Source organism: Sorangium sp. So ce887 (genome assembly GCF_051521455.1).
Taxonomy (GTDB): domain Bacteria; phylum Myxococcota_A; class Polyangia; order Polyangiales; family Polyangiaceae; genus Sorangium.
Window position 1 is genome coordinate 3,134,995 of sequence record NZ_CP150354.1, and the last position, 57,671, is coordinate 3,192,665.

Annotated in this window: 45 protein-coding genes and 1 tRNA gene (2 of these 46 only partly in view); 26 read left to right on the forward strand and 20 right to left on the reverse strand. The window is 71.5% G+C overall.

Annotation, left to right across the window (positions count from 1 at the left end):
- From carB to WMF36_RS11940, 5 genes are all read right to left on the reverse strand, one after another.
- Positions 1 to 740, reverse strand: partial view of a carbamoyl-phosphate synthase (glutamine-hydrolyzing) large subunit gene (carB, locus tag WMF36_RS11920; RefSeq protein WP_437579719.1) — the start only. Its footprint begins 2,533 nt before the window's first position; the window shows 740 of its 3,273 coding nt (coding positions 1-740); the start codon lies at positions 738 to 740; its stop codon lies beyond the left edge, outside the window.
- A 3-nt stretch (positions 741 to 743) separates the two neighbouring features.
- On the reverse strand, positions 744 to 1,910 hold the full coding sequence (gene carA / locus WMF36_RS11925) for a glutamine-hydrolyzing carbamoyl-phosphate synthase small subunit (protein ID WP_437489938.1): 1,167 nt from the start codon (positions 1,908 to 1,910) through the stop codon (positions 744 to 746).
- Positions 1,911 to 2,274: 364 nt separating this feature from the next.
- Entirely contained in the window at positions 2,275 to 3,993 is a 1,719-nt protein-coding gene (locus tag WMF36_RS11930; RefSeq protein ID WP_437579720.1) for a carbamoyltransferase family protein, read from the reverse strand.
- A gap of 162 nt (positions 3,994 to 4,155) precedes the next feature.
- Positions 4,156 to 5,373, reverse strand: a complete 1,218-nt coding sequence (locus WMF36_RS11935; RefSeq protein ID WP_437579721.1) for a molybdopterin molybdotransferase MoeA — start codon at positions 5,371 to 5,373, stop codon at positions 4,156 to 4,158.
- Positions 5,370 to 5,915 (reverse strand): MogA/MoaB family molybdenum cofactor biosynthesis protein, encoded by a 546-nt coding sequence (locus tag WMF36_RS11940; protein WP_437579722.1) that lies wholly within the window; start codon positions 5,913 to 5,915, stop codon positions 5,370 to 5,372. The genes WMF36_RS11935 and WMF36_RS11940 overlap by 4 nt, the downstream gene beginning before the upstream one ends.
- 227 nt (positions 5,916 to 6,142) lie before the next feature.
- On the opposite strand from WMF36_RS11940, the gene WMF36_RS11945 reads away from it, so the two are divergent.
- From WMF36_RS11945 to rodA, 8 genes are all read left to right on the forward strand, one after another.
- Positions 6,143 to 7,114, forward strand: coding sequence for a prolipoprotein diacylglyceryl transferase (locus WMF36_RS11945; protein ID WP_437579723.1), 972 nt, complete (start codon positions 6,143 to 6,145; stop codon positions 7,112 to 7,114).
- 656 nt (positions 7,115 to 7,770) lie between these two features.
- Positions 7,771 to 8,721 (forward strand): RNA recognition motif domain-containing protein, encoded by a 951-nt coding sequence (locus WMF36_RS11950; RefSeq protein ID WP_437579724.1) that lies wholly within the window; start codon positions 7,771 to 7,773, stop codon positions 8,719 to 8,721.
- A gap of 192 nt (positions 8,722 to 8,913) precedes the next feature.
- Positions 8,914 to 9,075 carry a 50S ribosomal protein L33 gene (rpmG, locus tag WMF36_RS11955; RefSeq protein WP_437489944.1) on the forward strand — a complete coding sequence of 54 codons (162 nt, stop codon included), beginning with the start codon at positions 8,914 to 8,916 and terminating at the stop codon, positions 9,073 to 9,075.
- A 112-nt stretch (positions 9,076 to 9,187) separates the two neighbouring features.
- Complete coding sequence (locus WMF36_RS11960; protein ID WP_061616521.1) at positions 9,188 to 10,222, forward strand: rod shape-determining protein; 1,035 nt, start codon at positions 9,188 to 9,190, stop codon at positions 10,220 to 10,222.
- Positions 10,223 to 10,360: 138 nt separating this feature from the next.
- Positions 10,361 to 11,218 (forward strand): rod shape-determining protein MreC, encoded by an 858-nt coding sequence (gene mreC / locus WMF36_RS11965; RefSeq protein ID WP_437579725.1) that lies wholly within the window; start codon positions 10,361 to 10,363, stop codon positions 11,216 to 11,218.
- A 4-nt stretch (positions 11,219 to 11,222) separates the two neighbouring features.
- Positions 11,223 to 11,747: a hypothetical protein gene (locus WMF36_RS11970; protein WP_437579726.1), complete on the forward strand. Its 525-nt coding sequence runs from the start codon at positions 11,223 to 11,225 to the stop codon at positions 11,745 to 11,747.
- On the forward strand, positions 11,744 to 13,699 hold the full coding sequence (gene mrdA / locus WMF36_RS11975) for a penicillin-binding protein 2 (RefSeq protein ID WP_437579727.1): 1,956 nt from the start codon (positions 11,744 to 11,746) through the stop codon (positions 13,697 to 13,699). The genes WMF36_RS11970 and mrdA overlap by 4 nt, the downstream gene beginning before the upstream one ends.
- Positions 13,696 to 14,832, forward strand: coding sequence for a rod shape-determining protein RodA (gene rodA, locus WMF36_RS11980; RefSeq protein WP_437579728.1), 1,137 nt, complete (start codon positions 13,696 to 13,698; stop codon positions 14,830 to 14,832). The genes mrdA and rodA overlap by 4 nt, the downstream gene beginning before the upstream one ends.
- 33 nt (positions 14,833 to 14,865) lie before the next feature.
- Here the strand turns inward: rodA and WMF36_RS11985 are convergent, their stop codons facing one another.
- The 3 genes from WMF36_RS11985 to WMF36_RS11995 all read right to left on the reverse strand — a co-directional run bounded on the left by WMF36_RS11985 (position 14,866) and on the right by WMF36_RS11995 (position 17,942).
- Positions 14,866 to 16,167 (reverse strand): GTP-binding protein, encoded by a 1,302-nt coding sequence (locus WMF36_RS11985; protein WP_437579729.1) that lies wholly within the window; start codon positions 16,165 to 16,167, stop codon positions 14,866 to 14,868.
- Positions 16,168 to 16,297: 130 nt separating this feature from the next.
- A complete protein-coding gene (locus WMF36_RS11990) occupies positions 16,298 to 17,002 on the reverse strand; it encodes a PA14 domain-containing protein (protein ID WP_437579730.1) in 705 nt (234 codons plus the stop codon).
- Positions 17,003 to 17,105: 103 nt separating this feature from the next.
- A complete protein-coding gene (locus WMF36_RS11995) occupies positions 17,106 to 17,942 on the reverse strand; it encodes a rhomboid family intramembrane serine protease (protein WP_437579731.1) in 837 nt (278 codons plus the stop codon).
- Positions 17,943 to 18,424: 482 nt separating this feature from the next.
- Between WMF36_RS11995 and WMF36_RS12000 the strand changes: the two genes are divergently transcribed.
- From WMF36_RS12000 to WMF36_RS12045, 10 genes are all read left to right on the forward strand, one after another.
- Positions 18,425 to 19,054, forward strand: a complete 630-nt coding sequence (locus WMF36_RS12000) for an RNA polymerase sigma factor (protein WP_437579732.1) — start codon at positions 18,425 to 18,427, stop codon at positions 19,052 to 19,054.
- Positions 19,051 to 19,899, forward strand: a complete 849-nt coding sequence (locus WMF36_RS12005; RefSeq protein WP_437579733.1) for a hypothetical protein — start codon at positions 19,051 to 19,053, stop codon at positions 19,897 to 19,899. The genes WMF36_RS12000 and WMF36_RS12005 overlap by 4 nt, the downstream gene beginning before the upstream one ends.
- Positions 19,899 to 20,501 carry a hypothetical protein gene (locus WMF36_RS12010; RefSeq protein ID WP_437579734.1) on the forward strand — a complete coding sequence of 201 codons (603 nt, stop codon included), beginning with the start codon at positions 19,899 to 19,901 and terminating at the stop codon, positions 20,499 to 20,501. Before WMF36_RS12005 ends, WMF36_RS12010 begins: the two co-directional genes overlap by 1 nt.
- Before the next feature lie 83 nt (positions 20,502 to 20,584).
- On the forward strand, positions 20,585 to 22,342 hold the full coding sequence (locus WMF36_RS12015; RefSeq protein WP_437579735.1) for a J domain-containing protein: 1,758 nt from the start codon (positions 20,585 to 20,587) through the stop codon (positions 22,340 to 22,342).
- Positions 22,343 to 22,508: 166 nt separating this feature from the next.
- Positions 22,509 to 24,338, forward strand: a complete 1,830-nt coding sequence (gene dnaK, locus WMF36_RS12020; protein ID WP_437579736.1) for a molecular chaperone DnaK — start codon at positions 22,509 to 22,511, stop codon at positions 24,336 to 24,338.
- A 34-nt stretch (positions 24,339 to 24,372) separates the two neighbouring features.
- Positions 24,373 to 25,773, forward strand: a complete 1,401-nt coding sequence (locus WMF36_RS12025; protein ID WP_437579737.1) for a hypothetical protein — start codon at positions 24,373 to 24,375, stop codon at positions 25,771 to 25,773.
- 112 nt (positions 25,774 to 25,885) lie between these two features.
- The gene (locus tag WMF36_RS12030; protein WP_437579738.1) at positions 25,886 to 27,943 is read left to right on the forward strand and encodes a M1 family metallopeptidase; all 2,058 of its coding nucleotides are present in this window, start codon (positions 25,886 to 25,888) and stop codon (positions 27,941 to 27,943) included.
- Positions 27,940 to 28,887: a hypothetical protein gene (locus WMF36_RS12035; RefSeq protein WP_437579739.1), complete on the forward strand. Its 948-nt coding sequence runs from the start codon at positions 27,940 to 27,942 to the stop codon at positions 28,885 to 28,887. The genes WMF36_RS12030 and WMF36_RS12035 overlap by 4 nt, the downstream gene beginning before the upstream one ends.
- Before the next feature lie 177 nt (positions 28,888 to 29,064).
- Positions 29,065 to 29,137, forward strand: a tRNA-Phe gene (locus WMF36_RS12040).
- Between the two features lie 329 nt (positions 29,138 to 29,466).
- The gene (locus tag WMF36_RS12045) at positions 29,467 to 29,952 is read left to right on the forward strand and encodes a response regulator (RefSeq protein ID WP_437579740.1); all 486 of its coding nucleotides are present in this window, start codon (positions 29,467 to 29,469) and stop codon (positions 29,950 to 29,952) included.
- A 101-nt stretch (positions 29,953 to 30,053) separates the two neighbouring features.
- On the opposite strand, the gene WMF36_RS12050 is transcribed toward WMF36_RS12045, so the two are convergent.
- The 7 genes from WMF36_RS12050 to WMF36_RS12080 form a co-directional block, all read right to left on the reverse strand.
- A complete protein-coding gene (locus WMF36_RS12050) occupies positions 30,054 to 30,395 on the reverse strand; it encodes a hypothetical protein (RefSeq protein ID WP_437579741.1) in 342 nt (113 codons plus the stop codon).
- Between the two features lie 430 nt (positions 30,396 to 30,825).
- Positions 30,826 to 31,398: a hypothetical protein gene (locus tag WMF36_RS12055; RefSeq protein ID WP_437579742.1), complete on the reverse strand. Its 573-nt coding sequence runs from the start codon at positions 31,396 to 31,398 to the stop codon at positions 30,826 to 30,828.
- Positions 31,399 to 31,504: 106 nt separating this feature from the next.
- Complete coding sequence (locus WMF36_RS12060; protein WP_437579743.1) at positions 31,505 to 32,437, reverse strand: SH3 domain-containing protein; 933 nt, start codon at positions 32,435 to 32,437, stop codon at positions 31,505 to 31,507.
- Positions 32,438 to 32,491: 54 nt separating this feature from the next.
- A complete protein-coding gene (locus tag WMF36_RS12065) occupies positions 32,492 to 34,852 on the reverse strand; it encodes a DUF4340 domain-containing protein (RefSeq protein WP_437579744.1) in 2,361 nt (786 codons plus the stop codon).
- Entirely contained in the window at positions 34,852 to 36,618 is a 1,767-nt protein-coding gene (locus tag WMF36_RS12070) for a GldG family protein (RefSeq protein ID WP_437579745.1), read from the reverse strand. Before WMF36_RS12070 ends, WMF36_RS12065 begins: the two co-directional genes overlap by 1 nt.
- The gene (locus tag WMF36_RS12075; RefSeq protein WP_437579746.1) at positions 36,618 to 37,364 is read right to left on the reverse strand and encodes an ABC transporter permease; all 747 of its coding nucleotides are present in this window, start codon (positions 37,362 to 37,364) and stop codon (positions 36,618 to 36,620) included. The genes WMF36_RS12070 and WMF36_RS12075 overlap by 1 nt, the downstream gene beginning before the upstream one ends.
- Before the next feature lie 10 nt (positions 37,365 to 37,374).
- Positions 37,375 to 38,439, reverse strand: a complete 1,065-nt coding sequence (locus tag WMF36_RS12080) for an ABC transporter ATP-binding protein (RefSeq protein ID WP_437579747.1) — start codon at positions 38,437 to 38,439, stop codon at positions 37,375 to 37,377.
- Positions 38,440 to 38,713: 274 nt separating this feature from the next.
- On the opposite strand from WMF36_RS12080, the gene WMF36_RS12085 reads away from it, so the two are divergent.
- Together WMF36_RS12085 and WMF36_RS12090 are read left to right on the forward strand one after the other, a co-directional pair.
- Positions 38,714 to 39,181, forward strand: a complete 468-nt coding sequence (locus WMF36_RS12085) for a DUF3293 domain-containing protein (protein ID WP_437489968.1) — start codon at positions 38,714 to 38,716, stop codon at positions 39,179 to 39,181.
- 129 nt (positions 39,182 to 39,310) lie between these two features.
- Positions 39,311 to 39,751, forward strand: a complete 441-nt coding sequence (locus WMF36_RS12090; protein ID WP_437579748.1) for a hypothetical protein — start codon at positions 39,311 to 39,313, stop codon at positions 39,749 to 39,751.
- 130 nt (positions 39,752 to 39,881) lie between these two features.
- Here WMF36_RS12090 and WMF36_RS12095 read toward each other — a convergent pair whose 3' ends face one another.
- Genes WMF36_RS12095 through WMF36_RS12105 form a run of 3 tightly spaced genes read right to left on the reverse strand, consistent with a single transcriptional unit; the run spans position 39,882 to position 43,013 of the window.
- The gene (locus WMF36_RS12095; RefSeq protein ID WP_437489970.1) at positions 39,882 to 40,613 is read right to left on the reverse strand and encodes a response regulator transcription factor; all 732 of its coding nucleotides are present in this window, start codon (positions 40,611 to 40,613) and stop codon (positions 39,882 to 39,884) included.
- 23 nt (positions 40,614 to 40,636) lie between these two features.
- Entirely contained in the window at positions 40,637 to 41,662 is a 1,026-nt protein-coding gene (locus WMF36_RS12100) for a sensor histidine kinase (protein WP_437579749.1), read from the reverse strand.
- Positions 41,663 to 41,702: 40 nt separating this feature from the next.
- Positions 41,703 to 43,013 carry a thymidine phosphorylase gene (locus WMF36_RS12105; RefSeq protein WP_437579750.1) on the reverse strand — a complete coding sequence of 437 codons (1,311 nt, stop codon included), beginning with the start codon at positions 43,011 to 43,013 and terminating at the stop codon, positions 41,703 to 41,705.
- 146 nt (positions 43,014 to 43,159) lie between these two features.
- Between WMF36_RS12105 and WMF36_RS12110 the strand changes: the two genes are divergently transcribed.
- The 5 genes from WMF36_RS12110 to WMF36_RS12130 all read left to right on the forward strand — a co-directional run bounded on the left by WMF36_RS12110 (position 43,160) and on the right by WMF36_RS12130 (position 50,807).
- Positions 43,160 to 44,581 (forward strand): cytochrome ubiquinol oxidase subunit I, encoded by a 1,422-nt coding sequence (locus WMF36_RS12110; protein ID WP_437579751.1) that lies wholly within the window; start codon positions 43,160 to 43,162, stop codon positions 44,579 to 44,581.
- A complete protein-coding gene (locus tag WMF36_RS12115; protein ID WP_437579752.1) occupies positions 44,571 to 45,608 on the forward strand; it encodes a cytochrome d ubiquinol oxidase subunit II in 1,038 nt (345 codons plus the stop codon). The genes WMF36_RS12110 and WMF36_RS12115 overlap by 11 nt, the downstream gene beginning before the upstream one ends.
- Before the next feature lie 553 nt (positions 45,609 to 46,161).
- Positions 46,162 to 47,739, forward strand: a complete 1,578-nt coding sequence (locus WMF36_RS12120; RefSeq protein ID WP_437579753.1) for an IgGFc-binding protein — start codon at positions 46,162 to 46,164, stop codon at positions 47,737 to 47,739.
- Positions 47,740 to 48,064: 325 nt separating this feature from the next.
- Positions 48,065 to 48,742 carry a hypothetical protein gene (locus WMF36_RS12125; RefSeq protein ID WP_437579754.1) on the forward strand — a complete coding sequence of 226 codons (678 nt, stop codon included), beginning with the start codon at positions 48,065 to 48,067 and terminating at the stop codon, positions 48,740 to 48,742.
- A gap of 328 nt (positions 48,743 to 49,070) precedes the next feature.
- A complete protein-coding gene (locus WMF36_RS12130; RefSeq protein WP_437581897.1) occupies positions 49,071 to 50,807 on the forward strand; it encodes an OmpA family protein in 1,737 nt (578 codons plus the stop codon).
- 226 nt (positions 50,808 to 51,033) lie between these two features.
- On the opposite strand, the gene WMF36_RS12135 is transcribed toward WMF36_RS12130, so the two are convergent.
- Positions 51,034 to 54,687, reverse strand: a complete 3,654-nt coding sequence (locus WMF36_RS12135) for a PHP domain-containing protein (protein WP_437579755.1) — start codon at positions 54,685 to 54,687, stop codon at positions 51,034 to 51,036.
- Between the two features lie 11 nt (positions 54,688 to 54,698).
- Positions 54,699 to 56,027: a porin gene (locus WMF36_RS12140; RefSeq protein WP_437579756.1), complete on the reverse strand. Its 1,329-nt coding sequence runs from the start codon at positions 56,025 to 56,027 to the stop codon at positions 54,699 to 54,701.
- Between the two features lie 223 nt (positions 56,028 to 56,250).
- On the opposite strand from WMF36_RS12140, the gene WMF36_RS12145 reads away from it, so the two are divergent.
- A protein-coding gene (locus WMF36_RS12145) for a hypothetical protein (RefSeq protein ID WP_437579757.1) crosses the window boundary here: on the forward strand, positions 56,251 to 57,671 show its 5' portion. Its footprint extends 238 nt past the window's final position; 1,421 of the gene's 1,659 nt are visible here — the first part of the coding sequence; the start codon lies at positions 56,251 to 56,253; its stop codon lies off the right edge, out of view.

A 57,671-nucleotide genomic window follows, 5' to 3' on the forward strand; every position in this document is an offset into this window, starting at 1 on the left:
CCGGTATGGATCCCCATCGGATCGAGGTTCTCCATGTTGCAGACGGTGATGCAGTTGTCGCGTCCGTCGCGGACGACCTCGTACTCGATCTCCTTCCAGCCGCGGAGGCACTCCTCGACGAGCACCTGGGGCACGCCGCCGGCGAAGCCGCGCCGCACGGCTTCGTCGAGGTCACGCTCGCTCTCGACGATGCCGCTGCCCTTGCCGCCGAGCGCGTAGCCGCCGCGGAGCATCACCGGGAACCCGATCTCGCGCGCGGCGGCCGCGGCCTCGGCCGGCGTGCGGCAGGCGCGGCTCCGGGCCGTCTTCACGCCGATCTCGTCGAGGCGATCGATGAAGAGCCGCCGGTCCTCGGTGTCGCGGATGGACTTGATCGGCGTGCCGAGCACCCGCACGCCGTACTTGTCGAGGATCCCGGTGTCGTGGAGCTCGAGCCCGCAGTTGAGCGCCGTCTGTCCGCCGAAGGAGAGGGCGATCGCGTCGACCTCCTCCTTGACGATGATCCGCTCGACGAACTCCGGGGTGACCGCGCAGAGGTGGATGCGGTCGGCGAGCCCCTCGCTCGTCTGGATGGTGGCGATGTTGGGGTTCACGAGGACGGTGGCGATCCCCTCTTCCTTGAGGGCCTTGATCGCCTGCGACCCCGAGTAGTCGAACTCGCCGGCCTGACCGATCTGGAGCGCGCCGGAGCCGAGCACCAGGACGCGCCGGGGTTTCTTGGGGAGATAGGCGCCGTACATGGCTCAGCTCTTTCCTGCGGTGGGGGTGGGGCGGGGATCCGCGCCGGCGGCCCCTGCGGCTTTGAATCGCGCGTCGGCGGACCCCTTCATCGCGCCGCAGAGGCGCAGGAAGTCGTCGAACAGGTAGCCCGCGTCCTCTGGCCCGGGCGTCGCCTCGGGGTGGAACTGGACGCTGAAGAAGGGGCGCAGCCGCGAGCGGATGCCCTCGTTCGTGCCGTCGTTGATGTTGACGAACCAGGGCTCCCACTCGGCGGGGAGCGACTCGTGCTTCACCGCGTACCCGTGGTTCTGGCTCGTGACGTAACAGCGGCGGCTCAGGAGGTCCTGCACCGGCTGGTTCACGCCGCGGTGGCCGTACGGCAGCTTGTAGGTGTCCCCGCCGGCGGCCAGCGCCAGGATCTGGTTGCCGAGGCAGATGCCGAAGATCGGCTTCGTGTACGTGCCGAGCAGGCCGCGCACCGCGGCGACCAGCTGGCCGAGGTCCTTCGGGTCGCCGGGGCCGTTGCCGATGAGGATGCCATCGGCGCTCTCGGCGAGCTCGGCGATGGGCGCGTGGTAGGGGGCGCGCACGACGGTGACCCCGCGCTGGAGGAGCGAGCGGACGATGTTGTCCTTCGCGCCCGCGTCGATGAGGAGCACCTTCATGGGGCCGCCCTCGTACGTGATCGGCTCGCGGGGCGACACGAGGCGGAACACGTCCTCGCGCATGTCCACCGCCTCGGCCGAGCGCTTCACCCGCTCCAGGTCCATCTCGGCCGGGAACAGCCAGCCCTTCATGGTGCCGGCCTCCCGGAGCCGCCGCGTCAGCGTGCGCGTGTCGATCCCCGTGATCGCCGGGATGCCCTCGCTCGCGAGCCAGGCGCCGAGGGAGCGGACCGCGGCATGGTGGCTGTAGCGCTCCATGTAGCTCTGGACCACGAGCCCCTGCAGCTGGATGCGGTCGGCCTCGTAGGGCCCGTCGACGCTGCCTGCCTGCCGCGGCGCGGGCACGCCGTAGTTGCCCACGAGCGGGTACGTCATCGTGAGGATCTGGCCTCTGTACGAGGGATCCGTGAGCGTCTCGACGTACCCCGTCATGCCGGTGTTGAAGACGACCTCGCCGCTCACCGCGCGCGGGGCGCCGAAGCACCGGCCCGTCATGGTCGTGCCGTCTTCGAGTACGAGCTTCATCCGATTCGCATCCATCCTCTTTGACCGCCTGGGCCGCCGCGGTGCGGACCCTTACGCAGGAGGGGCCGCGAGCGCATGCCGCGCCGTGGGCCCATGGGGTACCAGGTCCGCGCGCGTTCCGCGCGGCGGGCCGGCATCATGCTCGAGGCTGGGCGTCCAAGCACCTCCGGTCGCCGGAGCCTCCTGCTCCGGCATTCCATCGAGGTGGGCATGGCGCCCGGCGTCCCGTTCTTCCACATGCCGGGGACGCCCATTTGCCGTCCCCTCGCTCCACGTCAACCAGGAACTTTCGCCTGAGGCTTCCCGGCCGTTTTCGGCGCGCTTTTCGTCGCTTTTCGTGGACGGCCGGGCTGCGCGCCCCCGCCTAGGGGGTCTGCGCGCGCTCGACGTAGGCCCGCTCGAGGACGAGCACATCCATCCTCGTCCGGACGAAGCAGTCGAGCGCTTCCTTCGGGGTGCAAACGATCGGCTCGCTCGCGTTGAACGAGGTGTTCACGAGGACCGGCGTGCCGGTCAGCCGGCCGAACTCGAGGAGGAGCGCGTGGTAACGCGGGTTCTCCTGGGCGGTGACCGTCTGCGGGCGGCCCGTGCCGTCGACGTGCATCACGGCGGGGATCTCGGCGCGGCGCTCGGGCTTGACCTTGTAGACCTTGACCATGAACGGGTCCGGCGAGGTCTGCTCGAAGTAGTCGCCCACGCGCTCCAGCGGGAGCGCCGGCGCGAACGGGCGGAACATCTCGCGGCGCTTGATCCGCTCGTTCATGATGTCCTTCATGTCCGGCCGCCGCGGGTCGCAGAGGATGCTGCGGTTGCCGAGCCCGCGGGGGCCGTACTCCATCCGCCCCTGGAACCAGCCGACCACCTTGCCCTCGCTGATCGCCCTGGCGACGCGGGGGATCAGGTCCTCGTCGGGGAGCGTCTCGAACTCGACCTGCTCCTTGCGGAGCACCTCCTCGATCGCCTCCTGCGAGAAGGCCGGGCCGAAGTAGCTGTGCGTCTGGTGGAAGGCGCGCGGGTTGCCGAGCTTGTGGTGGTGGACGTAGAGCGCCGCCCCGAACGACGTGCCCGCGTCGCCGGCCGCGGGCTGGATGAAGACGTCGTCGAACAGCCCCTTCGGCCGGATCTTCCCGGCGGCCACGCTGTTGAACGCGCAGCCGCCCGCGAGGGCGAGGCGCGGCGAGCCGGTGAGGTGCTTCGCCGTCGCGAGCAGCTCGAAGTAGACCTCCTCGAACACCGCCTGCGCCGAGGCGGCGACCGCCTTGAAGCGGTCCTCCACCTGGCTCTTCGGGCTGCGCGCGGGGCCGAGCAGATCGATCAGGCGCTCGGAGTGGATGGCGCCGTAGCGGGGCTCGCCCTCCCAGGTCATGGAGATGCCCTTCGTGTGGTGCTGGAAGTACTCGAGCCCGAGCTCGAAGGCCCCGTCCTTGATGCGCACCACCTGCCGGAGCTTGTCGAGCAGCTCCGGCTGGCCGTAGGCCGCGAGCCCCATGACCTTGTACTCGTCGCCGAACTTCGGGAAGCCGAGGTACTGCGTCAGGCCCGAGTAGAACAGCCCGAGCGAGTGGGGGAAGCCGACGCGCCGGAGGATCTCCAGCTTGTTGCCGCGGCCGCGCGCCCACATCGTGCTCACGAAGTCGCCGAAGCCGTCGATCGACACGACGGCCGCCTCGTCGAAGCCCGAGGGGAAGAACGCGGAGGCGAGGTGCGCGCGGTGGTGCTCGACGTTGTGCGGCTCGGCGCGGATGCGCTTCGGGTCGATGCCGAGCGCGGCGCCGAGGTGCACCTTCGGGTCGCTCGCGCTGAGCGAGCCCTTGAGGAGCCCGGCCGGCGAGCGCCGCGTCAGCGCGTAGAGCAGCTTGTCGCCGAGGTGCGCCCGCGTGTCGCGCCCGATCGCGATGTGATCGATGTCCTCGACCCGCGCGCCGGCGGCGCTGAGGCAGTACTCGACCGCGAGCCGCGGGAAGCCCGCGCAGTGCTTGATCCTGCTGAACCGCTCCTCCTCCGCCGCCGCGACGAGCTGTCCGTCGACGAGCAGCGCGGCCGACGCGTCACCGTGATAGGCGTTGATCCCGAGGATGAGCATGTTTCAGCCATCTTCCGGCGCCCCTGCGCGAGGGTCAAGGCGCGCTCACCGCGCTGGCGCGCGACAAAAAGCACCGGATCGCAGGCAAAACCGGCCGCCGTTCGGCAACGCGACGCGCCGCGCGCCGCCATGCGAACACGCATTCGCACGGCGCGCGCGAGATCAGATCTCGGCGAGGCGGATGGCCTCGAGGCGATCGCCCTCGTCGATGCGCTCCTGATCGGCCGGCACGAGGACGAGCGCCTCGGCCTCGGCGAAGCTCGTGACCGCGCCCGAGGCCTGGTTCGTTGCGATGCGCGCGACGAGCTCGCCGCTCGAGATCTCGAGGCGGGCGCGGAGGAACTCGGCGCGCCCGGGCTGGCGCCGCAGCGCGCCGGCCGCGCGGACGATCACGCGGGGCGGCAGCGGCGCGGCGTCGCCCTGGAGCGCGCGCAGGAGCGGCACGCCGAAGAGGACGAAGGTGAGCGAGGCGGAGGCCGGGTTGCCCGGCAGGCCGATCACGTGCACGACGCCGCTCCGCGAGAGCTCGGCGCGCCCCACGGCGAGCGGCTTCCCCGGCTTGATGGCGACGCGCCAGAAGTCGAGCGTCACGCCCGCGGCCTCGAGGGCGGGGCGGACCACGTCGTGGTCGCCGACGCTCACGCCCCCGACGGTCACCACAAGGTCCGATCCGCGCAGCGCCGTCGACACCGCCTCGGCGGCGCGCGCCGCGTCGTCGGGGACGAAGGGCGCGACGCGGACCGCCGCGCCCGCTGCGCGCGCGGTCGCGGCGATGAAGTAGCTGTTCGACTCCGCGACCGTGCCGGCGGGGCCGGGCGTGCCGGGCCCGCGCAGCTCGTCGCCGGAGCACAGCAACGTGACCACGGGGCGGCGCGCGACGAGGACGGTCGGTCGATCGAGCGCCGCCGCGAGGGCCACCTTCCCCGGCGTGAGGCGCGCTCCCCTGCGCAGCGCGACGGCGCCCTCCGCGAGGTCCGCGCCCCGGCGCCGCACCCAGGCGCCGGCGCGCGGCGCCTCCTTCAGGGTGATCTCGTCGCCGCTCCGCTCTGCGTCCTCCTGGGGCACGATCGCGTCGGAGCCGGGGGGCAGCCGCGCGCCCGTGAAGATCCGGCACGCCGTGCCCGGCTGGAGCGATGGCAGCGGCCGTCCGGCCGCGCTCTCGCCGCGCACGGGGAGCCTGAAGGGCCCGCTGCCCGCGAGGTCGGCCCATGCGACGGCGTAGCCGTCCATCGCGCTGTAATCGAAGGCGGGCATCGCGTCGGCCGCCGCGATGTCCTCGGCGAGCACGCGTCCGGCCGCGTCCTCGAGCGGCACCCGCTCCGGGCCGACCGGGACCGCGGCCGAGAGCAGCCGCGCGAGCGCCTCTTCGAAGGGGATCATCCGCGCTGCTCCTTGTCCTGGGTGCTGTCTGTGTGCTGTGTGTGCCGGTGGTGATGGCCGCCCGTGCCCGACGCGAGCGCGACCGCGTGCGCGAGGACAGGGCCGATGAGCTGCGTGACGGCGAGCTCCACCGCCTTCGGGCTGCCCGGGAGCGCGATCACCACGAGCCCTCGCGCGACGCCCGCGGCGGCGCGCGACAGGATCGCGTTCGGCCCGATGGCGTCCCAGCTCAGGCGCCGGAACGCCTCGCCGAAGCCGTCGAGCGTCTTCTCGAAGAGCGGCGCGAGCGCCTCGACGGTCCGGTCGCGCGGCGCGATCCCGGTCCCGCCCGTCGTGACGATCGCGTCGGCCGTCCCTGCGCTCGCGATCTGCTCGATCGCCGCTCGCAGGAGCTCCGGCTCCTCGCGGAGGACGGCGTGGGACGCCACGGTGAAGCCGGCCTTCTTGAGGAGCTCGCCGAGGAGCTGTCCGCCCTCGTCGTCGTCGAGGGTGCGGGTATCACTGAGCGTCAGCGTGGCGACGCGCACGGGGGAGCGGCTCATGCGGCAGATTTACGCCTCTCCCCGGCGAATGGCGAACTCTTGATGACGCCGGCGTGGTCATCTCGCGGGGCCTGCCCGCGAACGCCGCGGCCGTTCGAGCGCGGGCGGCCCTCGAGCCCGCGTCCGTCGGCGCCGCGCGGAGCGCGCGCGCCGTCGACGACCGGTGTCGCTCCGGCGTCGTTGACGGCGGATGGCTTTCGCATCGCCGCTGCGCTAGGGGGAGCGGCGTGTCCGGCCCCCTGATCCCTTACATCGATCTCCCCGAGATCCCGCTCTCGTTCCTCGAGCACATCCCGCTCGTGGGCCAGCTCATCGATCCGGCGAAGCCGCCGTCGATCAAGCCGTTCGGCACGCTGGTGGCGCTCGGCGTCTACATCGGCGCCGTGGTCGCCACGCGGCACGCGCGCGAGCGGAAGCTGGACGAGAAGAAGATGGGCGAGTTCATCTTCTGGGTCGTGGCGGCCGGCTTCATCGGCGGGCACGTCTTCGATGCGATCTTCTATCACCCGCAGCGGGTCGCCCGCGATCCTCTCTACCTCTTCGCGCTCTGGGACGGCCTGTCGAGCTTCGGCGGCTTCACCGGCGCGCTGATCGGCGCCGCCTCCTGGCGCTTTTATCGCCGCGAGAAGATCCTGCCTTACACCGAGGTCGTCAGCAGCGCGTTTCCGCTCGCGTGGGTCTTCGGGCGCGCCGGCTGCGCGTCGGTCCACGATCACCCGGGCCGCCTCTCCGACGCGTGGTTCGCGGTCCGATACCCGCTCGGGAACGGTCACATCGGCCGGTTCGATCTCGGCCTCTACGAGTGCCTGCTCACGATCCCGCTCGCGATCGCGTTCGCGGTGCTCTGGCGCCGGAACCCCCACCGTCCTCTCGGGTTCTACATCGGGATCATGTGCACCGCGTACGCGCCGGTGCGGTTCGGGCTCGACTTCCTGCGCGAGCGGGAGGGCACGCTCGTCGGCGGCGACCCGCGCTACGGCGGCCTCACCCCCGCGCAGTGGGCCTGCTTCGGTCTGCTCGCGGTGGGCATCTATTTCCTGCGCATGGCGGCGCGCGGCGAGCCGTCGAGCGCCGGGGTGGGCCCGCTCAACGGCGCTCCGCGCGTCGCGGACGATGACGCGTCCGACGACGACGAAGGGGGCGATGAGGGCGACGAAACCGAGGAGCCCCGGGCGTCCCGCGCCCGGGTCAATCGGTAATCCCCCGAGCCGCGCCCTGCGGGCCTCGTGCGCCCCGGCCGTCGAACCCTTCCTCCGGCGCTGCCATGCAGCAGAAGCGGCGAATGGCGCCCTCGCAAGGCCAGTCGTCCAGGCGGCCCTTGGCTTCCTGGGAAGGCGCATCGGGGCCCGCGCGTCTCGCGGTGTCGCAAAAATTCACTGTGTTTTCAGTTGCTTGCGCGCCGTCGTCCGGTCGTGTCGGACAGAACGACATCGCGCGATCCCCTCATGATGCGGCCAGCGCTGGAAGACGCAGCCCTCCCGAGCGCTGCGTCTTCCCGACGCCCATGTCCGGCGCCGCCCGCCTGTGACGGAGGGGGGCGGCGCGGCTGCCCGGTCCGCCGGAGCTGCGCCTCTGGCGTTGGGGGGACCCGGGACCGCTCCTTACGGGCCTGCTTTTGGCTCGCTCGCCCGTGGCGGGTCCCTTGACGCGCCAGGGGCGCTAGATATCGTGGGGTGGAGTTTGCACCAGAGGGTCGGCCCGCCGACCTTCGCTCGATTGAGCTCGGTTGCCCCTTCCGCCGAAGGCGGGGTCGATCGAGGCGCGCTCGCGGAACGCTCCGCATCATCGACATCGATCACGGAGCGAGTGGACCAAATAAGAGGGAACGCAGGGGCCAACCCCAGGTTTTTCTACAATGGCTGAAGATTCGCGTAAGTTGTTCGTGGCGGGCTTGCCCGACTCCATCACCGAAGACGTTTTGCGGCAGCTCTTCGAGGCCACCGGCGGCAACGTCGTCGAGGTCAGTCTTCCGAAAGATCGCGCGACAGGTCGTCCGCGCGGCTTCGGCTTCGTCACGCTCTCGACAACCGGCGAAGCCAACGCCGCGCGCGAGTCGCTCGACGGGTCCTTTCAGGGCGGCAAGTCCATCTCGGTCCGCCCCTTCCAGGCCGAGCCGCCGAGGCGCGAGGGGCGCCCGATGGGCCCTGGCGGCGGTCCGCCGGGCGTCGGCGGTGGTCTCGGCGGCGGCGGCGGGGGCGGCGGTGCGGGCCTCGGGCCGGCCGGAGCGCCCGATCGGACCCTCTACGTCGGCAATCTCCCCTATGACGCGAGCGTCGAGGAGGTCGAGGGGCTGATCGGCTCGACGGGCGCGGGGCCGGTGGTGCGGGTCCACCTGCCCATGGACCCTGACGGTCGCAAGCGCGGGTTCGGCTTCGTGACGATGGCCAGCGCCGAGGCGGCGCGCGGCGCGATCGATGCGCTGCGCGGTGTGGACGTGCGTGGCCGGCGCCTCGTCGTCAACCTCGCTCATCCGAAGGGCGAGCGGCCCGAGCGCGAGCAGCGCCCCGGCGGCTTCGGCGGCGGCGGCGGCTTCCCCGGCGGTGGCGGTGGCTTCCCCGGCGGTGGCGGTGGCGGTGGCTTCCCCGGCGGCGGCGGCGGCGGCGGCGGCTTCGCGGGCGGCCCTGGCGGCGGCGCGCCTCCGCCTCCTGCGCGCAAGACGTTCGACGATCGCCGGCGGCGCGGTGCACACGACGGCGACGGCCCTCCCGGTGCTGGTGGCGGTGCCCCCGGCGCTGCCGGCAAGCGCAGCAACAACAAACAGAACTGGGATCGCGGTCGCACGGGTGACGACTGGGACGACGAATGAGCTCTCCCGGTTGACAACTGCACCGTTTCTCGTAGGGTAGGCGCCCTCCAGACGGGCGGTCGGGCGTCGCTGAGCCCGCTCACGTCCACTGGTCCCCTGCCGGTTGCGGTCCCAGCGCTCCCGTGCTGCCCGCGCCTAGGTTCAACCAGGGCCGTCTGTGAAACAGATCGGCCCCGTCTTCGGAGATCTCCGATGCGCGACATCATCAAGCTGACGTGCGGTACCTGCGGCCGCGCGAACTACCACACGACGAAGAACAAGCGGACGATGACGGAGAAGTTCGTCATCAAGAAATTTTGCCCCACCGAGCGCAAGCACACCGAGCACAAAGAAGGCAAGATCTCGAAGGGCTAGGCCACGCTGCACTGCTGGCTGCTGCCGCCGGGCCCGCTCTTGCGGGCCTCGGGTCAGGCTTCTGCGCCCTCGCGGTGCTCGGCTTAACCTTGTTCATTTCTAGGGCGAAGCGATGATCTTCGACTGGCTCTACGGCCTGTTCTCGAACGATCTCGCGATCGATCTCGGCACCGCCACCACCCTCATCTACGTGAAGGGCAAGGGGATCGTGTCATGCGAGCCCTCGGTGGTCGCCGTCCAGCGTGATGCTCGCGGCGGCAAGAAGGTGCTCGCCGTCGGCCGCGAGGCGAAGGAGATGCTCGGGCGCACCCCGGGCAACATCCAGGCGGTGAGGCCGCTGCGCGACGGCGTCATCGCCGACTTCGAGATCACCGAGGCGATGCTCCGGTACTTCATCGCGCGCGCGCACAACCGCCGCACGCTCGTCAAGCCGCGCATCATCATCTGCGTCCCCTTCGGGATCACCGAGGTCGAGAAGCGGGCGGTGAAGGAGAGCGCCGAGGGCGCCGGCGCGCGCGAGGTCTACCTGATCGAGGAGCCGATGGCGGCGGCGATCGGCGCCGGGCTGCCGATCACCGAGCCCAGCGGCAACATGGTCGTCGACATCGGCGGCGGCACGACCGAGGTCGCCGTCATCTCCCTCGCCGGCATTGTCTACTCGCAGAGCGTTCGCGTCGGCGGCGACAAGATGGACGAGTCGATCATGGCCTACATGAAGCGCAAGTACAACATGGCCATCGGCGAGCAGACCGCGGAGCGCATCAAGATCACGGTCGGCAACGCGTACCCGCTCGAGCAGCAGCTCACGATGGAGGTCAAGGGGCGCGACATGGTCGCGGGCATCCCCAAGACGGTCGTCGTCAACTCCGACGAGATCCGCGACTCGCTGAGCGAGCCGACGAACGCCATCGTGGACGCCGTGCTCATCGCGCTGGAGCGCACGCCGCCGGAGCTCGCCGCCGACATCGTCGACAAGGGCATCGTGCTCACCGGCGGCGGCTCGCTCCTCAAGAACCTCGACGTGCTCCTCCGCGAGGAAACGGGGCTGCCCGTGATGGTGTGCGACGACCCGATCAGCGCCGTGGTGCTCGGCAGCGGCAAGGCGCTGGATCACCTCGAGCTCTTGAAAGAGGTCACGATCAGCTGACGTCTGATCTCGTGCCCCGCCCGTGAGCTTGCCGGCGGGGCTCTGCTGCGGCGCGCGCCTCGCGGGGGCGGGCGCCGCGCGGCGACGACAGGGGTGGCCTCGCGGGTCGCCCCGTACTACCTGGGTCCGGGAGCCACGGTGAACCTGAAACGCTACCGCGACTTCGTGATCGTGCTGCTGGCGCTCGCGGTGCCGTTCTGGTTCTTGCGCGCCAGCATGCGCGACCCCAAGCAGAACACGGGGGCCGACCGGATCATCATCGGCCTCGCGGCGCCGATCCAGTACGCGGCCGCGACCCTGGCGCGCGGCCTCTCGAACCTCTGGGGCGACTACATCTACCTGGTCGACGTCAAGGAGGACAACGCCAGGCAGGCCTCGCAGATCGCCCGCCTCCGCGAGCGGGTGCGGAAGCTCGAGGCGCTCGAGGAGGAGAACCGGCGCCTGCGCAGGCTGCTCGATCTGCGCCAGAGCCTCCGCACCGACGTGGTGAGCGCCCAGGTCGTCGGCAAGAGCACCAACGATTTCTTCCGCGTGGTGCGCGTCACGCTCGACCGCGAGGCGCGGGACATCGGCTCCAACCTGCCGGTCCTCTCCGCGGACGGCGTGGTCGGCACGACGCTGAAGAGCGCCGGCGACACGGTCGACGTGCGGCTCGTCGTCGACGGGGGCAGCGGCGTCGATGTGGTCGTCGAGCGCACCGGCGCGCGCGGCTTCGTCCGCGGCACGGGCGACGAGAGCAAGTACTCCTGCAGCGTGGAGTATGTGCAGCGCACCGACGAGATCGAGGTCGGCGACCTCCTCGTGACCAGCGGCGTCGGCCGGCGCTTTCCGAAGGGGATCCCGGTCGGGACCGTGACGCAGGTCGTCCGCCGCGATTTCGGCATCTACCAGCAGGTCTACGTCGCCCCGGCCGTCGATTTCTCCCGGCTGGAGGAGGTGCTCATCGTGACGACGACGCCTCCGGAGGAGGCGCCGCCGCAGGCGCAGCGGAGGTGACGCGATGAGAAACTCCGCGTTCCTGGCGATGGGCGCCGCCCTGCTGATCGTTCAGTCGAACCTGTTCCGGCTCATCGGCAAGCTGAACATCCCGGGCTCCACGCCGAGCCTGCTCCTGCCGCTCGTCGTGTTCATGGGGGTGCACGAGTACTCGATCGCGCGCGGCGCCGCGCTCGCCTTCCTGCTCGGCTACCTGCTCGATCTCTTCACCGGCGCGCCGGTCGGCCTGTTCACCTTCATCACCGTGGCGACCTTCGTCGTGTCGCGGGCGGCCGGCGTGCGGCTCGCCGCGCAGACGCTCCTCACGAAGATCGCGCTGGCCTTCGTCTTCGGCCTCGTCGAGGGGGTGCTCATCGTGATCCTCACCGCCATCTTCGGGGGCGACGCGGCGCGCCCCCGCGCGCTCGCCCTGCTCGTCGCGCCGCACGCGGTCTCGACGGCGCTCTTCGCGCCGTTCGTCTTCGCGCTGGCCGAGCGCGTGCACCAGGCGACGATCAACGTCCCGCGGCCGGGGGAGAGCCCGCGGTGAGCCTCCTCGTCCAGCGCTCCGACGTGAGCGAGTTCCGCCGGCGCTTCCGGTGGATCGCGCTCGGCATGGTGGTGGGCTTCATGGTGCTCATCGGGCGCCTGTTCTACCTCCAGATCCTCGAGGCCGACGAGAACATGGCCATCGCCCGGGAGAACATCGTGCGGCGGGTGACGCTCGCGACCACGCGCGGCATCATCCGGGACAAGAACGGCAAGGTGCTCGCGGCGAGCCGGCCCTCGTACAACGTGTACGTCGTCCCGCGGCGCCTCGACATGGAGACGACCTGGCCGAAGATCGTCGAGTACCTCGGCGTCGGGATCGAGGAGCGCGCGCGGCTCGAGGCGCTCATCACCTCGATCCGCGCTGACGAGGGCCCGCGCAAGAACCAGCAGATCCTGCTGAAGGAGGACATCTCGCGCGACGCCGTGGCGACCCTGGCGACGCATGACGCCGAGCTGCCGGGCGTCGACGTGGTGCCGGTCCCGGTGCGCTACTACCCGTACGAGGAGGTCGGCTCGCACGTCCTCGGCTACATGGCCGAGGTGGACGCCGAGCGGCTCGCGTCGCTCCGGAGCGTCGGCTACATCGAGGGCGACCGCATCGGCGTCACCGGGATCGAGCGCGCCTGGGAGAGCTACCTCCGCGGCACGCGCGGCTGGGAGAAGGTGCTCGTCGACGCCAAGGGGCGGCGCCGGACGGGCGGCGAGGGGATCATCGAGGAGCCGCTGCGGGTCGACCCGATCCCCGGGCGCGACCTCCGGCTGACGCTCGACGCCGACATCCAGAAGGCGATCGACAAGGCGATGCGCGGCGAGCTCGCCGGCGGCGTCGCGGTCATCGACGTGCGCACCGGCAGGATCCTCGGGCTCTACTCGAAGCCCGGCTACAACCCGAACGCGCTCTCGGGCGGCTCGGGCAAGCAGGTCATCCGCGACGCCTTCCGGCGGCTCTACTCCGATCCGCTGAAGCCCGCCCTCGACAAGACGCTCTCCGGAGCGTACCCGCCCGGCTCGACCTTCAAGCCGTTCACCGCGCTGGCGGCGCTCGAGAAGGGGCTCATCGATCCCCGGCAGTCCTCGCGGTGCCGGGGCGCGCTCACGTTCGGCAAGCGCACCTTCCGGTGCACGCACGTGCACGGACCGGTCGCGATGCAGAAGGCCATCGCCGAGTCGTGCAACGTCTTCTTCTACCGGCTCGCGGCGGAGTACGGCGTCGGCATGGACGTCATCGCCGAGATGGGCCAGCGCTACGGGCTCGGCGCGCGGACGGGGCTCGGCATCAACGCGGAGGCGGGCGGCAGGATGCCGACTCGGGCGTGGATGACGCTCCGGAACAAGGGCCAGTTCCGCCTCGGGTTCGGCCTGAACGCGGCGATCGGCCAGGGCGCGACGACGGTCTCCGTGCTCCAGCTCGCGCTGGCGTACGCGGCGCTCGCGAACGGCGGCACGCTGTACCAGCCGCAGATCGTGCGGGCCGTCGAGACGAGCGCCGGCACGGTCGTCCAGGAGTTCACGCCGCGCGTGCGCCGCCAGATCGACATCCGGCCGGAGAACCTCACCCTCGTGCACCGGGCGATGGTCGCCGGTGTGAACGAGGAGGGCGGCACGGCGTTCAAGGCGCGCGTCGCCGGCGTCGAGATGGCGGGCAAGACCGGGACCGCGCAGGTCTCGCACCGGCTCACGCGCGGCGTCGAGGCCGAGCGGGTCTGGTACTTCAACCGCGAGCACGCCTGGTTCGCCGGCTACGCGCCGGCGCGCGCGCCCGAGGTCGCCGTGGTCGTGCTGGTCGAGCACGGCGGCGCCGGCGGCAAGCACGCGGCGCCCGTCGCCTTCGAGGTCGTCCGCGCGTACCAGGAGCTCGCGAAGGAGCGGCGCGGCGGCCCCAGTGAGGGGCCGCGCGCGGGCAAGAGCAGCGCGGGCCGCGCGCCCGCCGCGTCGGGGCGCACGCCATGATCCGGGGCGATTCCCTCTCAGCGCGTGATCGCGACCACTTCGACTGGCCGCTCTTCATCGCCGCGGTGTCGATCGCGGTGCTCGGCGTCGTCAACCTCTACAGCGCGACGAGCGTCTACTCCGGCTCGCGCGCGGAGCTCTACATCAGCCAGGTCTACTGGCTGTTCATGGGCGGCATCATCGGCGGCGTCCTGATCGCGATCGACTACCGGCACCTGGAGCGCCTCGGCTACGTTCTCTACACGTTCGGCGTCTTCTCGCTGGCGCTCGTCTTCGTGCTCGCGCGCGACGTGCGCGGCTCCGCGCGGTGGATCGAGTTCGGGGCGTTCCGCTTCCAGCCCAGCGAGTTCATGAAGGTGTTCCTGGTCATCGCGCTGGCGAAGTTCCTGCACGACGATCCGCGCAACGAGGGCCGCACCCTCCGCGATCTCGCGATCCCGGCGACGCTGACCGCGGTCCCTGCGCTCCTCGTGCTCAAGCAGCCCGATCTCGGGACGGCGACCATCCTCGTGTTCGTCTTCCTGACGATCGCGGCGGTCACGCGGGTGCGTTGGCGGAGCGCCGCGCTGTTCGTCGTGTCCATCCTCGTGGCGGTGCCGATCCTCTGGGAGTACGTGCTGCTCGATTACCAGCGCGCCCGCGTCCTCGTGTTCCTCCACCCCGAGGAGGACCTCCTGCACCGCGGCTGGCACGCCCACCACTCGCGCGTGGCGATCGGCAACGGCGGGCTGTTCGGCAACGGGTACCTCCGGGGCACCCAGAACCAGTTCCTCTTTCTGCCGGACCAGTTCACCGACTTCCCGTTCCCGGTCTTCGCCGAGGAGTGGGGGTTCGTCGGGTGCGTGGTCCTCGTGTGCCTCTATGCGTTCCTGGTCGTGTGGGGGATCCGCATCGCGTCGATGGCGAAGGACCGCTTCGGCGCGGTGCTCGGCGTCGGCTGCGCGGCGATCATCTTCTGGCACGCGGTCATCAACCTCGGCATGACGTCGGGCGTGCTGCCGGTCGTCGGCGTCACGCTGCCCCTGTTCTCGTACGGCGGATCGAGCGTGACCACCGTGATGGTCGCGATCGCGCTGCTCATGAGCGTGTCGATGCGCCGCTACTCCGGCGTCGCCTCGCTCGATCGCCTGTGACGGCCGCGGGGCTGCCCTCGCACCAGCGCCGCGTCAGATCGCGCTTTCGGCGAGCCGCGCTTCGATGACGAACGCGAACGCCTTGAGCGCGTCGCGCTCGGTCACCTCGCTGCCGGAGCGCGCTCTCCGGACCGCGGCGCGGAAGCCGAGATAGCGGCGCCCGTCCAGGCCGAGCAGCGCCGGCACCGTCGCGGCGTCGCGCGGCGCGTCGGTCGAGCCGGCGAGCTCCGCCGCCTTGTCGAGGATCCCCGCGACGAGCGCGTCGCAGCGATTGAGCGCCACGGCGTACCGCTCGGCGGCGATGGCCGCCTCGATCTCGGCGACCACCTCGCGCTCGGCGGTCGGCCACAGCGCCACGAACGAGAGGCCCGGCTGGGCGAGGTGCCTCGTGGCCGCGGACGGTCCATCCGCGCGCGCGGTCGCCGGGGCCTCCGCCGATGCGGCCAGCCTCCGGGCGGCGAGCCGCAGCGACGACGGTATCCCGCGGCTCACCGGATCCCTGACGCCGGTGCTGCGCGGCGGGACGTCGAGACCCGGCGAGGAGGTCGCGCCGGGCGCGGCCTCGCCCTCGCCCGGTTCGTCGATCGTCGAGTGCGGGGGCATCGTCGACCACGGCTTGCTGGGCGGAGCGAGCCGGGAGATCACCGCATCGAGCTGCGCCGACGGCGGCGGCGACGCGTCGCGCAGCGCGGTGACGAGCCCGCCCTCGATCGCGTCGAACCCGCCGAGCCCGCTGCCCATCGCGTCGGGCAGGCGGCTCTCGAAGGCGCGCAGCACCGCGGCGCTGATCTCCTCGAGCCCCTCGTAGATGCCGAGCCCCGTCTTCGCCGACGTGGCCAGCGAGACGGCGCGGAACGGGTTCAGCATCGCGTCGAGCTCCTCCAGGGGGAGCAGATCCGGCAGATCGCGCTTGTTGTGCTGAAAGACGAGCGGGATGTGCTGCAGCCCCCGCCCCTGCTCGGCCAGGTTGTCGCGCAGGTTTTCCAGGCTTTCCACGTTTGCGTCAGCGCGAACGGCCTGCGAGTCGCTGACGAACACGATGCCGTCGGCGCCCGTGAGCACCAGCTTCCGGGTCGCGTTGAAGTAGACCTGCCCCGGCACCGTGAAGAGCTGGAGCCGCACGTTCATCCCGCGCAGCTGCGGGAGTCGGACCGGCAGGAAGTCGAAGTAGAGCGTCCGGTCGACCGGCGTCGCCAGGGAGACGAGCTTACCGCGGTACTCGGGCTTCGCGGTGGCGTGCAGGTACTCGAGCGTGGTCGTCTTGCCGCCCAGGCCGGGGCCGTAATAGACGATCTTGAATACGAGCTCGCGCGACAGTGGGTTCACCGACGCCATGGGCGGCGGCGACGATACACGAAAAGGGGATCGGGGGCGCCGTGGCGTGCGCGGGCACGCGTCAGCCCGCCGCGCGCCGCGCCGGACGGCGCTGGCCGAGCTCCGGTCGGCCGGCCGGCGCGGTCCTTCGTCAACGGAGCCCGACGAGCGGCTCGAGCTTGTCCTTCTGGCCCATCTGGAGCAGGAGCGCGACCTGGCCCCGCTGTGCCTGGAAGTAGTCGAGCCGCAGCCGGTGCGTCCCCTCGGTGAGCCGCGTCTCGCCGTCCGCGCTCTTCGCGCTGTGGCCCCCGTCGTTCGCGAGCACGCGCTTGTCGTCGATGTAGAGGATCGCGCCGTCGTCCGCGGTGAGCCGGAACTGGTACATGCCCTCCTGCGGCGCCTTGAACTCCCCCTCGAAGCGGAGGGCGAACCACTCGTTCTGCGCGAGCGCTCCCGGGAAGCCGGCGGAGAAGTCCTGCGACTTCACCTCGAACTTGTCCGTGTACAGCACAGCGAACGGCACGAGCCCGTCGAAGCTCGGGAGCTTCCGGCTGTTCTCGGGGATCACGTAGGCGAGCCCCCGGAAGGCGCCGCTCTCCCCGTTGCCGAACACGTTCGGGGCGGTGATGCGCGGCGCGTTGTGCGTGGGCAGGCGCCACTTCGGGGATTTGCGGCGCGCCGGCTCCGGATCCGGCTTGGCCGGCTTGCGCGACCGGGAGGCGGTCTTGGCGGGGGGAGGTGGGGGCGGCGGCGACGTCTCGGCCGACTTGCTGCCGCTCTGGATGGTGACGTGGCAGCCGCCGAGGAGAGACGCGGCAAGCACGCACGAGGCGATGCGCGATGAGGTTCGGACCATGACGTCTCCTGAGAGGGAACGGACGGACAGGCCCGCCCCCACGTGAATGCGAGGATGGCGCTTAGACGTTCGGGCAGGGCGCGGCAATCAGCGTCACGCTTCGTCAGGGGCCGTCCGGCGCGGGCGACCCCGCCCCGGTCGCCGCCCCGGGGTCGTCGCGCTCCTCGCGTGCGGGCGCCTCGATCCGCGAGAGCCCGTCGATCGACTCCGTGGCACGCCAGAGCGGCGAGCGCTGGGCGAGCCCGAGCGCGGCGAGGCAGGCGAGCACGCCGGCGAGCGCGCCGGCGTTCATCACGCCCTCGAACCGGATCCGCGCCGGGCCCGCGTAGATCACCCCGAGCAGCGCGCCGCTGGCCAGGCCCCCGATGTGCGCCGCGTTGTTGATGCGGATGCCGGTGTTCGACGCGTTCACGACGAAGCCGAAGAGGACGATGTAGAACACGGCCTGGAGCGCCAGGTCCTTCCAGCGCGGGTCGCGGCGGCGGAGCAGCCAGCCGAGCAGGAGGCCCATCACGCCGAACACCGCGCCGCTCGCGCCCGCCGTGCACACGGCCTCGGGCTGCACGAAGAGGTTCCAGGCGGCGCTCGCGATGAAGCCGAACAGGCCCGTGAGGACGTAGACGATCGCGAACCGCGCCGAGCCGACGGCGGGCTCGGCGGCGCGGGCGAGCATGCCGAGCGTCATCATGTTCATGCCGAAGTGGAGGACGCCCATGTGGACGAAGACCGCGGAGAGCAGGCGGAACGGCTCGAACGGCTCTCCTGGCTCCACGAGGAGCGCGCCGAAGCGGAGGTAGTTCGACCTGTCCCACGCCGAGAGGAGGCCGAGATCGCGGGAGTGCGCGGCCACCATCTGCCCGACGAATACGAACGCCGTGAGCCCGCCGAGGATCTTGGTCGCGAGCAGGCTCCGCCCATCGAGGGGCCCCCTCGACGGCACGGCGCGGGCCGATGGGAGGAGCAGCGGCGCTCCACAGCGGATGCATCGGCTGAAGTCGCTCCCGTTGAGGGCGCCGCAGCGCGCGCAATTCAGCGAGCGCCGCCGCTCGCCGGACGGCCCTGCCGTCACAGGCCGGTCCCGACGCGCCGCCCAACCCCGGGGCGTGCGCGAGACCTGAACGTTGTATCGAGGGTCACGAGGGCTTCCTTTCACGGAGAACGCTCCGCGTCGAGGCCGGCACAATGTGGAGGCTCCGGGCCGTAAGGTCCACGGCTTTGGGCCGTTGTCGAGGTGTGAATGCGGCAGCCCTCCCGCGCTCGGTCCCCGCCGCCGCGTGGCGCCCGCGCGGTGGCGCGCGGCGGCACCCCGGCGGCGCGCCCGTGTTCCTCGACGGCCGCGGGGCGCGCCGTCCCGCCGCGGGCGCAAGGCGGACTTCGGTGCGAACCGTCCCACGTCCGGGTATCGTCGCCGCTGTGACGGCGGTGGCAGCAGCGAGGCCTGATCTCGAGGCGGAGCGCCTGCAATGCGATCGCGCCGCGCAGGGCGATCGTGCCGCGCTAGGCCAGCTGCTCCGCAGGTACGGGCCTGCGCTGTACCGCGCGGTGCTGCTGCCCCGCCTCGGCTCCGACGCGGCCGCGCAGGACGCCCTCGCCGAGACCTACGCGCGGGTGGTCGAGCGGTTCTCCCAGTTCCAGTGGCAGAGCTGCGGCATCTACCCCTGGCTCCGCGTGATCGCGCTGCGGATCGCGCTCGACATGCTCCGCGCGCGACGCCGCGAGGCGCTCTTCGAGCCCGAGGATCTGCAGCGCGAGATCGACGCCGCCGAGACCGATCTCACCGCCCGCGGCGAGGTCGAGCTCTGCGAGAAGCGCGACCTCGCCGACGCGCGGGCGCGGGTCGATGACGCGCTCGGGCGCCTCAACCCGCGCTACGCCGAGGCGATCCGGCTCCGGGTGCTCGAGGAGCGGCCCCGCGACGAGGTGGCCCTCGCGCTCGGGGTCAGCGTGGCGACGTTCGATGTCGTCCTGCACCGCGCCATGACCGCGCTGAAGAAGGTGCTCGCCGCGGGGGTCACCGCGCCGCGCGCGGAGCATAAGGAAGGGGCGCGATGAAGCCGCGGCGGCCCTCGGATCCGCGCCCCTCGTCGACCGGAAACGGACCCGTGGAGCGCCGCGGTGGCCCGGAGCGCGGCCGGCAGCTCGCGCTCGTCTCGCCCGAGGCGGAGCCGTTCGCGCCGGCGTCCGACGACGAGCCGCGCGCCGCGCGCGAGCTCGCGGAGGCGCTCGATCGCGGCGAGGTCCCGCTCGCGGAGACGCTCCGGGCCGCAGCTCGGCCTGTCGGGCTCGACAGGGCCGACCACGAGGCGCTGCTCGCGCGCGCGCTCGGCGACGACGACGCGCCGCCGACCAGGGCCGAGCGGCGCGCCGCCGAGCGCCTGCGGGAGGCGCTCGATCCAGGGGCCGCCGGCTGGGGCGGGCCCGGGCGGGGCGGCGGCTCCGGCGGCGACGGGGAGCTCGCCTCGCCCGGCGCGCGCGACGAGCTCGCGGAGCTCGCCGTCGCGCTCCGGGCCGCGTGGCGTCCGGCGCCGCTCGCGGAGCTCCGGAACAGCGCGCTCGTCGAGGGGGCCCTCCGCGCCTCGCCCGCGCATCGCGCCCGGCGCATCGCGCCGGTCACGATGGCGGCGCTCTCGACCCTCGCCGCGGCGGCGGCCGCCGCCGCGTTGATCTTCGGCCAGATCCGGGAAGAGCGCGCCTCTGTCGCGCGCGCGCCCGGCGACGACGGCGCGCCGCCCGCGCCGCTGCCCTCGCTGATCGAGGCGCGCTCGACCTCCGCGCTCTTCGATCCGGTCGCGCCGTTCCCGAGGGAGGGCGGCCAGACCGAGCGGATCGATCGCATCGCCGCCGCGCGCGCGTCCGATCTGCGCCAGAACCGCTATGCGGCGTGGGGGGTGCGCTGATGCGGAGCCCTCGCTTCGTCGTCGCTTGCCTGGGGTTCCTCATAGCGGCGCACCTCGGGTGCGCCCGGGACGACGAGCGTGCGCGCGCCGGCGCGGCCCCGGGCGATCCGGCGTGCGCGTGCGCCCCGGCGCAGATCGTCGATCCCACGCTGCTCGCCTTTCTCTCCAGGGCGCGCGCGGCGCACCACGCCGCCGACGTGGCGCTCGGCGCGGGCGATCGCGCCGCCGCGATCCGCGCCATCGAGGGGATCATCGCAGCGCCGAGGCCGCCGGGCGCGCCGCCGGAGGTCGCCGAGGTGACGGCGGACACCTACGCCCGGCTGGCGGAGCTCCGGGGTGAGGCCGGCGAGTTCGACGCCGCGGCGCGCGACATCGACGCGGGCCTCAGGCTGGCGCCGGCGCCCTCTCATTACGAGGGCCACCTCTACGAAGTGGCGGGCGTGGTCGAGGAGCGCCGCGCGAAGGCGCTGGAAGAGAAGGGGGATCGCGCGGCGGCGGCGCAGGCCCGCGCGCGCGCGGTCGGCCTGCTGGAGCGGGCGATCTCGATCCAGGATCACGTTATCACCGAGGCCCTGAAGGGCGCCCAGGAAAAGCCGCGCTGAAGCGCGCCCCGGCCGTGGTCTCCAATTGCGACGGGCGCGCGTTCCTCGTTAGACTCGGCGGGAGGGCGTCGCTGCCCGACTCGATGACGCTCCGTGTACCAAGGCCGAAACCCGGGTACGATCTCAAGTCGCTCCCGCTGAAACCCGCGGACGTGTTCCTCCTGTCGCGGATCGACGGCGTCCTGACCGATCGGGATCTGTCCTTGATCACGGGCATGTCGCACGGCGACACCGTCGAGGCGCTGCGCCGCCTGCGTGATTTCGGCGCCATCCTCCTGGACGGCGAGCCCTCTGGCCCGCCTCCGCCGCGGGGCGCGGCCGACGCTGCGCGGCGTGGGGCCGCGGCGGATCCGGAGCGGCCGACGTCGTCCGGGGGCGAGTCCGTCCCGCTCGGCCGCGACGCGCTCCAGCAGGTGGACTCCCTGCCGCTCTACGATCCTGCCGAGCTGGACGAGCCGGTCGAGCTCGCCCCCGACCGGAAGCGGCGGATCCTCGACCTCTACTATCGGATCGAGGATCTCAGCTACTACGCGCTGCTCGGCGTCTCGGACCAGGCGGACAAGAAGCAGATCAAGAGCGCCTATTACCAGCTCGCGCCGGAGTTCCATCCGGACACCTACTTCCGCAAGCAGCTCGGCTCGTACAAGCAGAAGATCGAGGCCCTCTTCACGCGCATCACGCTGGCGCACGACACGCTGACGTCGAAGCAGCGGCGCGCCGAGTACGACGGGTACCTCGAGCAGACCCACAAGAACCGGGCGATGGCGGCGCTGATCGAGCAGACGCCCCGCGACATCGCCACGATCTCCACCGCCGTCGACGCCTCGGTGCGCGCTGCGTTCGCCGATCCGCACGACGTGGCCGGTTCGCCCGGACGTTACTCCTCCGAACGCCCACCCGCCGAGCAGGCCCCCGCCGCGGCGTTCACGCGCGCAGCGGCGCCGGCGCAGCCGTCCTACGCGGCGAGCTCGCCGGACCGCGGAGGCGCGCCGGCGCGGAGCGCGTCGGTCGGCTCGCCCGCCGCGCCCGCTCCCAGCGCGAAGGATCGGCGCGAGACGTTCGCGCGCAAGCTCACCGGAGGCCTGCGGCGCGCTCCGGCGGGCGCGCCCTCCCCGGCGCCTGCCGCAGCGGCGGCCCCGGCGCCTGCCGCAGCGGCGGCCCCGGCGCCTGCCGCAGCGGCGGTCACGGCGCCCGCCGCGGTGGCGGTGTCGAGGGTCCCGGGCGGCGTCCGATCGCCCGAGTCGATGAGGGCGGTCGAGGCGCTCAAGGCGCGTTACGATTCCGCCCGCAACGAGGCGTTCCGGAACCAGATCGCGCGGCACGCCGAGGCGGCTCGGTCCGCGCTCGACCGGAACGACTACGCGGGGGCGGCCAACGCGTTCCGGATCGCCGCGTCGCTCGCGCCCGAGGACGCCGCGCTCCAGAGCGCGTCGGCCGACGTGCAGCGCCTCGCGGCGGTGGCGCTGGCGGACGGCTACCTCAAGCAGGCCCACTACGAGGCACAGACCGGGCGCTGGGTCGATGCGGCGCTGAGCTATGCGAAGGTGTGCAACGGTCGCCCGGACGACGCCGGCGCGCACGAGCGGGTCGCCTACGCGACGCTCCAGGCCGGGGAGAACACGCGGCGGGCGGTGGAGTTCGCACGGCGGGCGGTGGAGCTCGTGCCCACCTCGGTGGAGTACCGGCTGACGCTCGCGCTCTCGTACGCGGCCGCGGGGCTCACCAAGAGCGCGATCGGGGAGTTCGACCGCGCTGCCGAGCTCGCAGGGAACGACGCCCGGCTGCGCGGCCTCATCGCCCAGGCGCGCGAGCAGGCCAAGGCGTACGGGAAGCAAGTCTAGCGCCGCCCGGCGACGCCGGCCGCGGTCGGGCCGGGGGCGGCGCCTTCGGAAGGGGCCGAGCACGATTGGCCCGCTCGGCTCCGCGAAACGGTCTAGCATCGTGACCTCGGCGGCCGTTCGGGCCGAAGATTACTAGCCGAAGATCACAAGAGGAGCAGCGGCATCGATGGAGCGTGTCATCGGCATTGACCTTGGCACCACGAACTCGTGCGTTGCCATCGTCGAGGAGGGCGTCCCGACCGTCATCCCGAATCGCGGTGGGTACAAAACGACGCCGTCCATGGTCGCGATCACCGAGGCCGGCAAGCGGCTCTGCGGGCACATCGCGAAGCGGCAGGCGATCACCAACGCCGAGAACACGGTCTACGCCGCGAAGCGGCTGATCGGGCGCAAGTGGTCGTCCCCGCAGGTGAAGAACGCGATCCTGACTGCCTCGTACAAGATCGTCGAGGGGCCGCACGGGGACGTCCGCATCCAGCTGCGCGACAAGACGTACTCGGTCCCCGAGATCAGCGCGATGGTCCTCCAGGAGATGAAGCTGTTCGCCGAGGACTACCTCAACGAGCCGGTCTCGAAGGCGGTGATCACCGTCCCCGCCTACTTCAACGACAACCAGCGGCAGGCGACGAAGGACGCGGGCCAGATCGCGGGGCTCGACGTCATCCGCATCGTCAACGAGCCGACGGCGGCGGCGCTCGCGTACGGGTTCGGCAAGAACTTCGAGAAGACGATCGCCGTGTTCGACCTCGGCGGCGGCACGTTCGACATCTCCGTGCTCGAGATCGGCGCGGGCGGGGTCTTCAAGGTCATCGCCACCGCGGGCGACACGTTCCTCGGCGGCGAGGATTTCGACGCGCGGGTCATCGACTGGCTGGTGCAGGGCTTCAAGGAGCAGCACGACGTCGATCTGCGGCAGGACAGGATGGCGCTCCAGCGGCTCAAGGACGCGGCCGAGAAGGCGAAGTGCGAGCTGTCCAGCGTGCTGGAGACCGAGATCAACCTGCCGTTCATCATCTCGAGCGCGCGCAACGAGGCGCTCCACCTGCAGCGCACGCTCTCGCGGGTCACGCTGCAGGAGCTGTGCGAGGACCTCGTCGAGCGGTGCGTCGAGATCTGCAGCCAGACGCTCGAGGACGCGCGGCTCGATCGCGACGAGATCGAGGACGTCGTGCTCGTCGGCGGCATGACGCGCATGCCGCGGGTGCAGGAGGCCGTGCGCGACTTTTTCGAGCGCGAGCCGTGCAAGGGGGTGCACCCCGACGAGGTGGTCGCGCTCGGCGCGGCGGTGCAGGGCGCCGCGCTCGTGGACGAGACGAAGCAGATGATCCTGCTCGACGTCACGCCGCACGCGCTCGGCATCATGACCTTCGGGTCGAACTTCGAGGAGCTCATCCCGCAGAACACCACCGTGCCCACGAGCCGGTCGAAGATCTTCACGACGAGCCGCGACAGCCAGACCGCGGTGAAGATCCTGGTCATGCAGGGCGAGCACCAGAAGGCGACCGACAACGAGCTGCTCGGCGAGTTCATCCTCACGGGCCTGCGCCGCGCCCCGAAGGGCCAGGTCGAGATCGAGGTGACGTTCGAGATCAACAGCGACGGCATCGTCTCCGTGAGCGCGAAGGATCTGGAGACGGGCCAGCAGCAGTCGATCCAGGTCACCGCGTCGAGCGGCCTCACGAAGGAGGAGGTCGGCGAGATGATGGAGGCGGCGAAGGAGTACCTCGTCGATCGCCGCGTGAGCGACCAGTTCGAGGGCGTCCGGCAGGAGGCCGAGAAGCTCATCGCCGAGATCGAGCGGATGTTCCCGCAGGTAGAGCAGATCGTGGCGTCCAGCGATTTCGGCCGCGACGCCATCGGCAAGGCGCGCGGGATCGTGGACCGCTCGCGCCAGGCCATCGGCCGGCGCGACGCGGCCGCGGTCAAGGAGCAGATGGAGGCGCTCTCGCGCACCCACCGGATGTTCAAGGGTGTCGTAGCCAGGCCACAGGGGTGAAGGGTGGCCGCGATGAGGGAAGACGATGCGGTCGGTGCCGCCTGACTCCAAGACCCTGGACTCCTCCTGGGGCCACGATGAGGTGGACGAGCTCGAGGACACCCAGCCGGTCGCCTCGAAGGAGATCCTCGCGCGCGTCGCGCTCACGCGCGAGGGGCAGGTCTCACCCCGCATGGCGACCCCGCCCTCCGGCCTGCCCCCGCAGCCGGACGACGAGGGCAAGATCACCCTTCCGCCGCCGATCCCGGTCAGCGAATACGTGGCAAAGATGATGACCCGTCGCTCTCATTCGAGCTCCGAGATCACCGCCCAGCGGCCGCGCCCGCCCGAGGGGCCTCCGGAGGGGTACCCGCCCGTGCCGACGCGCAAGACGATCCCCTGGGAGCCGCCGCCCGGCAGCAGCTTCTCGGGCAAGCACGGCGCGTCCAGCCTGGAGGCCGCGCGGCTCGGCCTGGAGGCCGCGCGGCTCGGCCTGGAGTGCGATGAGCCCGGGGTTCCGTCGCGACCCGGCGGCCGGATGGGCTTCGGATCGCTCGAGGGCGAGCACGAGGTCGGGCCGGACCTCGACGACTTCCTGCGCGAGCCGGGCCAGTCGTACCCGCGCAGCTTCGGCGAGATCGACGTCTTCGGTGGCCCTCCGGTCGATGCGCGGGACGTTCACGCCCCGCAGAGCGCGCGGGGGCGCGGATACGGCCCCGAGGACGGAGGGCCGCTGGGCATCGATTTCCGGCTCGATCTCGGCTTCGAGGAGCCGGGCCTCGCCATGGATGAGCAGCCGGTCACGCCGCCTCCCGGCACGCTCCGGTACGGCCTGATCGTGGAGGACGACGAGCCCGCCTTCCGCGGCGGGACGGGCGCGCTCGCCGGCTCCACCTCGTACCGGGTCTCCGGCGACACGCAGGGCGGGGCGCGCGCGCCGCGCCGGCTCGAGACGGATCGCGCGCCGCGCCAGCTCGAGACGGATCGCGCGCCGCGCCGGCTCGAGACGGATCGCGCGCCGGCGGCTGCTGCGCGGGTGGACAAGGGGGTTCACTCCCGTGCGACCGAGCCCCAGCTGAGCATCCAGGGGCCGCGGGAGCAGATGCAGCACCGGTTCGATCAGGGGGACTTCGGGGGCGCGCTCGTCCTCGCGGAGGGCCTGATCGAGGAGAACCCGAAGGACGGGATGGCGCGGCAGTACGCCGACAGCTGCGTCGAGATGTTGCGGCAGATGTACAAGTCGCGCCTCGGCGACGGCTCGCGCGTGCTCCGCCTCGCGGTGTCGCCGGACCAGCTCCGCTCGTTGAACCTCGATCACCGCGCGGGCTTCTTGCTGTCGTGCATCGACGGGTACAGCTCGATCGACGAGATCCTCGACGTCTCGGGCATGCAGACGCTCGAGGCCTTGCGGCTCCTGTACGAGCTCGTGCAGGAGGGGATCGTCTGCGGCGTGTAGGCGCCGGGATCGCCTGAGATCCCCGGTCCCCGCCTCGAGAATCGTGCCGGGCGGGCCGCGGCGCCTGCTGACGCGCCTTTCCGCGATGGCGCTGGCTCGCTAGGTTGCACCGGTGCGCACGGCTCTCCAGGCCGCCGTCGGTCTCCTCCTCGCGCTGGTCGCCGGCCGCACGGGCGCGTCCCTCGTCGCCACGATCGCGCGCGGCGCTACAGCGCAGCCGCCGCCGGCCGCTCGCGCAGGCGCCGTCGACGCCGCGGGCGCCACCGCAGGCGGCCCCGCAGCCGCTGTCGACGCCGCCCGCGTCACGCCATCGCCGGCGCCTCCTGCCGACGCCGAGCTCGCGGCGCACGCCGATCCGATCGCGAGCTACACGCTGCGCGCGAGCCTCGATCCGGTGCAGCACACGATGCGCGGCGAGGGCACGCTGGTCTGGCGGAACGCGTCGCGCGAGCCGCAGCGCGAGCTGTTCGTCCACCTCTACCTGAACGGCTTCAAGAGCGAGCGCACCGTGTTCCTCCGGTCGGCCATCGGGGGCTTTCGCGGCAACGAAATCTTGTACGATTACGGACACATCCAGGTGAAGCGCTTCGCGGTGCGCGAGATGGGAGGCGCGGACGTCTGGCCCCAGGGGAACCCCACGACGCCCGGCGATCCCGAGGACGAGACCGACATCCGCGTGGAGCTGCCGCGGCCCGTCGCCCCAGGCGACGCGATCACGATCGATCTCGCCTGGGACGCGCACCTCCCGTCGCTCGCGCTCAGGACGGGCCACTACGGGAGCTTTCACATGGTGGGGCAGTGGTTTCCGAAGATCGCTCGCCTCGAGCCCGACGGGACCTGGGCGCACTTCCCCTACCATCGGCTCTCGGAGTTTTACGCCGACTTCGGGGCCTACGACGTGACCGTCGACGTGCCGGAGGGGGTCGCGGTCGGCGCCACCGGCCGGCTCGTGGAAGAGCGGCGGCTCGACGGCCGCGCGATCCGCCGGTTCGTGCAGGAGGACGTGCACGACTTCGCCTTCGCCGCGTGGGACCGCTTCCGCGAGATGCGCGCGACGACCGACGACGGCGTCGCGATCCGGTGCCTCTTCCCCGAGGGAAGCGAGCGCGAGGCGGCTCTCCAGATCGACCTGGCCCGGTTCGGCCTGTCGCATTTCGGCGCGGCGTTCGGCCGTTACCCGTACGGCACGCTCACGATCGTGCATCCGCCGGAGGGCGCTGAGGAGGCCGGCGGAATGGAGTACCCGACGCTCATCACGACCGGCGGCAGCTGGCTCTGGCCCGTGGTGGGCTTGCGCTTCGTCGAGGCGGTCACGGTGCACGAGCTCGCGCACCAGTGGTTCTACGGCCTCGTCGCCACCAACGAGCACCGCTACCCGTTCCTCGACGAGGGCCTCACCACCTACGCCGAGGCCGAAGCGCTCCGCGCGCGCTACGGCGACAGCTCGGCGGCGCGGCTGCTCGGGCTCGAGATCGACCTCCGGACGCAGTACCGCGCCGACGCGCTCGCGTCGGGCCACAACGGCGCCGTCGCGCAGCCGGCAACGGGCTTCGTGGATGGGGCGGACTACGCCGGCCTGGTGTACGGAAGGCCCGCGGTCCTCCTCGCGACCCTCGCCGGCGTGTACGGCGAGGACCTCGTGCGCCGGGCCGTGGGCCGCTACGCGCGCGAGAACCGGTTCCGTCACCCCGGCCCCGAGGCGCTGCTCGAGGCCGTGCGCCGCGATGTGGGCGACGGGGCGGCCGAGGCGCTCCGCGCCGGGCTCTTCGAGCGCGGGTGGGTCGACTACACGGTCGCGACGTTCCACTCGTGGCCCGCAGGCGGCGCGGAGCCCGCTCCGGGTGAGGGCGGCCACGAGGGAGCGGGTTATCACGGCCACGCCGTCGTGCGGCGCCGCGGCTCGCTCGTGCTCCCCGTCGACGTCGCGCTGCACGGCGAGGACGGCGGCGTGCAGCGGGTCCGGTGGCAGGCGCACGACAGCGTCGCCCGGATCCCCTACGCTGGCGCCTCGCCGCTGGTCGCCGTGGTGATCGACCCCGACCACCGGGTGCTGCTCGACGAGGACCTCGCGAACAACGCGCGCCGGGCGGATCCGGACCTCCTCGCGCCCAGCGTGCTCTCGCGCGCGAGCTTCGCCGTGGGGCTCGCGCTCACGCTCCTCGGGCCATGAGCGAGCCGGCGGAGGAGGGCGCGATGGTTCCGGGCTCGACGGCGGCCGCAGGGGGCGATCCGCCGCGCGCCCGGCCTGCCGCGCGCCGCGCCGCCGCGCACGAGCGGCCCGGCGCGATCGCGCTCTACTTCGGCTACCGGGCGCTCGCCTCGCTCGTGGTCGCGGCGCCGCTGTCCGTCTTCGCGGCCCAGGTCGTCGGCGATCATCCGCGCGGCGATGCGATCCTGTTCGATCCCGGCGGGCTGATGCTCGGCGAGCTCGGGCGCCTCGGGGCGCTCGCCGCCGCGTCCCTCGCCGCGCAGCTCGGCGTGGGCGCCCTGCTCGCCGCCGCGCTCGGGCTGATTCCGCTCGCGGTGCTCCTCGCCGCGCTGAGCCAGGCGGGGCCGCTCTCGGCGCAGGCCCTGGGCGGCCGCGCGGCGCGCGCCATCGGCCCGCTCGCCTTGCTCTGGGGCGTCGCGCTCGCGGCGCAGGTCACGGCCGCCGCGCTCGTCCTGCTCCCCGGGATGAAGCTCTGCGAGGCGTTCCTGGTCCTGCCGCGCAGCCGCGACCTCGCGGCGGCGGCCGTCGCCGCGGTCGCGCTCGTGCACGTCGTGGCCATCGGTCTGCTCCACGACCTCGCGCGGGCCGCCCTCGTGGCCGAGCAGCGGGGCTTCTACACCGCGGTCGCCAGGGGGTTCGACGCGCTGTGCGCCGCGCCGCTCGAGGCCGCCTGGGCCTGGGCTTCTCGAGGCGCGCTCGCCGCCGTCGCGCTCGCAGGCGGGGCGTGGGGGATACACCTCGCCGGCGTCGGCACGGGCCCGCGCGTCGCCGCCGCGTTCGCCGCGCAGCTCGCGGCGCTCGCGGCCGCCGCCTACCTGCGCGCCTCGTGGCTCGCGGCCGCCCTACGGCTGGTCGATCGCTCCGCGCCCGCGCAGCGCACGGGGACGGACGACACCGCCGAATGACGGCTCCGCATTGCGGCCGCGCCGGCGGTGGCTGCGCCGACAATCACCGCCGCCTCCTGGGCTTCCGACGCGGCACGAGCAGCTCGGGATGCAGAAATCCTTTGACATACGTCTACATCCGCGTAACGTAGCCCGCCCGTGACCGACGCCTCGGCGTAAGCGCGGGGCCTGCAGCAAGCCCAGGTAGCTCAGTTGGTAGAGCAGAGGATTGAAAATCCTCGTGTGGGCGGTTCGATTCCGTCCCTGGGCACTACTCTTTCTTGTCCCGGCGAGCAAACGCCGCCGCGCCCTCCTCACGCTCTTGCGCGCTCCCCCGCTCCACACGGCTCAACCGTTGTCGTGGACGCCCGGGCGATTCCGCCTCTCGGCCAGACGCCAGCCGGCCTCATCGGCTGGCCGCAGGCGAGGGCGAGGCGGTCTGTTCAGGAGTACTTTCGCGGGTTTGGCCACATCGGGTGACAGTGGAACTTGGTTCCGGTGCGGTAGCGATCCTGGTAAGGTGACGGGGGGACCACTCGTTGCAACCTGAACACTCCGGAGGCGCCCTAGGGAACGGCGCCTCCTCATGGAGGCTCCCTCATGGCCGATCGTCGTGTCGACTCCTCGCGAAAGAGCTCTCCGGAAACGGCCTCCGCTTCCGACTCGGCGCCGCGGAGCCGGCCGTCCGCGCCTGGTAACCAGGCCACCGAGGGGGCTCGAAAGAAGAAGATCCTCGTCGTCGACGATTCGCTGACTTCGTTGCTGTCACAGCAGCTGGCGCTCGGTGCGGACGACTACGACATCGTCATCGCGCGCAACGGCAAGGAGGCAATCGCGAAGGCCGTGGCGGAGCGCCCCGATCTCATCCTGATGGACGTCGTCATGCCCGCGATGGACGGCTTCCAGGCCTGCAGATGGCTTCGCGCGTTCGACGCGACGAAGACCGTGCCGATCATCATGATGACGACGAGGAGCGATCAAACGAGCATCAAGATCGGCTTCGCCAACGGGTGCACCGACTACCTCATCAAGCCTTTCGACGGCGATTTGCTGCTCATGAAGGTCCGCACCCACCTCGGCGAATAAGGCCCTCTCGGCCATCCCGGTGCGTGACCGGGGTGGCGGAGACAGGGTTCCTGGAGCCGAACCAGGCCTCCTCGCGGACAGGCGTGCGGCGCGGCCAACCCTCAGTCGGTGATGGCGGCCCAGAACTTGAGCCCGGTCGGGATATCGGCGCAGCCGCTCAGGTTTTCGACCTGCTCGAGGCATCCATCGACGTCGACCGCGCCACTGCGGCACGCGAACTCGTCATCCACGCAGGAGAGGGCCTCGTCGAACTGCTCCTCGCAGCCCTGCGCCGCCGCCTCGCGCTCGGCGTCTTCGAGGTTGTCCACGCAGTCGTCTTCGTCGTCCGGGCTGCAGTCTCCGGTGCAATCGCACCTGTCCTCGCACAGACCCGAGATAGAGGCCCCGCAGCCCGGAAGCATGGCGAGCGCAAGGGCGACCGTGAACGAGCAAGCGAGCTTCAAAGTTGTACCTCCAACCTGGTCGCGCGGCGCGCGAGCTACGATGATGTGGCTTGTCTATCGCGTTCGGGGAGGAGGTACAAGCCGCACGTTCGGCGTCCCGGGCGCGCTCGGCGGGGTCCCCGCGGGGTTGCGCGGGGTTGCGCGTGGTTGCGCGTGATTCCGTATGCCTCCGGGGCGCATTTGCTGCCCGCACCGCGCTACGCCAGCGGTGCCGCGCGACGACTCGGCTGCTGCCAGGCATCATGTGCCCGCCCCGTGTCTCGACGGATGATGCCGCGCCGGCGACGAGCGGTATCGATCACGGGAACCCCGCTCATGCAGGTATTCCCGGAGCCGCTCTCGCTCGGCTCCGCTGAGCGCCGCTTGACTCCCGTTCAGCTCCGTTTCGCTCGATCCCCGCGCCGATTCGCGGCGCTCGGTTCGGTTCTGCTCAGTTCCGCGTGGCGCCTTCGGCCTGCGCCGGCCAGAGCCGGCGGAAGCCGACGCCGACGATGCCCCCGTCGTCGCGCTGCACCAGGCCCCCGAAGCGGCATTTCTCGACCAGCGTGCCTTCGGCCAGCTCGCCGCCGTCCTGGAACCGGATGCGCTGGCCCTCGCTCAGGGCGGCAAAGACGCGCGCATCCGCAGCGACGGCCATGAGCGACTCCGGCGCAGGGACGCGCAACGGCGCGATGTCCGCTGTGCGGGCGCGGTGAACCAGGCCCCGGTGGGTCATGGAGCGCACAGAAACAGAGGGCTTGTTTTTGTCCGGGACGGATGACGCTGCTTCGGGGGAAGCAACCCACACGTCGACCGTGGCGCCACGCCTGAAGAGGACCACCCCGGGCAGCGCCTTGCTCGCGGCGGTGGTCAGCAGGACCAGCTCACCCACACCCGACTCGGTCGACGCGCGTCCGCCGAGGCGCTCGCGCACCGCGTCGACCGTGGGCTTCGCGGCGGCAGACGCGGCGAAGCCCGCGGATCGGCCCAGGGGAATCAGCGGGAGCGACAGCTTGCGCGTCATCGGACCCCGCCATTCTACGCGAACCGACGCGCGCTCGCCCGGGCGCAGGCCTGGAATCCGCCTCTCACGCCGCCCGCGCGCGCCCGCCGGCTCGCGCCTCGCTCGGCTAAAGGCCGATGGCGCCGCGGTAGATCCAGCCCGTCTTGCCCCGGTGCTCGACCTTGTACCAGTCGTTCTGCCGGCCAACGAGCTTGACGCGCGTCCCACGCACGAGGCGCATGACCACATCGCCCTCCTTGGGCACCCCGCGGACGAGCGCGGTGTCCCAGCTGACCGTGGCCAGGCCGCTTGCTGCGCTCTCGCTCGTGGTCGTGCCGGCGGCCGGCTCCTGCATCTCGCCGCCGGCCTCCGCCTTTGCGGCCTCCGCCTGCGCGCCCGGGGGATGGAACGTGGCCGTGTACACGAGGGAGTAGCGGGGGTACTTGTGCGGGACCTCCTCGAGGGAGACGTTCGAGAACTCGCGCGCGGCGCACTGGAGAATGCCGCTGATCGTCGAGGAGGGCAGGCTCGCCTTCTTTCCCTTGACGACCTGGACCTCTTTCTTATCGAAATTCAGCTCGAAGCCGATCGGGAGCTTGCCGTCGACGCCGAGCGCCGCCGGACACTGGGCGAGCTCCTTCAGCCGGGGCAGCGCGATCGGATCGAACTGGAGCTCTCCGCAGTCCTCGATCTTCTTGTTCTTCTTGTCGGAGCAGCGCGTGATCCTGCCGGGGCCGACCACGACCTGCTGCTGGTTCTTCGCGGGCTCCGGCTCCCTGGCGTCGGGCTCCGCCGTCCCGGGCACGGCAGCTGCGGGGGAGGACGGCGCGGCCGCTGCCGCGGTCTCGGCGGTCGCCTTGGGGTCGCCGGGGACGCTCGGGCCGATGCGGACCCCGGCGAGCCTCGGCCAGGCGACGCCCACGACGAACCCCACGAGCGCGATCACCCCGATCCGCGACCAGACCGGCTGCTCATCGCCCGGACGGGGGATGTCGACCGTCAACGGGCGCTGCCGCTTCGCCATGTCCGCCTTCGCCATGTCCACCACGTCGCCTAGCACAGGTGCACCGCCAGAACGAAATAGTACGAAATAGTCCGCTCGCTCAGCGCCGCGTCAGTCGACGCCCGCGACGCCCGCCGCCTCGAGGAGCGGTCGCACCCTGGACTGCGCGATGGCGTAGACCGCGCTCACGCCGTCGCGGCGGGCATAGAAGACATTCGTGCCGCGGAAAGCGTCGCCCGCGCCGATCGCGATCGTGAACGACCCCTCCGACGAGCGCGGCGGGCTCGCGCCGCCTTCGCCCGCCGGCGCGGCCTGCGGCCGGGCAAGCTCGATGGTGACCCGGAGCCGCGGCGGGCCGAGGCCGTGCTGCCGCTCCGGCTGGCCCAGGGCCACGGCGCCCTCGGCGCGTAGATCGGCGAGGGCGTCCCGGACGCGCGCGGCGGTCGCGGTGGCGCTCGCCGGGTCGGCCGACCCCGCGACGGTGAGGCCGCGCGGCGAGCCCTCGAGCACGACCGGCTTCCCGTCCCGCGGGGCCAGCGTCACCCGCGCGATGTCCTCAGGGGGGACGAGGAAGACGTCGCGGCGGAGCAGCAGGCGCCCGGCCGCGGCCTCGAGCGCCGGCGGCGCGACGAAGACCGCGGCGCTGTCGCCGGCGCGCGCGAACGAGCCTGCGCCGGCGTGCGCGCCGAGCTCCACCCGGGCCGCGCGCGCCGCCGTGCCGGAGGCGCCCGCGCCCGGCTCCAGCGCGGCGGTCAGCTCGGCCTCGACGACGAGCCGGGGCGCGCCGAGCCCGTAGCTCTGGCCGGCGTCCGCGGCGACCCAGCGCTCGGCCTTGAGGCCGGCGAGCTGCCCGGCGAGCTCGTCCGCGAGCCCGCCGTCCGCCGCGAGCCCCACGCCGCTCGGCGCGATGAGCTGCCAGGCGCCCTCGCCCGTCCTGCGGAGCCGCTGGACCAGGCCGGGGCGCTCGATCCGTAGCGCGCTGATCTGATCCGGCGCGAAATCGAACACCTCCATGGAGCGCAGCGACACCTCGGAGGGGAGGAGCGCGCCGGCGGCCGGGGCCGGGACCTCGGCGATCGCGCCGTCCTCGAGCCGCCGGACGTGCACGACGCCGGCCTGCTCGGCGCCGATCTCGAGCGTCTCGATGCGCTCCTGCGGCTCGCCCTCGCCGGCCGACGCCGGCGTCGAGACGACGCGGAGGGTGGCCCGCGGCGGATCCAGGCCGAGCGCCTTCGGGGAGCTCGCCGCGGGGAGGAGGCGCGCCGCGCGGACGCCGAGGATCGCCTGCACCAGGGCGCGGCCCGTCTCGGTCGGGACAGGGCGGTCCTGCGGGGCGCGCAGGTGCCACTCGCTGCCGGTGCGCGCGAGCTCCAGCGAGCGCGCGCCGCGCTCGCCGGCCGCGAGCTTCACCTCGGCGACCTCGTCGAGCGGCGCGGCGACGAGGGCGAGATCGACGAAGCGCGCGGCCTCCTCGGTGAGCGGGTCGAGCACGCTCGCGGGCACGCAGGCGGCCGCGCGCGTGGGCTCGATCCGCGCCGCGACGACGTGGTCGGGCTTGCCCGGGCAGGCCCCGCCGACGTCGATCACGCCGCGCTTCGCCGAGGGATCGCTCGGCAAGAGCGTCAGCGTGACCCTGGGGCCGGCGGAGGCCGCGGCCTGCGCCGCTTCCTCCTCGGAGAGGAACGCCTCGGCCTGCATGCGGCCGAGCGCCGAGAGCACGAGATCCAGCGCCGGCGCGCTGACCCGGACGCCGCTGCCCTCGGGAGAGCCCTCGGCGAAGCGGAAGCCGGCGCCGCGGCCGCCACCCCACGGGGCGCGCACGAACCGCCGCGATCCGCCCTCGCCGTCGAGCGTGAGCGCCGAGAGCTCGGCCGGGACGTAGGGGACGAAGCTCCGGGAGCGGAAGCGATCCGGCGGCACGTCGAGGGCCGCGGCGAGCTGCTTCGTGACGACGAAGACGCCGCGGCCGGCGACCTCGGCGTAGACCGCGCCGGGCGGCGTGGGGGCGCTGCCGCCGAGCAGCAGCCGCTCGCGTCGCGGGCCCATCGCGAGGGCGATCGTGAGCCGGGGCGCGGCCAGGCCGAGGGCGGCCCGATCGCTCGCCTCCTCGGAGACGCGGCGCTCCGCCGTCGCGAACTCGAGCGTGCCGAGGAGCTGGTCGACCGTGGGCTCGTCGGCGGGGTAGCGCTCCCCGTCGATCTCGACGTTCCACGGGCGCTGGCCGGCGTCGTTGACGTCGCCGCGGGTGAGCCGGGCCGTCTGCTGCGCGGCGGGCGGCGCGCCGGGCGGGGCCATCGTCACGGTGAGCTCGGTGATCTCGTCGGCGCGCCACGCCTCGAACAGGTGCTTCTTGCGGCGCTCGGCCTCGTCGGTGGACACCGAGCCCCGGTCGAGCACGAGGAGCGCGACGGCCGCCGAGGCGGCGAGCGCGACAAGGATCAGCGTCGTCGCGTGCCGGCGGAGGCGCCGCATCACGACGCCCCTTCGCGCTCGGTCCCGCCCGGTGATCCGCGCCCGGCGGGGGAGCCGGGGCCGCCCTTGTCGCCGGGGCGGCGCTCGGAGCCGCGCCGCGCGAGGTGCACGGCGAGGCCGAAGAGGGCCGCGGCGAGCGGCATGTAGACGACGACGTAGCGGAAGATGCCGGCGAGCGAGTCCTCGCTGAGCCGGAGGCCCGCGGTGACCGCGGGCTTGTCGGGGATGTCGAGCATGGGCGGGCTCGCGGCGAGCCAGGACAGCGCGCTCTCGACGAACACGGCCGTCCCGCGGAGCTCGGGGCTCTGCCAGTTCGCGCCGTAGAGCGCGCTGGGCGAGCTGACCACCACGACGCGCGGCCCGTGCGCGGCGCTGGACCCCGCGGGCTTCGGCAGCTCCGCGGCGTAGGCGACCGTGAGCGGCCCCCGGTGATCGCCGTCGCGCGGCTGCGGCTCGGACGGATCCCGGGCCCAGGCGAAGAAATCGACCATGCCGAAGGCCCTGTCGCTCGTGACGAGCAGCGGCGCCGGGGCCACGGGCCCGCTCGTCGTGGGCGCGAGCGAGCTGGCCACCGTGAGCATCGGGCCGAGCCCCTGATCGGCCGCCTTGACGAGCCCCTCGGTGATCGGGTGCGGCCTCACGAGGGGCGAGAAGGTCTCGCCGAAGCCCTGCGTCGAGCGGAGCTTCGGGTCGAGCTCGAACACGAAGTCCGACCGGAGCTCGACGCCCGCCACGGCGAGCAGGCCGGAGAGCCCGAGATCCACGTATCGCTGATCGCTCTCGTCCGGCACCGGGCCGAGCGCGAGCAACGCGCTGCCGCCCTGCTCGATGAACGCGCGGTAGCGGGCGACGTCGCGGGGGGGCACCGGCTGGCTCGGCTCGGCGAGGACGAGCACCCGGCAGCGGCCGAGATCGACCTCGGGCGCCGGCTCCTTCGGCGCGGCGCCGGGGTCCTCGTCATCGCCGTGGTCGTGACCGTCGCCGCCGTGGTCGTGACCGCCGCGGCCGCCGCCGAGCTCGACGACCTCGTAGTTGTTCTTGTTGAGCCGGTCCTTGAGCGCCGCGAGCCCGCCGGCGCCGCCGACCTCGATCGACTTCTCGCCGTGGCCGCTCGCGAAGCAGACCCTCGGCCGATCGGTGCGGAGGACGCTCCGGATCGCCCCGGTCAGCGCCTGCTCGAGCCGCGGGCGCGCCCGCAGGTCGTCCTCGTCCTCGACCTCGACGAGGTCGCTCGCGGTGAGGAAATGAGGGCGGTCCCCGCGCGCGACGATGATCGCCGCGTCCGTGACGATTCGCCCGTCCTCCGTCTTGCCCGCGACGACCCCGTAGCGCTGCTGCACGGCGAGGAACTCCGCGGGGCGCCGGTCGGGATCGGTCACGTCGACCTCGAGCCGCGTCGTCTCGGCCCGGTACGCGTCGAGCAGGTGCCGCACCGAGAGCGTCAGGGGGTCGGCCTCGGAGAGCAGGACGTAGACGCGGATCGGCTCCTCGAGCGCGCGCAGCGTCGAGACGGTCGCGTCGCTCAGCGTGTACAGGCCGCCCTGCGTCCAGTCCCAGCGCTTGTAGTGGCGCGCGACGAGCAGGTTGACGAGCACCGCGAGCACCATCGCCGCGATGATCCCGACGCTCGTCGAGAGCTTCTCGCCGAGCGAAGTTCCCGGAGGGACCCGCGAAGGCGGGGTCCCGACCTGCGTCGACGGAGGGACCCGCGAAGGCGGGGTCCCGACCTGCGTCGACGGAGCGCGATCGGGCCGCTCTTCGCCCATCAGCCCCACCTCCACGCGTCCACCGCGCGCACGGTCACGAACAGCGGCAGCGCGATCACCGTTCCGTCGAACACGAGCCGGCGCAGGTCGACGACCCCGCGGGAGAAGTCGTTCATCTGCGTCCACACCGAGACGTAGGCGCAGAGCTCGTGCGCCGGGCCGTCCGGGAAGATGAACTCCCCGATGCCAAGGATGAACAGGCCCATCACCGCCATCGTGCTGAGCACCGCGGCCATGAGCTGGCTCTTCGTGAGCGCGCTCGTCATCGTCCCGATCGCGAGGTAGCCGGCGCCGACCGCGACGATGGCGAGGTAGCTCGACCCCACGACCCGCCAGTCGAGCTCGCCCGTCCTGGCGATGAGGACCACGTAGAGCAGCGTCGGCGCCCACATCGCGACGTACGTCACGAGCGTTGCGGCGTACTTCGCCAGCACGACGCCGGCGGAGCCCACCGGCGCCGTGAGGAGCGCCTCGATGGTGCCGCTCCGGCGCTCCTCGGCGAAGAGCCGCATCGTGAGCAGCGGGCACACGAAGAGCAGCGGCAGGTAGATCAGGATCGTCTGGCCGAAGAAGACCTGCACCGGGCTCGTGTCGGCGGAGAGCTCCACCTCGCCCGCGAACTGGGTCGCGATCAGGAAGAAATGCACGCCCTGCACGAGCAGGAACGTGGTGATCAGCACCCACGCGAGCGGCGTCACGAAGAGCGAGAAGAGCTCCCGCTTGAAGATCGGCCAGAAGCCCCTCACCGCCGCTCCTTCACCGCGCCGCTCCTTCATCGCGCCGCGCCGCGCTCCCCTTCTTCCGGGCCGCCCGCCGCGGCCCGTCGCCATTGCCCGCCGCGCCCGGCTCCCCGGCTGCGCCCTGCTCGTCGTCGGTGGCGGTCAGCTCGGAGAACACCTGCTCCAGCGACGGGGCGTGGGGGGCGAGCTCGCGCACCCCGAGGCCCGCGCCGACCAGCGCGCTCACGAGGCGCTCGGTGGCGTCCCCCGCGTCGGCGCCGGCGTCGAACTCGACCGTGAGCCGCGCCGCGTCGCCGGCCGACTCCGCCTCGGCCGAGCGGACCCCCGCCGCGCCGCGCGCCGCCGCGAGCGCCGCGTCGGCCGCCCCGCGCACGGCGACGCGCACGCCGGACGAGCGGCGCTTCGCGCGGAGCTCGTCGATCGAGCCCTCCGCGACCAGCCTGCCGCGCGCGATCACGAGCGCCCTCGTGCACGTCGCCTCGACCTCGGAGAGGATGTGCGTCGAGAGGAGCACCGTGCGGCCTGGGCCGAGCCGGCGCACGAGCGCGCGCACCTCGCGGATCTGGTTCGGATCGAGGCCCGCCGTCGGCTCATCCAGGATGAGCAGCGGCGGGTCGCTGACGAGCGCGTCCGCGAGGCCGACCCGCTGGCGGTAGCCCTTCGAGAGGTGGCCGATCATGACGCTCGCGACGTCCTCGATGCGCGCGTCGCGGAGGGCGCGCGCGACCGCGTCGCGGCGCGCGCGCCGCGGTACGAGCTTCAGCTCGGCGCGGAAGGCGAGGTACTCCGCCACGCGCATCTCCGGGTAGAGCGGCGAATTCTCGGGCATGTACCCGAGCGACGCCCGCGCGCGCATCGGCTCCTCGGCGATGTCGTGGCCGGCGACCCGCACCCGGCCGGTGGTCGCGCCGAGGAACCCCGCGAGGATGCGGAGGGTCGTGCTCTTGCCGGCCCCGTTCGGCCCGAGGAACCCGACGATCTCGCCCTGGCTCACCCGGAAGGAGAGATCGCTCACCGCCTGGTGGGGGCCGTAGGACTTGGAGAGGTGCTCGACCTCGATCATCGGGACATCAGGGCGCAAGGGGTCAGGGCGGTCGGCGGCGCGCGCGGGCAGGCCGAGCGATCGCGCGGATCGCTTAGCGCACCGGGCGGGGCAGGGGAAGCGCGCGCCGGGCTTCCGCGCGGCTCTGGCTACTCGCCGCCGCGGGACGCCGGCGAGTAGCCAGAGCCGCCCGTCTCTGGTAACCCTCCGCCGTCGCGCCCGGCGGCCCGGGCGCTCACGCCATGGGCTTCTCTGCAAGGCGACGCACCCGGTGCGCCGAGCGCCGCGGCCCCCTCACACCCACCGCTCCACGATGGATCAGACGCTCCTCCGGTCGTATTTCTCGACCATTTACGAGTTCCCCACGGCGGCGGGGACGCTGCGCGTCTCGCTCGACGGCGAGATCGTCCAGGATCAGGCCGGGCTCCCCGAGCTCCTGACCCGCAAGTTCGCCGTGCTCACCGCCTACAACCCGCGCTCGATGCTCATCCCCCGCCGGGTCAACGATCAGCGCCACCACGTCCTCCGCGATCTCTTGATCCTCGGATGTTACCGGGTGGAGCCGTGCGTCGGATCCGAGGCGGAGCCGGAGGGCATCTGGCGCGAGCCGGCCTGGCTCGTCCACGGCATGGACCGGGACGAGGCGATCGCCTTCGGCCGCGTCTTCCGGCAGAACACGATCGTGTTCGCGCAAGGCGGCCGGCCGGAGCTCATCATCACGGATCCGACAGCTGACGACATCGGCCGAACTTTCCAGGGCAACTGGCGGGTTCGGTCATGACCGGTGCGGCGCCCGCGGACGCGGGACGCCGATTCCATGTTGAAACATACCCGCAAAATGTGGGTTCATGCCGTGGCGTTCAGGGATGGGCGGATCGGCCTCGCTCACCACATGAGGAGACACAGCAGAATGCGCACCCAGGTCACCCTCGCAGCGCTCGTCGCCGCGCTCGGGCTCGTCGCCGGCGCTGGCGGCTGCGGCCAGAACAAGGTCTCGGAGTGCAACGCGCTCATCGAGGTCATCAACAAGGGCGTCCAGAGCATCGAGAAGGGCACCAAGACCGGCGCCGATCAGGGCGGGTCGAGCGAGCTGAAGGCGATGGCCGAGGCGATGGACAAGGTGGCGGCCGACGCGGCGCAGGTGAAGCTGACCACCCCGGAGCTGCAGAAGTTCTCGGGCGAGTACCAGGCCATGGCGAAGGAGGTCGCCAAGGCGGCGCGCGATCTCGCGACGTCGGCGGACGCGAACGACGCCGAGAAGAGCAACACGGCCCAGGCCGCGATCGAGAAGGCGATCAAGCAGGAAGATCCCCTCGTCGACAACATCAACAAGTTCTGTCAGGCGCCCTGAAGGGCCGCGCCCACCGGGCCCCTCGGCGGGGGCCCCCGCGTCGCGCGCGGCGCCCGCAAGGCCCACGTGCCGCCTGGAACACGCGCCGGCGCACGCAGGCTGCGCGCGGCCCGGCGGGCGCGCCGAGCGGTCAGGGGACGAAGCGGTAGCCGACGCCGCGCACCGTCAGGATGTGGCGCGGCGAGGTCGCGTTTTCCTCCAGCTTGTTGCGGAGCTGGAGGATGAAGTTGTCGATGGTGCGCGGGGTCCCGTGGTGGGTCGGGCCCCACACCTTGGCCTGGATCTGCTCCCTGGACAGGACCCGACCGCCGGCCTCGGCGAGGCAGAGGAGCACGTCGAACTCGGTCGCCGTGAGCTCGAGCAGCTCCTCGCCGCGGCGGACCTCGCGCGTCGCCGCGTTGATCACGACGTCGCCGGCGCGCAGCTGCGCCCCGTCGGCGCGCGCGATCGCGTCGCGCCGGAGCACCGCCTTCACGCGGGCGAGCAGCTCGGCCAGGCTGAACGGCTTCGTGATGTAGTCCTCGGCGCCGAGCTCGAGGCCCATCACCTTGTCCATCTCGGCGCCGCGCGCGGACAGCATGATCACCGGCAGGGTGCGCCGCTCGTTGCGGAGGATGCGCAGCAGCTCGAAGCCGTTCAGGCGGGGGAGCATCACGTCGATGATGATGAGGTCGATCCCGCCGGCGCGAGCGAGCGCGAGCCCGCGCTCGCCGTCCTCGGCCACCATGACGCGGTAGCCCTCGGCGGTCAGGTTCATCTCGAGACCCATAGCGATGCTGGGATCGTCCTCGACGAGCAGGACGGTCCGCGCCGGTGCTTGAGGGTTCCGGGTCATGCTGAGCACGACCTCTAGCATGTTCATGTCCGGACCGGAGACAGCCGCGCCTACCGCGGCGCGTTCGCTCCGGCGCCCTGCTCCGCCGCTTCGGGGTGCGCTGCGGCGACGTTGTGCGCGGCGTCCGGCGGGTGTCTCCGGGCGGCGCTCGCCCTCTGCGCGCCCCGGAGCGGGAGCACGAGCGTGAACGTGCTGCCCTTCCCGGGCTCGCTGTCGACGAGGATCCTGCCCCTGTGCGCCCGGACGACGTGCTTGACGATCGACAGCCCGAGCCCGGAGCCTTCCTGCTGCCGCGCGAGGAGGTCGTCGACCCGGTAGAACTTCTCGAAGATCCGCTTGTGCTCCTTGCGGGCGATGCCCTTGCCGTTGTCGCGGACCGTGATCAGCGCCGACCGGTTGTGGACCTGGGCGGAGACGCTGATCGTCCTCGGCTGACCGCCGTACTTGTAGGCGTTCGAGAGGAGGTTCACGATCGCGTCGACGAGCGCGCTGCGGTCGCAGAACACGGGCGGCAGGTTCGCGTCGACGGAGATGTCGAGCTCGACGCTGCGCTTCTCTCGGGTCGGCTCGAAGGCGTGGATCGCCTCGTCGACGACCTGCAGGAGGTGGTGCTCCGAGAGCTCGTAGACGCGCCGGCCGCTCTCCATCCGCCCCCAGTCGAGCAGCCGATCGATGAGCTGCTGGAGGCGGGCGCTCTCCTTCGTGAGCGCGTCGATGCAGCGATCCTCGCTGTGCGCGTCGCCGCGCCTGAGCTTGAGCGTCTCGGTGAACATCCGGATCGACGTGAGCGGCGTGCGCAGCTCGTGCGAGACCTTGGACACGAAATCGGCCTGGAGCTCGGACAGGTTGCGCTCGCGCCGGAGGAAGACCCAGACGAGGATGACCCCGGTCGCGAGCGTCCCGCAGAACGTGAGGACCAGGATCCCCATGATGAGGTTGTACTGGGCCTCGCCGAGGACGAGCAGGAGGAAGCCGACGCCCGACAGGAGCACGCCGGGGACGATGACCAGGTAGACGAGGAGCTGGATGATCCGCCGGTAGCCGAGCGTGGTGAGGTCGCGTCTCGGGCTTCGCATGACGGCAGCTTAGTTGGGCGGCGCGGCGGCCGCGAGCCGCCTAGGCGTCGATCCGCTCCAGCACGAGCGCGGGCGCCTCGGCGGGCGCCGGGCCGAGCCGGAAGGCCGCGCGGACGCGATCGGCCGCGGCGCGCGCGTCGTCCGCCCGGCGCGCGTGGATGCGGGCGAGGGGCGCCCCGCGGTCCACGCGATCGCCGCGCACGGCGGCGAGCTCGATGCCCACGGCGGGGTCCACGCGCTGGTCGGCGCGCGTCCGCCCGGCGCCGAGCGCGACCGCGGAGAGCCCGATCTCCAGCGGATCGACGGCGACGACGTACCCCTCGTCCTGGGCCGCGACGTCGACCACGACGGGGGCGGCGGGCAGCCGGCCGGGGTCGTTCACCACGGCCGGATCGCCCTTCTGGGCGGCGATCATCCGCGCGAGGACCTCGGCCGCGGCGCCGCTCGCGACGGCGGCCTCGAGCTTCGTCCGCGCCTCGGCCGCGCTCGCCGCGGCGCCGCCGGCGATCAGCATCTCCTCCCCGAGGGCGAGCGTGCACGCGACGAGGTCGCCCGGCCCGCGGCCGTGCAGCACCTCGATCGCCTCGCGGGTCTCGATGGCGTTGCCGACGGTGCGCCCGAGCGGGGCGCTCATGTCGGTGAGCAGCGCGGAGACGCGCTTGCCGGCCGCGGTCCCGACGCGCACGAGGGCGGTCGCGAGCGCGCGGGCGTCGTCCTGGGTCTTCATGAACGCGCCCCGCCCGACCTTGACGTCGAGGACGAGCGCGTCGATGCCCTCCGCGAGCTTCTTCGAGAGGATGCTGGCGACGATGAGCGGGATCGACTCGACCGTGGCCGTCACGTCGCGCAGCGCGTAGATGCGCTTGTCCGCGGGCGCGATCCGCTCGGTCTGCCCGATCATGCACGTCCCCACCTCGCGGACGATGCGCGCGAACGCGCCGACGTCGAGCGCCACGTCGAACCCCGGGATGGCCTCGAGCTTGTCGAGCGTGCCGCCCGTGTGGCCGAGGCCGCGGCCGGACACCATCGGGACGGGGACGCCGCAGGCCGCGACGAGGGGGGCGAGGCAGATCGAGACCTTGTCGCCGACGCCGCCGGTCGAGTGCTTGTCGACCTTCCGGCCGGGCACGCCGGACAGGTCGAGGACGTCGCCCGAGTGGAGCATCGCGCGGGTGAGCGCGACGGTCTCCGCGTCGTCCATGCCGCGGAAGAAGATGGCCATGAGCAGCGCGCTCATCTGGTAGTCGGCGAGCTCGCCGTCGCCGAGGGCGCGGACGAGCCGCGCGATCTCGTCCTCGGACAGCCGCCCGCCGTCACGCTTCCTCGCGACGAGCTCGACAAGGGTCTGCATCGGCCTGAAGCTTAGCCGGGTTCACCCCTATTTGTCCCCTGCGCGAGCCTCCCTATTGTCCGTGGGAGCGCGCGGGCCGCCCCCGCAGGAAAGCGGACACGGAGCCGGTCGCGGTCGCACTGGAGAAGGGAGCCGTACCCGGCCTTATGAACAGCCTCCTCTACGCCAGGGCCCAGATGGGCCTCTCGCTGGGATTTCACATCGTCTTCGCGGCCGCCGGGGTGGCGCTGCCGCTGATCATGGTCATCGCGGACGCGCTCTGGCATCGGACGGGCGATCGCGACTATCTCGAGTTCTCGAAGCGCATGGCGAAGGGGACCGCGATCCTGTTCGCGGTGGGCGCCGTCTCGGGGACGGTGCTCTCGTTCGAGCTCGGCCTCCTGTGGCCGAGCTTCATGGGGACGTTCGGCGAGGTGATCGGGCTCCCGTTCTCGCTCGAGGGGTTCGCCTTCTTCACGGAGGCGATCTTCCTCGGCATCTATCTCTACGGGCGCGGCAAGCTCCCGCCGAAGCTGCACCTGCTCTCGGGCGCGCTTGTGGCGCTGAGCGGCGCGCTCTCGGCGTTCTTCGTGATCCTGGTGAACGCGTGCATGAACGACCCTGCCGGGTTCACGATGGTCGCCGGGCGCCCGGCCGACATCGACCCGCTGGCGGCGATGTTCAGCCCGCCGTGGAAGCACGAGACGCTGCACGGCATCCTCGCGTGCTATCAGGCGACCGCGTTCGTGATGACGGGGATCCACGCGCTGGTGCTCCTGCGGCACCCGAGGAGCCCGCTGTTCCGGAAGGCGTTCGCGGTGACGCTCGCGATCGCCGGGGTGACGGCGCTGGCTCAGCCGTTCGTCGGCCATTTCGCGGCGGTGGAGGTCGGCAGGGGGCAGCCTGCCAAGCTCGCGGCGATGGAGGCGCACTTCGAGACCTCGGCCCGCGCACCGCTGCTCGTCGGCGGTCTGCCCGACGTGGAGCGGCGCGAGGTCGACTACGCGCTCGAGATCCCGGGGGGGCTGTCGATGCTCCTGCACGCCGATCCCGACGCGGTGGTGCCCGGGCTCGACGCGATCCCGCGCGACGAGTGGCCGCCGGTGACGGCGACGCACCTCTCGTTTCAGGTGATGGTGGGCGCGGGCTCCGCGATGGCGCTGCTCGCGGTGGTCGCGGCGGGGCTCGCGTTGCGCCGGCGGGGGATCCCGGATCAGCGCCCGTTCCTCTGGGCGGCGGTCCTGGCGAGCCCGCTCGGCATCGTGGCGATGGAGGCTGGCTGGCTTGTGACCGAGTTCGGTCGCCAGCCGTGGATCGTGCGGGGCGCGATGCGCACGCGCGACGCGGTGACCCCGTTCCCGCACCTCGCGGCGCCCTTCTGGATGTTCACGGCGCTCTATGTCTTCCTCGGCGTCGTGGTGGTCTACCTGCTCGTGCGCCAGCTCCGCGCGGCGCCGCTCGCGGTGACGGGCGGCGGCGGACCGCACGGGGGCGGGGCGACGGGCGGCGGCGGACCGCACGGGGACGACCGGGCGACGGGCGGCGGCGAGCCGGGCGCGCTCGGGGGAGGCGCGGCCGATGGTCGTTGAGTGGCTCCTTGGCGGGGTGATGGTCGTGGCGCTCGTGCTGTACGTGCTGCTCGGCGGGGCGGATTTCGGCGGGGGCGTCTGGGATCTCCTCGCCTCCGGCCCGCGGAAGCAGGAGCAGCGAGCGCTCATCGAGCGGGTCATCGGCCCGATCTGGGAGGCCAACCACGTCTGGCTCATCCTGGTCGTGGTGCTGCTCTTCACCGCGTTTCCTCCGGCGTTCGCGGCGATCTCGGTCGCGCTGCACGTCCCCCTCACGCTGTTCCTCGTGGGCGTCGTGTTCCGCGGCTCGGCGTTCAGCTTCCGCAGCTACGACTCGCGGCGCGATCGGCGGCAGAAGCGCTGGGGGCTCGTCTTCTCGCTCGCGAGCGTGACCGCGCCGGTGCTGCTCGGCATGATCGTCGGCGCGGTGGCGTCGGGGCAGATCCGGGTGGCGTCTGGGGTGGTGACGAGCGGCTTCTTCGCGCCGTGGCTCTCGCTGTTTCCGTTCGTGGTCGGCCTGTTCGCGCTGGCGCTCTTTGCGTTCCTCGCGGCGGTCTACCTGACGAACGAGGCGGCGGAGCCAGCGCTGGTCGACGACTTCCGGCGGCGCGCGCTCGTCTCGGGCTGCGTGGTCGCGGCGCTCGCGCTTGCGTCCTTCGCGGCCTCGTTCCGGGGCGCCCCGCTCATCCGAGAGGGGCTGACGGATCATCCGATCACGTGGCCGCTTCACCTCACGACGGGCGTCGCGGCCACCGCGGCGTTCTTCGGGCTGTGGACGCGCCGCTTCCGTCTGGCGCGCTTTGCGGCTGCGGCGCAGGTCACGCTGATCCTGCTGGGGTGGGCAGCCTCGCAGTACCCGTTCCTGGTGGTGCCGGACGTGACGCTCGCGGGGGCAGCGGCGAACCCGAGGACGTTGCGATTGCTTGTCTGGGTCCTCGGCGTCGGTTTCGTGCTGCTGTTCCCATCGCTGTACGTGCTCTTCCGCGTCTTCGGCAGCGGCCGGGCGGGGGCGGCGTCGGACAGCGATGACGATCATGAGCGGGAGTAGGGGTGAGGTACGTGGAAGTCGCGGGATTCGAAATCGACGGACCACCTCGTCCTACCAAGGAGGGGTGCGAGGACGGCTCGCTGAACAGGGCCTCTTTGTCCGTCCGGGCGCTAGAAGGAGAGGGTGCGAGGTCGGGCGCGCATTGCATTCCTGAAACCTGCAACCCTCTCTCATGAGACCGCCGAAAATTCGCCTGCGCTTTCGCGAGCCTCCCCAGGGCGGTCGAACCGTGTTACGCTCGCAGTCGCAAAGTTTTCAGGATGCTTGTGGGGGAAGGAGCCCTGTAGAGATGGCGAACATAGCTAGATACCGTCGACACGCGATTGTGGGGGTTTTTGCAGCGGCAGCCGGTGTGACGGGCTCGTTCGCCGCGTGCTCGGACTCGTACCGTGGAGAGCTCACCGGCAGCGGCTCGGGTCCCGGCGGGGCGGGCAGCGGCAGCAGCACCGGCGGCGCGGGCGGGGAGGCGGGGAGCACGGGGAGCTTCGGGGAGGGAGGGCAGTGCGAGTCGACGTGCTCCAACGATCTGAAGAGGATCATCAGCTGCAATGGAGTGACGCTGGACACGTGCGGGCCCGAGGAGGGGTGCGTCAACGCGGAGTGCGTACCCAACCCGTGCGAGGCGGCGGAGAAGTCGAAGAGCTCGTATGGGTGCGACTTCTGGGCGCTGAAGACGGCGCAGCGGCCACAGGCGCAGGGCGCCTGTTTCGCTGCTTTCATCGCGAATACCTGGGAGAAGGAAGTAAAGATCTCCGTGGAACGGAACGGTGAAGCGCTGCCCGTTGATGCCTTTGCCTTCATCCCGCAAGGTCAGGGGGCGAATGTCACGTATACGGCCTACGATCCGGCCGTAGGACTTGGTATTGGCGAGGTCGCTGTTCTGTTCCTGTCGCGCAGGAACGGCGGATTGCTCGCATGCCCGAAGACCCCAGCGGTAGTCACCGAAACAGGCGTCGCCGGGACCGGGCGCGGCTCGGCGTTCCATATAACAACGGACTATCCTGTCGTTGCATATCAAATCGCTCCGTACGGCGGAGGGCAGACTAGCTATACATCGGCGACGTTGTTGTTGCCTACGAGCTCGTGGGACACGAACTACGTTGCTGTGAACGCGTTCCCGATGTCCGATCTCCACTCAGACGATCCGCCTACTGGATTGCCGTCGTTGGAGATTGTCGCTCATGAAGACGATACTCAGGTAACCATCCTTCCCAATCAAGACATCGTGGGTGCGGGGCCGTCCGATGCCCCGGTCGTCGCTTCTGCTGCGAAAGATACGCCAGTGACATACACCCTGAACAAGGGAGAGTTCTTGCAGATCTCCCAAGAGGCGGAGCTGACAGGAAGCCCCATAGAGTCGAATAAGCCAATCGGAGTGTTCGGGGCGTCATCTTGTATGTATGTCCCTCTGGAAGACAAAGATTGCGACTCGGCGCATCAGCAGATTGCACCGGTGCGAGCGACAGGGAACGAGTATGTGGCGGTTCGGTACGAAGGGCGAATGGGGGGCAGCGACGAGGCTCCGCCGTGGCGTCTCGTGGGCATGGTCGACGGTACGGAGCTGACCTGGGAGCCGTCAAAACCGGATGGGGCTCCCGACGTGCTTCGCCTTGGTGAGGCCTTCGCATTCAATGCGGCGGGGCCGTTCGTGGTGAAGAGTCAAAACGGGGAGCATCCATTCTATCTCGGTGGCTACATGACAGGTGGATCGCGCTTTCAAGGGGAAGGTGATCCAGAATGGGTCAATGTTATACCGCCGTCTCAGTTCCTGAATTATTATGTCCTCTACACAGATCCCACATACCCGCAAACCAGTTTGAATGTTGTGCGGACTCGCTCAAAGTTTGATGGCAAATTCGCGGATGTGACTCTGGAATGCATGGGGGTGCTTGCAGGGTGGGAACAGATTGGTGATTACGAGTATACGCGAGTGCAGCTTGTGAGCGGAGATTTTCAGGGGGCCGGGGACTGCATCAATGGTCGTCATGTGATGTCAAGTGAACTGCCGTTTGGCGTGACGGTTTGGGGATGGGGCGCGACGAGTGAGACGCTCCAGGTGTCCTATGCATATCCTGCCGGCGCAGGTTTTCAGCCGATCAACGAGATCAAGATTCCTCCGACCCCTCGCTGATGCTGCAGGCGTAATCTCGGTCGTGTAGGTGTCGTATGTAGTCCGTTGTTCGTGCTAGATTTCTCTAACTCGCGTACCTGAGCGCCTGGATTCGCGTACCTGAGCGCCTGGATTCTGCATGTGCAATCCGGGCGCTTTCGTCCACTTGGCGCAGTGGTAAGCGATGGGCTCGAACAGTATCCCTTGATGAGCAGTTCTGGTGCCTACTCGGGGTGCACCATGGCTCATTGTGGAGATATGACCGAGCTTACCGAGTACCAGCCGGAAGAGGACCTGGCGATAGCATTGCTTCCGCCCGTAGGACGGCGTTACTACTGGCGCGTACGTGCCTGACTGGCGCGTACGTGCCTGCGCGCAGGGGGTCTGCTCGGAGTATTCGCGAATACGGTGGGTCAATGTAGGTCGGACCAAATGCGATTACAACGCTGACGGATATGATGATGTTGCGATTGGCGTTCACGGAGCCAGTCCGGCCAGTAGTGCTATCTATTTCTATTATGGGATCTCCGATGCGTCATTCGGTTTGGAGGATGACGGAATTGTCTTCAGTCATACTGGACCCAACGATGGCTTCGGGATCTCTCTTCTCGACGGATCTCAGGGGCTGGAGACGACGCCGAGCGTGGCTCTGGCGGGGGCTGATTCATTTGGGGTAACCGTCGATTTGGTTGGTGATGTCAATGATGATGGGTTCGATGATGTCGCGGTTGCTGACCGTTCTCCCAAGGTGCTCTTGTGTCTGGGTCGAAGGGATTTCGGCTTTGAAGAGCCGGACGTTGCAATTTGCCGAGATGCTATCGAAGATCGAACGGGGCAGCGCCTGGGCTCGCCTGGGGACATAAATGGCGACGGCTATTCGGATTTTAAGATCGCAGTGCCAGAGGAGGATGTTGTCCATTTTTATTATGGTCGCTCTGTGGTTGTAACTCCTTTGGCCGAGAATGCTTCGATATCGCAGCCGCCAGGTGATAGAGAGTTCGGCTTCGCCGTGGCGCACCGGTGACGTCGGCATGCGTGCCGCGCTCGTCTCCACCTTTGCCACTCACCCCACGCGACACGGTCGTGCCACTCACCCCACGCGACACGGTCGCCGCGCGTCCACGCTACACCCCCCCGCCGCGACGAAGGCGCCGCCGCGCCCGCCGCGCCCGCCGCGCGCGCCCCGGACACAGCCGCGCCCGCCCCGGGGGGCTTCTCGCACCTCCTGGTTCGACCCAGGAGACATCCTCCCCCGGCCCGAGTAATCTCCCGCCCGGACGCCGGCCCGCATGCGGCGGAACGCTCGCGTCAACCTCGTTTTTCGAGCGTTGCTTGGAGGACAGCTCACCGTGATGGATCGAAGAACCCTGCCGGGTGGTAAGCCGCGACGCCGGTCGCGCTTTCGCTGCGCGCTGACCGCAGCAGCCCTGGCCGCACCGGCCCTCGTCGCGCTTGCGCCCTCCGCCGCGCGCGCGCAGGAACGGACCTTCTACCTCGATCGCCTCAGGATGGCCGGCGCCCCCGACGACGGGATCGGGGTCTGGCGCCCCCACATGGGGGAAAAGACGCGCATCTTCGGGCAGCTCGGGCTGGGCGTGTCGGTCCACCCGCTCCGCAACGACAACTACGTTGACGACCTCGCCATCGAGGAGCAGCTCGAAGGCGACGGGCCCGTCACCTCGCAGCTCATCACCTACCTGAACGCGGGCGTCGAGATCCTCGGCCGCGGCGCCCTCCAGGCCTCGTTCCCGATCGTCGTCTTCCAGGACGGCAACGAGACCTGCCACCCCGATCCGTCCCTCGGCCTGAACCAGTGCGTCAACCGGAGGACCGCCAGCCCCATGGACCTCCGGCTCGAGGCGCGCCTCGTCGCGCTGGAGCTCGACGAGCGCCGCTTCCGGCTGGGGCTCACCGCCGCGGTCTTCGCGCCCATCGGCAACAACTACTCCTTCGGCGGCGACCGGACCGTGAGCAGCGCGTTCGGCCTCGGCGCCGAGTACGACTTCACGGATTTCCTCGTCACCCTCAACACCGGCGTCGCGATCCGACCGCCCGTGCGGCTCCACGAGCTCCGCGTCGGCAGCGAGCTCACGTACGGCGTCGGCGGCTACGTCCCGCTGCGCGACGGCACGATCCGCCTCGGGGCCGAGGTCTTCGGCTCGTTCGGCCTCCTCAAGGACACGTTCGGCGAGCTCGACGCCTCGCCCATCGAGTGGCAGCTGAACGGCAGGATGGCCCTCACCAAGGACAAGGCGCTCTACGCCGGCGCCGGCGTGGGCACCCGGCTGAGCGGCGGCTACGCCCCCGATTTCCGGGGGGTCGCCATCGTCGGCTACTCGTTCAGCATCGCCGACTCCAACGCCCGCTCGCCCGGCTTCAACTACGTCATCGAGGCGGAGAAGGACGCCGACGGCGACGGTTACCCCGACGTCATCGACCTCTGCCCGGAGGACCCCGAGGACGGCAAGCAGCCGAAGCCGAGCGACGGCTGCCCGGACATGCCCGATCGCGACGGCGACGGCATCCCCGATGTCGTCGACAAGTGCCCCGATGACCCCGAGGACAAGGACGGCATCGACGATCGCGACGGCTGCCCCGAGGAGGACGCGGACCAGGACGGCATCCCCGACGCCCAGGACAAGTGCCCGAAGGAGCCGGGGCAGGTCGTCGTCGACGATCCCGAGAAGAACGGCTGCCCGTACTACATCCGCAGGATCACGGGCTCCGCCGAGATCGAGATCATGAAGCAGGTCGAGTTCGAGTTCGACAGCTCCAGGATCCTCCCGCAGAGCTATCCGATCCTCGACGAGGTCGAGCGGCTGCTCAAGGCGAACCCGGAGATCAAGCTGCTCAGCATCGAAGGGCACACCGACAACCAGGGCACCGCCGACTACAACGACCGGCTCGCGCACAACCGGGCGATCGCGGTCAGGGTCTACCTGGTCAACAAGGGCATCCAGTCGGAGCGGCTCACCTCCGTGGGCTACGGCTCCCGCCGGCCGCTCGTCGCCAACGACACGCCGGAAGGCCGGCAGCGCAATCGGCGCGTCGAGTTCCACATCAAGTCGCAGTCGATCGAGGGCCGTTAAGCTCCCGCCCGGAGCGGCCGGCCGGCTCTCCGCCGAGATCAACCGACGTTTGCATGCACGTGCCTCGCCACGTGCATGCAAACGTCGCCTACGCGCGCCCGCAGGCTCGTCCTGGCCGGGCGAGCGCGCTGCGGGCGTGTGGCTCGCGCGAGAGCCGCTCTCGCGGAGCGCGCTCGCGGGCGCGCCGGTCGCGCGGCCCTTCTGGGCGCGCGCCGCCCGACCGGCGTCAGTCGTCGTGATGCCCGAGCGCCGGGCGGCGATGGTCGCACTTGCCGGGGATCGGGAAGCCGCAGACGGCCTCTTCGAGCAGGCAGTCCTGCTGCGCCGGACACTGCTCCGGATCGAGGACGCCCGGATCGCACGGACGAGAACAGAAGTCGGGCCTCGGCAGCGGAGCGTCGTAGCGGCCGTTGCCGTCGACGTCGATGTAGATCGGGTTTGTGACCGCATAGGGCGGCACCGGCGACCAGTCGGGCAGCGTCGGTGTGGGCGCGAACAGGGCATTGATCGCGGGGATCCTGCCGAACGCGTCGCTCGCCAGCCGCGAGAGCTGGATCTCTCCGAACGGAACATCCAGGGAGACAGGGCTCATGAGGTTCCTGTCCTCGAGGCCCATGGCGATGATCACCACCCAGGAGTCGCGCTCCGGCACCGTGAAGGTGACCTTGCCGCGCACGTCGACGAGCGCGCTCGGCGGCAAGTCCGGCTCCAGCAAGCGGATCATCGCGCCGTTCAGGTAGATCTCCACCCGATCGACGCCGAACCAGCTCGCCGTCTGGACATCGAAGAGCAGCTCGCTCGACTTCCCGGCGCTCGCCGCCGCCACCTCGCCATAGGTCTTGCCGCCGATCGTCGCCCGGATGAAGGGGCCGTACGTCGAGAAGGCGTGCGCGCCCCGCAGGCTCTCGACCGCGGCCGGCGTCTCGAGCGCGGCCGGGGAGTCGGTCGCGCTGCGGAAATAGGTCCGCGGGAAGCCCGGCTCCTTCGAGCCGTCGTGGCTGTCGCTGCTCGCGATCTGCGCCGGAACGAAGCCCCGCTCGAGGTAGCGGAAGTAGTCGTCCACCTGGCCCGCCCGGTACGTGCAGGGCTCATCGCGCGCCTCCGCGGCGACCGGCCCGTCGCCGAGCGCGGCGGGCCCGCAGAGCTCCTGGCTCTCGGGGGTCGCGCCGGGGAAGCTCCAGTTCTTCTCCTGCTCGTCGGGCGTTCGAGCGAGGACGCGCTTCATGAGCGCCCACGCGAGCTCGGTCCGGGCGCGACGCTTGCAATCGGCCGTGGCGATAGCGACGGCGGCGTCCGAGGGCGAGCCGGAGGCGCCCCCCACCCCCGGCATCGACGCGCCGGGAGGCGCGCAGGGCGCGCGCAGCCAGCCCGCCACCTCGGGGCACGCCGCCTCGATCTCGGCGGCGCCCTGGGCGGCGTTCAGCCGCGCGAGGCAGCGATTCCAGTCGACGACCTCGGCCAGGCTCGGCGTGCGCACCAGATCGAACCGCTTGCCATTGATGATCTCCATGGCATCGAACTCGCAGCTCGCGGTCCGGAAGACAGGGTTGTTCTCCTCGAGGAACGTCGGCGTCCGGCCCATGGTGTAAGTGTCGACGCCGAGCTGCTCGACGTACCCGAAGAAGCCGTCGCGCGGGTGGGCGACGATCGTCAGCGGCTCCACCGTGCCGTCGCCCGAGGCGCGGATGGCGTCGAGGATCGTCCCGCCGGGCTCGCACGTCCAGTCGTGCGCGCCGTGGCTCGGGACGTCGAGCTCGTCGTATTTGAGCGGGAAACCGATGAAATGCCCCTGCTCCAGCGTCGTGATCTCCGCCCCGATCGCCGTGGCGAGGTGCGGCGCGAGCCCCAGCGCGCGCACGGTCGGCTGGTAGTCCGTCTCGACGTCGTGGTCGGTCGACACCGCGAGCTCCACGCCCTCCGCCGCCACCGTGGCGACCCGCCGCGGCAGCGGCATCCCGCTGTCGAAGCTTGGCCTGGAGTGCAGGTGCATGTCGGCCGACATCCACCCGGTCGTGTCGACCTCGCGCACGAGCGTGGCGTCGAGCTGGAACGCGCGCCCCGGCGCGAGCGTCACGTCGCGCTTCACGTCGATCCCGTACTCGATGCCTCGCGACACCGTGATCTGGTATCGCCCCGGCTCGATCTCGACCTCTCCTTCGCCCGTGGCCGTGACCTCGATGGCGCGGTTGCCGTTCCCGAGCCGGCTGTCGCCGAGATAGACCCTGCGCCGGCCGTCGCCGGCGAGCCTTCGCCCCGCGTCGTCGAGCGCGACGAAGGCGAGCTTGGCCGGTATCCGCTGGCCCGCCTCGTCCGCGACGCGGTAGCGCACCGTCGCCGGCGCGGGCAGGCGTGGCGACACAGCGACCTGCTCTCCGGCCCGCAGGCTCACCCGCACCGGCGCCGACGCCGCGGTCCCCGCCGCGTTTCGCGCCACGAGCAGGTAGCTGCCGGGCGGCAGGGCGCCGCGGAAGTCGCCGTCCTCGGACGGGTCGAGGCCGAGATCCGCGTCGATCTCGTTGATGAGGCCCACGTCGCCGCGCGCCTCCCGGTTGGCCGCCGCGAGCTCGTCGAGCGAGCCGAAGGGCCGCGACGGATCCGGATCGGAGAAGACGAACACCCGCGCGTTCGGCACCGCCTCCAGGGTGTTCTCCCACAGCACGTGGCCGCTGACCGTGCCCGTGGCGGTCCCGCGGAGCCGGTGCATCACGTCGGTCACGCTCGCGATGTCGCCGTCGCCCACGGCCAGGTAGCGCTCGTAGCTGAACGCGCGATGCGCGTCGCACGCCGCGTCGTCGTCCTCGCTGAACAGGCACGATCGGCTGGCGGACACGAACGCTGTCGCCGCGCTCGCGAAGAGGGGCACATTGACCAAAGGCGGCGCCGCGCCCTCCTGCGCCTTCGTGAAGTAACCATAGCTGACGTCCCCGCCGGCCGCGGCCACGAAATCGAACGTGAGCGGCGCCTGGAACGAGTTTCGCCCCGCGTTCCAGGCGTCCTGGACCGCCGTGTCCTCGTCGAAGCCCGCGCCGGGCGCGAAGACGTCGTTCTGGTTGCCGAAGAACACGAAGTCTCCGGCGACGATGCCGGCGCGGCGCGATGCCTCCTGCTGCGCCTCGTCGAGCGGAGCGCCGAGGACGCCGCCGAGCACCGAGACGGGGGCCGTGGCGTTCTCCAGCGGCAGGACGTCGCTGCACGCGCAGGTCAAGCAGCCGCCCGAGTCCTGCTTGTATCCGTCGGGGCACGCCTCACAGCTCCTCTGGGGCTCGCAGCCGGGCGGCGGCCGGTCGTCCAGCAGGAGCACCGTGCGCACCGTCACGAACCGATCGCCCGGGTGAAGAAGGTAGTCTGTGCGGAAGCGGATCCTGGAGCGGACGTTGGGGAAGAAGAGGCCGAGCAGGTCCTCCTGCGCCCGGAGCAGGCCTATCGCCTCGAACAGGAACTCGCCGTCCCCCTCGACGCGGATCGCGGCCTCGGCGCCGTCTGTGCCGTCCGCGAGCACCGAGACGTCGGTCGCCGTGGGGTCGGGCACGATCAGGTTGGCGAGCGAGAACATCTCGGCGAACCGGTCGCGCCCCTGTCCGCCCTCCTCGCCGATCCGGCCGCGGCGCCGGTCGGCGTCGACGATGGCGCCGCCGAAGATCCCCGGCCCAGGCGAGTCCCGCCCGCCGAGGATCGCCACGCGGATCTGGTCGTTCTCGAGCAGGAAGTCGCCGACGTCCGCCATCGCCACCGGGCCGCCGACGAGCTCGGCCCGCTGCTCTATCCGCTTCGCGCGGAGCAGCCGGTCGCCCCCGCAGCTCGGCAGCGCGGGGGCGGCGAGCGCGGCGGCAGCGAGCGGGAGGAGCGCGATCCTCGTGAACCAGCGGTGTGTTCGCCGCACAGCGATCTCCCCTACAGCGAGAGCTGGAGTTGCAGGATGACGGCGTCGTTCGCCAAGGGCAGACCGCCGAGCTCTTCACGGTGCGTGTACTCGAGCTGCGCCTTCACGAGATCGTCAAACGCGTGGTAGCTCACGCCGCCTGTGAGCACGAGGTTGTCGCCTTCGTCCTCGACATCGGCGTTGGGATCGATCCACTCCACCCGACCCGAGACACCGACTTTCCGGGCGACGATCATGTAGCCTGCCTCGAAGACGAGCGCGAGCGACGACACCGACGTGACCTGCGCGATCGGCTGGGTGGGCACCGATTTGGGGCTCGCCCCGGTCCAGAGCACCTCGCCGAGCGCGTGCAGCCCCGCGGCGTGGAGCAGGACATCGGCGCTCGCGCCGTACAGCGTGCGCGCGCCGCCGTCGCTGAAGAAGCCGTCGGCGCCGGCCGCGAGGCGGAAGGGCGAGTGGGCGACGTCCTGGAGGGAGCGGCCGAGCGGGCCCTGCGGCTCGGTGGCGAGCCTGCCGGCGACGGCGATCCCCTCGAAGCGGTTGCCCAGGGGAGCGAGGCTCTCGGCGTGACCTGCGTAGAACTGATCGGCGCGCTGGAAGGCGTTGTAGACGCCCGCGTGGTAGCTGAAGGCGCGGTCCTGGAAGTGCCCTTCGGCCTGGATCCCGACCTGCGTGAACGGGGCCATCGCGCGGACGGCGAGCGGTCGTTCGGTGAGGGCCCCGTCGCCGGCGCCGGTCATCGCCGAGCGCGAGAAGGGCACGGTCCGCGCGCCCGCGTAGATTTCGAGCGCGCGCGCCGCCGTCACGCCGCCCCACGCCTCGTGGATGCGCGCTGTCTCGTCGTCGCCCCCGGCGAGATCCATCGAGATGGCGAGCTGGACGAGCCCCGCGACGTCGCCGCGCAGCCCGGCGCGGACGCGGCGCAGGCGGAAGCCGGGCTGCTCGGCGCTGTCCCCGGCCTGGTTCAGCGCGTCGTCGCCCACGTAGGGCACGACCTGCAGCGCGAGCAGGGCCATCGGCGCGAGCTCCAGCGGCCCGATCGCGACGCGGATCCGCTCCCGGAAGCCTGGCGCCAGGACATCGCTGCTCGCGGGCGCCGGCGAGACCGGCGCCGGCGTCTCCCGCGGCGGCCGCCGGCTCATCGGCGCGCTCGGGCGGTCGGCCGGCGCCTCCGCGCGCTCAGGCTCGCCGGCCGGCTCATCGCCAGCTGCCTGCGTCTCGGCCGGCGTCGACCCCTCGGCGGCGGGCTCCTCGGCGGCGGGCTCGGGCTCCTGCGCGCGCGGCGAGGAGAGGGCCAGCAGGACGGCGGCGCAGCCTGCGACGCAAGCAAGATGCCTCATGGCTTCAGGTCTCCTGGAGGGCTGCGTGGAGCGCCCCGTGCCGCTCCGGATGGCCAGTGGGTGTCATCGCGTGCCGTGTCCGCCTGGCGAGGTGCCCGGGAAACTAGAGGAAGACACGCGGCGCTGCAATCGGCGCTGCGTCCTGTGCTAAGGCTCGCATCGCCTCGCGGGCCTGCCCGCACCTCGCGCCGCACGCGAAGGGCAGGGGAGGGCCACCGTTCTCATGGAAATGCCCGGTTCGAGCCCGCCCGACAGCGACCTCACGCCCGGGGTCGGCGCGCCCGCCTCCGTGTCACGCCGGCGCGCCGGCGAGGCGGAGCCCTCCGCGCCGCGGCGAGGGCCGCGCTGGGCGAGCGATCGCGGTTTCATCGCGACGTTCGCGCTCCTCGCCGTCGCGGCCATCGTGCCGATATGGCGCGTGCGGTTCCTGCCCTTGCTCGATCTGCCGAACCACCTCGCGGCCGTCCATATCTGGCATTACTTCGATGCGCCATGGACTCGCTACCAGGACTTCTACGAGCTCAGCCTCCGTCCGGCCCCCTACGGCGCCTATCATGTCCTGACGCACCTCATCGCTCACGCCGTCGACCTCGAGGCCGCGAATCGGATCGTGCTCTCTGCATATGTGCTCGCCATCCCCGCGGCGGCGCTCGGCTGGGCGCACCGGACGCGGCGCAGCCCGTGGCTCTCGCTCCTCACCTTCCCGCTGGCGTTCAGCCTCTCGTGGGCGTGCGGCTTCCTGCCGTTCCTCGTCGGCATCGCGCTGCTGCTCGCCGGCGTCGTCGCGCTCGACGCCTATCTCGAGCGGCCGAGCCGCGGGCGCGCCGCCGCCGTGGCGTTGCTCAGCGTCGGTTGCGGCCTCAGCCATCCGCTCATCCTCTTTGGCTATTACGTCTGCGTCGCCGTCCTGATGCTCTGTTACCTGCCCCGGTGGTCGCGGATCGCCGGCGCGCTGCCGCTCTTCGCGCCCGCCGTCGCGCTCCTCGTCTGGCAGCTCGTCGCCTTCGAGAGCCCCATGGTCGATCTGCGGAGCGGCCCGCGATTCCAGGGCGCCTGGGTGCCCTGGCACGAGATGCTCCGCTCCTTCCCCGAGTACACGCTCAACTCGGTATCGGGCGATCTCGATACCCAGCTCTTCTGGGTGCTGCTCGCGGCGGCGTCGTTGCTGGCGCTCTGGAGCTTCGCTCGGCGCTTCGGCTTCCTCCCCACGCGCGCGCCAGCCCCGCCTGCCGGCTCGCCTCTCGGCCGGCTGCACCACCACCGCTCCCTCGTCCTGTGCGCGGCGATGGTGGTCTGTTATTTTCTCGTGCCGCTGCACCTGGCTCGCCCGTTCGACTGGTGGTTCGTGAGCGGGCGCTTCTCGCCGCTCATCTGCTTCTTCGGATTCCTGTCCATCACGGCGCCGCTCCGGGGCCTCTCTCGCCTCCTGATGGTCCCCGCCGCGGCGGTCGCGCTCGTGCTGCCGCTCCACCTCTCGGAGAAATATGCGAGCTTCGACGAGCGGATCGCGCCGTTTGCCCGCATGGTCGGGCGGATCCCGCCGGGCGCAGAGGTCCTCTTCGTGTCGCTGCCCCCCCGGACCGACGAGGCCCTGATCATCGAGGGGACGAATCACTTCTCCTCGTGGGTGCAGGTCATGCGCGG

Excerpts from the sequence above, each read along its gene's own strand:
- rodA (WP_437579728.1), top strand. The coding sequence starts at position 13,696 with ATGATCCGGGGCGATTCCCTCTCAGCGCGTGATCGCGACCACTTCGAC.
- WMF36_RS12105 (WP_437579750.1), bottom strand. The coding sequence starts at position 43,013 with ATGCAGACCCTTGTCGAGCTCGTCGCGAGGAAGCGTGACGGCGGGCGG.
- dnaK (WP_437579736.1), top strand. The coding sequence starts at position 22,509 with ATGGAGCGTGTCATCGGCATTGACCTTGGCACCACGAACTCGTGCGTT.
- WMF36_RS11930 (WP_437579720.1), bottom strand. The coding sequence starts at position 3,993 with ATGCTCATCCTCGGGATCAACGCCTATCACGGTGACGCGTCGGCCGCG.
- WMF36_RS11950 (WP_437579724.1), top strand. The coding sequence starts at position 7,771 with ATGGCTGAAGATTCGCGTAAGTTGTTCGTGGCGGGCTTGCCCGACTCC.
- WMF36_RS11970 (WP_437579726.1), top strand. The coding sequence starts at position 11,223 with ATGAGAAACTCCGCGTTCCTGGCGATGGGCGCCGCCCTGCTGATCGTT.
- WMF36_RS12110 (WP_437579751.1), top strand. The coding sequence starts at position 43,160 with ATGAACAGCCTCCTCTACGCCAGGGCCCAGATGGGCCTCTCGCTGGGA.
- WMF36_RS12095 (WP_437489970.1), bottom strand. The coding sequence starts at position 40,613 with ATGAACATGCTAGAGGTCGTGCTCAGCATGACCCGGAACCCTCAAGCA.
- WMF36_RS12015 (WP_437579735.1), top strand. The coding sequence starts at position 20,585 with ATGACGCTCCGTGTACCAAGGCCGAAACCCGGGTACGATCTCAAGTCG.
- WMF36_RS11960 (WP_061616521.1), top strand. The coding sequence starts at position 9,188 with ATGATCTTCGACTGGCTCTACGGCCTGTTCTCGAACGATCTCGCGATC.
- WMF36_RS12005 (WP_437579733.1), top strand. The coding sequence starts at position 19,051 with ATGAAGCCGCGGCGGCCCTCGGATCCGCGCCCCTCGTCGACCGGAAAC.
- WMF36_RS11990 (WP_437579730.1), bottom strand. The coding sequence starts at position 17,002 with ATGGTCCGAACCTCATCGCGCATCGCCTCGTGCGTGCTTGCCGCGTCT.
- WMF36_RS12100 (WP_437579749.1), bottom strand. The coding sequence starts at position 41,662 with ATGCGAAGCCCGAGACGCGACCTCACCACGCTCGGCTACCGGCGGATC.
- WMF36_RS12090 (WP_437579748.1), top strand. The coding sequence starts at position 39,311 with ATGCGCACCCAGGTCACCCTCGCAGCGCTCGTCGCCGCGCTCGGGCTC.
- WMF36_RS11985 (WP_437579729.1), bottom strand. The coding sequence starts at position 16,167 with ATGGCGTCGGTGAACCCACTGTCGCGCGAGCTCGTATTCAAGATCGTC.
- carA (WP_437489938.1), bottom strand. The coding sequence starts at position 1,910 with ATGAAGCTCGTACTCGAAGACGGCACGACCATGACGGGCCGGTGCTTC.
- WMF36_RS12065 (WP_437579744.1), bottom strand. The coding sequence starts at position 34,852 with ATGCGGCGCCTCCGCCGGCACGCGACGACGCTGATCCTTGTCGCGCTC.
- WMF36_RS12045 (WP_437579740.1), top strand. The coding sequence starts at position 29,467 with ATGGCCGATCGTCGTGTCGACTCCTCGCGAAAGAGCTCTCCGGAAACG.
- rpmG (WP_437489944.1), top strand. The coding sequence starts at position 8,914 with ATGCGCGACATCATCAAGCTGACGTGCGGTACCTGCGGCCGCGCGAAC.
- WMF36_RS12070 (WP_437579745.1), bottom strand. The coding sequence starts at position 36,618 with ATGGGCGAAGAGCGGCCCGATCGCGCTCCGTCGACGCAGGTCGGGACC.
- WMF36_RS12085 (WP_437489968.1), top strand. The coding sequence starts at position 38,714 with ATGGATCAGACGCTCCTCCGGTCGTATTTCTCGACCATTTACGAGTTC.
- WMF36_RS12055 (WP_437579742.1), bottom strand. The coding sequence starts at position 31,398 with ATGACGCGCAAGCTGTCGCTCCCGCTGATTCCCCTGGGCCGATCCGCG.
- WMF36_RS11940 (WP_437579722.1), bottom strand. The coding sequence starts at position 5,915 with ATGAGCCGCTCCCCCGTGCGCGTCGCCACGCTGACGCTCAGTGATACC.
- WMF36_RS12115 (WP_437579752.1), top strand. The coding sequence starts at position 44,571 with ATGGTCGTTGAGTGGCTCCTTGGCGGGGTGATGGTCGTGGCGCTCGTG.
- WMF36_RS12130 (WP_437581897.1), top strand. The coding sequence starts at position 49,071 with ATGGATCGAAGAACCCTGCCGGGTGGTAAGCCGCGACGCCGGTCGCGC.
- WMF36_RS12010 (WP_437579734.1), top strand. The coding sequence starts at position 19,899 with ATGCGGAGCCCTCGCTTCGTCGTCGCTTGCCTGGGGTTCCTCATAGCG.
- WMF36_RS11935 (WP_437579721.1), bottom strand. The coding sequence starts at position 5,373 with ATGATCCCCTTCGAAGAGGCGCTCGCGCGGCTGCTCTCGGCCGCGGTC.
- WMF36_RS12140 (WP_437579756.1), bottom strand. The coding sequence starts at position 56,027 with ATGAGGCATCTTGCTTGCGTCGCAGGCTGCGCCGCCGTCCTGCTGGCC.
- WMF36_RS12035 (WP_437579739.1), top strand. The coding sequence starts at position 27,940 with ATGAGCGAGCCGGCGGAGGAGGGCGCGATGGTTCCGGGCTCGACGGCG.